Source organism: Pseudooceanicola sediminis (genome assembly GCF_003575965.1).
In the GTDB taxonomy this organism is placed as follows: domain Bacteria; phylum Pseudomonadota; class Alphaproteobacteria; order Rhodobacterales; family Rhodobacteraceae; genus Pseudooceanicola; species Pseudooceanicola sediminis.
The window spans coordinates 1-56,915 of the sequence record NZ_QWJJ01000007.1 but is presented as its reverse complement, the minus strand read 5'-3'; the positions used below and the strand labels follow the sequence as shown (position 1 = coordinate 56,915).

Genomic DNA, 56,915 nt, shown 5'->3' with positions numbered 1-56,915 from the left:
CGCGCAACAGGCCGCCGTGCAGGCCGCCGCCGAGGCCACCCGGATCAAGGCGACCAAGGCGATTCTGGACAATGAAGAGGCCGAAACACAGGCGCTGCGCGATCTGGGCATGAATGTGATCGGGGCCGAGGATGGTCTGGATCTGGAGGCCTTCCGTGCCTCGGTCAGCACGCTGGTCAGCGAACGCTTCGGCGAGCGCTACGGCGAGATCTACGACATGATCGGGAAAATCGCCTGATGTCCGCACTGCGAACCGGTCGCGCCGTTCTGGCGCGGCTGACCGAGCTGGGGGTGGGCATCGGCATGGCGCTGCTGGCGCTGATGGCCACCATTGTCGTCGTTCAGGTCGGCGCGCGCAACCTGTTGGATCTGGGGTTGCCCTGGGCGGATGAGCTGGCACGCTTCAGCGGCATCGGCATGGTGTTCCTGAGCATCCCGGCCTTGGCCAGCCAGCGCGTGCTGGTGTCGGTCACCATGGTGCCCGACATGCTGGGACGGCGGGCGCAGATGGTGTCGGCGGTGATTTCGGATCTGTCGGTGCTGGTCTGCGCGGGCCTGTTGTTGTGGAGCTTTGCCGCGTTCCTGCCGCGCGCGGGCAAGTTCCTGACCCCGGCGCTGCAATTGCCGAACTACTTTTACTACAGCCTTGCGCTGATCGGGACGGCGCTGCTGGCGGTGGTCATGGCGTTTCGCATGATCGAGCTGCTGACAGGCCGCCTGCCCGAACTGACCGATCCGGTGGATATTCCTCAATGAGCCTGCTTCTCTTGACCTTGTTCCTGGGGCTGCTGGTCCTGGGCGCGCCGGTGGCCGTGGCGCTGGCGCTGCCGTCGGCGGTGGTGATCATCACCGAAGGCCTGCCGGTGTCGGTGCTGGCGCAGCGCAGCCTGAACGCGCTGGACAGTTCGCCCCTGTTGGCGGTGCCGCTGTTCATCCTGGCGGCCAGCCTGCTGAACGCGATGGGGGTGACAACGCATCTGTTCGATCTGGTGCGGATGATCTTCGGGCGGTTTCGCGGCGCGCTGGCGCAGGTCAGCATCTTTGTCAGCCTGATCTTTTCCGGCATCTCGGGCGCGGCGCTGGCCGATATCGGGGCGCTCGGCAAGATCCAGATCGACCAGATGAAAAAGCAGGGCTACCGAGAGGATTTTGCCGCCGGGCTGACCGTGGCGGCAGCGACCATCGGGCCGATCTTTCCGCCCTCGATCCCGATCATCATCTACGCCAGCGTCGCCAATGTCAGCGCGGTCAAGCTGCTGCTGGCCGGGATCGTGCCGGCGCTGCTGCTGACGGTTCTGCTGATGGTGCAGGTCGCCATCGTCGCCCGCGTCAAGGGGCTGCCGCGCGACACGATCCGCCCGAAACCGATTGATGTGGCCAAGAAATTCGTGGTGTCCTTTCCGGCGCTGATGGCCCCCGTCCTGTTGATCGGCGGCTTGATGAGCGGATATTTCGGACCGACCGAGGTGGCGGGTGTGACTGTTGCCTATGCGCTGGTGATCGGCTTTGGCCTGTATCGTACGCTGAGCATCCGCCGCGTGATGCTGGCGCTGCGCGAGACGGTCGAGGCGACGGCGAACATCCTGTTCATCGTGGCGGCGGCGGCGCTGTTTGCCTGGGTGCTGACGCTGGACATGGTGCCGATGAAGGCCAGTGCCTTTTTGCTGAGCCTTACCGACAATCCGCTGCTGCTGCTGTTGCTGGTCAATATCCTGCTGCTGGCCGTGGGAATGTTTCTGGAGAGCATCGCCGCTATCCTGATCGTTGCCCCGATCATCGCGCCGGCGCTGGTGCAGGCCGGGGTCGACCCGCTGCAACTGGGCATCGTCTTTGTGCTGAACCTGATGATCGGGCTGCTGACGCCGCCGGTGGGGATGAGCCTCTACATGATCTCGATCATCACGAAGATGCCGATCGGCACCGTCATTCGTGGCGTGATGCCATTTTTCATTCCCCTTCTGGTGGCCCTTGTCGTGGTCTCGGCCGTTCCGGCCCTGTCGACGTGGCTGCCCAATCACCTGATGCAATGAGGCTGCTGACATGAGCACTTTTCTGGGTCCGATCCGACAGCTCGGCTACGTCGTCGACGATATCGAGGCGGGCATGAAGCACTGGTCCGAGGTCATGGGCGTTGGCCCGTGGTTCTATAACCCGCAGGTTCCCATCGAGAATTACCTCTATGACGGGCAAAGCTATCAGCCGCACAATTCGGTCGCGCTGGCCAATTCCGGGGCGATGCAGGTCGAGCTGATCCAGTGCCGCAACGACGTGCCCTCGATGTATCGCGATTTCATGGCCAGGGGTCTGCGCGGTTTGCAGCATGTTGCCTTCTGGACAAAGACCTACGAGGCCGACCTGCAAATGATGCTGGACCGGGGCTTTACCCTGAAAATGTCGGGCGAGGTCGGTGTGAACGGGCGGTTCGCTTACTTTGCCGAAGAACATCACCCCGGCACGGTGATCGAACTGTCCGAGGTTTTGGGGCCAAAGGGCACGATGTTCGACATGATCCGTGACGCAAGCGTGGGCTGGGACGGCACCGACCCGGTGCGCCCCTTTCCTGACCTGAGCAAGCTGTAAGCGCATGGAACGGGTCATCGCGGAGTACCTGGTCGAAACGCCGGTCGATGTGGCGCGCGTCGCGGCGATGATGGCGGGCGAGCAATCCAGCGGCACGTTCGTGCGCGTCGCGGGCGAAACGGATGAGGTGCGCGCGCGATCCGCCGCCGAGGTGCTGTCGGTCGAGGTGCTGGGCGAGGCGGGCGCGCCGACACTGGATTCGGCCTTTCTGCAACGGGCGCAGGCCTGCGGGCCTTGGCGCTTCGCGCGCGTGCGCATCGCCTTTCCCACGGGCAATATCGGGCGAAACCTTGCGACCCTGGCGGCGACCGTTTCGGGCAACCTCTATGATATCGGGGAGGTGACGGGGCTGAAGCTGGTCGCGCTGGAGATCCCGGCCAGCTATCGCACGCGCTATGCGCTGCCCCGGCAGGGCATAGCGGGGACGCGGGCCAGCACGGGCGTGCAGGGCCGGCCGATCTTTGGCACGATCATCAAGCCGAACGTGGGGTTGCGCAGTGCAGAGATTGCCGCGCTGGTGGATCGCCTCTGTGCGGCGGGCGTCGATTTCATCAAGGATGACGAGGTGTGCGCCAATCCCGATTGGGCGCCACTGGCCGAACGTGTGCCCGCTGTCATGGCCGTGATCCGCAAGTGGCGCGAGGCCACGGGGCGGCAGGTCATGATGGCCTTCAACATCAGTGACGAGGTGGATGCGATGCGCCGCCATGCCGATCTGGTGGCGGCCGAGGGCGGGTCCTGCGTCATGGCCAGCATGAACTGGGTCGGCCTGTCGGGGATGGAGACGCTGCGCGCCCATACGCCGCTGGCCATCCATGCACATCGAAACGGTTTTGGCGCGATGAGCCGGCATCCCCGGCTGGGGATGGGGTTTCAGGCCTATCACACGCTTTACCGGCTGGCGGGGATCGACCACATGCACGTGCATGGCATCGGCGGCAAGTTCGTCGACAGTGTGGAGGAGGTGACCGAGGCGGCGCGGGCCTGTTTGCAACCGCTGTGCGCGGATGGACCCGACGATCGGGTGATGCCAGCGTTTTCCTCCGGCCAATGGGCGGGCACCTTGCCGGTGACGCTGGAGGCGGCGCAGAGCCCGGATCTGATGTTCATGTGTGGGGGCGGCATCCTGGCGCATCCAGACGGGCCGGAGGCGGGGATCGACAGCCTGCGCGATGCCTATGCGGCGGCGCAGGAGGGGCTGACATTGCACGAGGCGGCAAAAACCCGACCTGCGCTGGCGGCGGCCATCGGCTTTTTCGGGGGGCACTGACCGTGGGGCCGGTCGTCTTTATCGGAGATGATTTTACCGGGGCCTCGGATACCCTGGCGACCTTTGCGCGTGCGGGCTGGCGGGCGCGGCTGTTCCTAAAACCTCCGAGCGCCGCCGAGGCGGAGGGGTTGGAGGTTGTCGGTCTGGCCACCGCGTTGCGGGCGATCGGGCCGGACGAGGCGCGGCGCGAAATCGCGGGGTTCTGGCCATCGCTGGCGGCCCTGCACCCGTCGCAGGTGCATCTGAAGGTCTGTTCGACCTTTGACAGCCACCCCGATATCGGGTCGATCGGCGCGGCGGCGCGCGCCTTGCAAGAGGCATTTCGCCCGGACCTGCTGGCCGTGATCGGTGGGCAGCCGAGCCTGGGGCGTTACGCCGTGTTCGGCACCCTGTTTGCACGTGGACCGGATGGCGTGGTCTATCGCATCGACCGGCATCCCATCATGCGCGACCACCCGGTCACACCCATGCATGAGGCGGATCTGACGCGACATCTGGCCGCGCAGGGGCTGACTGGTCTGCATCTGATCGGTGCGCCGCAGATCGGAGATCTGCAAGCGGCGCTCAGCGGTCAGGCACAGGTGTTCCTGGACGCCGTGTCACAGGAACATATTCGCAGGATCGGCGCGGCGCTGGTGCTGCGGGGGGGGCGGCAATTGCTGATCGGGTCCAGTTCCGTGGCCGAGGCACTGACCTGGGAAGCAGTCGAGCGTTCGCCCGTGCCGGTGACGGAGGTGGCCCCGCCGAACCGGAACGTGCTGGTGTTCGCGGGCAGCCGGTCGGCCCTGACGCGGGCTCAGGTTGCTGCCGCAGGCCGCTTTTCCCGGCTGGAGGTGACGGCAGAGGCGTTGCGCGGCGGCGGCGCGGTCGAGGCGCAGGCCGCTGCGATGCTGGGGCAGGGCGCGCCGGTTCTGCTGCATCTGGATCCGCAGAGCGATTATGCCATGCCGCCCGAACGCCTTGCGGCGCTGTCCAGTGCGCTGCTGGCCCGGGTCGTCGCCCGGCATCCGGTCGGCTGGTTGGGCATTGCGGGGGGCGATACCTCAAGCCGGATCTGCGCGGCGCTGAACATGACCGCGATCGACTATCTGGCGCCGATTGCGCCGGGGGTCGGGCTGTGCCGTGCGGTTCACCGCGACGCGGCGCTGGACGGGATGCGCCTGATGCTGAAGGGCGGTCAGATGGGCGAAGACGGTCTGTTCAACGCCTTTGCCGCACTGGCCGCTGACGAGGGGTCGCAGGCTAGATCCGGCTGATCCTGTCGAGGAAGTCCAGGAAAACCCGCACCTTCGGCGACATCAGGCGACGGCTGGGATAGACGACCGACAGCTTGGCCGCCGCCGGATCAAAGGCGACGTTGCGACAGACCTCGATCAGCGACCCGTCTTGCAGCGGACCCTGACAGTAGATTTCGGGCAGCGGCGAAATGCCCGCCCCGTTCAGAACGGCACTGCGGACCACGAGCGGATCGTTGACGTGGGTAATGCCATGCGACAGGTCGATCTCGCCCATGACACCGTCGCGCTGAACCGGCATCCGGCGCTGGCCATACCGCTTTTCGCAGATATGCACATGCGGCAGCGGATCGCGCAGATCGGCATCGACCCCCTGCGCGGCCAGGTACGCCGGCGTCGTCACCCAGAGCAGCGGACCGGACACCAGGAATTTCGAGATCAGGTCGCTGTCGTTCTGCGGGCCCACGACGATGGCTACGTCGATCTGTTCACGCACCATGTCGACGCCGCGACTCGTCACGATCAGCTCAAGCTCGACCTGCGAATTCTCGCGCCGGAACTCTGCCAGGTGGGGCGCAACGCGCTCCTGGCAGAAGGCCGGGGGCAGGGCGACGACAAGGCGACCCGACGGAACCGAGGTCAGCCCGGCCATCGCCGCGTCGGTTTCGCGGACCTGTTCCATGATCAGAACAGCCTGCCGATGGAACGTCTCGCCTTCGCCCGTCACGCGCAGGTTGCGCGAATTCCGGTCGATCAGGCGCAGGCCCAGAGCCTGCTCAAGCCGCGTAAGTGCAGCGGAGACCGTGGATTTCGGCATATCCAGTGCCCGGGCCGCCGCCGAGATCCCGTTCTTTTCCACCACCGCCAAAAAGACCGGCACGTCGTCGATATTCCACTTCATCGCCCCTCCATCGTTCAGTTTTCTGAACGCCATGTCCATTCAGCATAAATTGTCCACAAGACTAACCTTTGTATAGTCCCCAGTCACTGAGGACGCAGTCCGTGGGGGAAGGACGGACATGATCCGGGCGCAAGGCGGCTTGGATCACGGACACCTCTGGACTGGCCGCGCGTGGTGAAGAGCCGCCACTGCGGCCACGCCCTCAGCAGAGACGAGATTTCAAGCAGGGATGTTTCGGTAACTGGCCGGATCGCCCTGGCACACTTCGGGAGGAACTCATGGGTATCATCAAGACGATCACGGCGGCGACGGTCGCCCTTGGTCTGGCAGGCGCGGCCGCGTCCGCCGAGGAACTGAAATTCGCCAACTTCCTGGCCGGTGGCCACCCCTACACGGCAGGCACCTTTCAGCCTTTTGCCGATATGGTCGCGGAAAAGTCTGGCGGTGACGTGACCGTGCGCCTGTACAACGGCGGCGAACTGGGCGCGGGCCCGGTCGAGCAATATTCGCGCGCGCTGGATGGTGTCGCGGATCTGGCCGTCAGCCTGCCGGGCTACACTGCCTCGACCTTTCCGGTCACGTTGCTGGCCGAATTGCCCGGCGTGCTGGACGAGGCCACGGGCACCCAGACCATCTGGGACAATATCGACCTGTTCAAATCCGAATACCGTCGCGTGCAGCTGGTGGCGCTCTGGTCCTCGGCCAAGAACTATCTGTTCAGCCGCGACACCGCCGTGCGCAGCCTCGACGACGTCAAGGGCCTGAAGATCCGCGTCCCCTCGCGCAGCACCGGCCTGATGGTCGAGGCATGGGGTGCGACCCCGGTGTCGATGCCGGTATCCGACATTTACAACGCGATGCAGACCGGCGTCATCGACGCGGCCCTGATCGACGGCACTGGCGTCAACGCGTTCAAGCTGGGCGAAGTGGCCAAGTACCTGACCGTCGGGATCGAGAGCACGAATTCGCCCTTCTTCATCGTGATGAACCGCGATGCCTTCCGCGCGCTGTCGGACGAGGACCAGCAGGCGGTTCTGGAGGCGGGCAAGGAGGCCTCGCTTCTTGGCCAGCAAACCCAGCTGACGGTTGCTGAAAAAGGCATCGCCTCGTTTGCCGAGATGGAGGGTCACGAGGTGATCACCCCCGAAGGTGACGCCCTGGCCGCCTTCAACGCCGCGTCCGAAAGCATCGTGCCGACGGTCATCGCGGATGTCGCCGCCGAAGGTGTGGATGCGCAGGCCGTGGTCGACGCGCTGAAAGGCGAGTAACCAGGTGAGCCGTGCCGCCCAAGCCGTTCGTGTCCTGTCGGTGATCACCGACAGGACGACCCTCGTTCTGTCCGTTGTCGCAGGGTTATTGCTGCTGTCGATGGTCGCCGTCATTTCCGCCGGCGTGGCGGGACGGTACTTTTTTGCCACCCCGATCCTTGGGCTCAATGAGATTGTGCAGCTGAATGCCGTGGCGCTGACCATGCTGGCGCTGCCCTATACGACCGCCTCGGGCCAGCATGTGCGGGCCGATATCTTTGACCGCCTGATCGGGCGCGTCGGGCGCTTTACCGGCGATGTGGTGACCCGCGCGCTGTCTCTGGTCGTGCTCTACTACATGGTGGACCGCGCCTGGGCAAAGATGCTGGATGCGCGTGAATTCGGCGATGCGACCAACATGCTGGCCCTGCCGATCTGGCCGTTCTACGGCCTGATCGCGGCGGGCATGGGCCTGTGCATCGTCGTCTTCGTCATTCAGCTTATTGATATTCTGGCTTCGGGAAGACCTGTAGATGAGTGATCTGACGATTGGAATCCTCGGGTTCATCGCCCTGTTCGGGCTGATGATCCTGCGCACCCCCGTTGCCTTTGCCATGCTGATGGTCGGGTTTTTCGGCACCTGGTGGATCGACGGGCTGCGGCGCGCCGGCGCCATCATGATGACCGAGACCTATTCCAGCGTGGCAAACTACTCGCTGATCGTCATCCCGATGTTCATCCTGCTGGGCAACGTCAGCTCCGAGGCCGGCTTCAGCCGCGGCCTCTATGATGCGGCCTACGCCTGGGTCGGGCGGTTCCGGGGCGGGCTGGCGACAGCCTCGGTCATGGGCTGCGCGGCCTTCTCGGCCGTCTCCGGCTCCTCCGTGGCCACTGCCGTCACCATCGGCAAGGTGGCGCTGCCCGAAATGAAACGCCTGGGCTACGGTGACGGCATCTCGACCGGCTCGATCGCGGCAGGCGGCACGCTGGGCTTTCTGATCCCGCCGTCCACGGGCTTCGTGATCTATGCCATCCTGACCGAGGAATCGATCGGTCGCCTGTTCATGGCCGGTGTGCTGCCCGGTGCGCTGATGATGGCGCTGTTCATCGTCGCGATCTGGGTCGTCACCCTGATCGACCCGACACAGGGACCCAAGGGCGAAAAGGTCGCCTTTGCGGCGCGCATGCGGGCGCTGATGACGGCGCTGCCGCTGCTGACGGTGATCATCGTGTCGATCGGCGGCATCTACCTCGGCGTCTTCACCCCGGTCGAGGCATCGGGTGTCGGCGCGGCGCTGACGGTGATCCTCGCCTTCGCCACGCGTTCGATCAGGCTGGGCGGTTTCAACCGCGCGGTGATGGATACGGTGCGCACCACGGCGATGCTCTACATGATCGTCGTCGGGGCCAACGTCCTCAACCCCTTCCTGGCGCTGACCGATATCCCCAACGCGCTCGGCGCGGCACTGAACGCCTTCGGGATCGGTGCCTATGGCACACTGCTGGTGATCCTGCTCAGCTACGTGGTGCTCGGCATGTTTCTCGACGGCCTGGCAATGCTGGTGATCACGGTGCCCATCTACTACCCGGTGATCATGGCGCTCGGCTTCGATCCGATCTGGTTCGGCGTCATTGCCGTGATCGTGATCGAGATGGGCATGATCACGCCACCGGTCGGTCTGAACGTGTTCGTGGTGCGAAACGTGGCCGAAAACGTGCCTTTGGCCACTGTTTTCCGCGGCGTTCTGCCTTTTTTGATCGCAATGATCGTCTGCATCATCCTGATCATCCTGTTTCCCGGCATCGCCCTGTTGATCCCCAATTCGATGTTCGGATAACACCCAGCTCTCCGCCGGCGGTCCTCCCCCGCCGGCGGTGTCCCGTCCTGCCCAGCCGGGCGCGTCGGGGCCTTCCGGGATCGGACAACGGCCTCCTCCTTCCTGTCGCGGTCCGGTCCCGGTTTCCCGACTCCGGCTGGCAGGCGCGCGTCCGGCTCGCCCTCATCTGGCCAGAAATACCCTGGGGGGCCGCAGGCGGGGGCAGCGCCCCCTCCACAGCCCGCCCTAATGCGCGATCATGATGTGACGCGCGACGGTGTAATCCTCCAGCGCATACATCGACAGATCCTTGCCGTAACCGGATTGCTTGAACCCGCCGTGCGGCATCTCGTTGGCCAGCATGAAATGCGTGTTGATCCAGGTGCAGCCGTATTGCAGCCGCGCCGCCACATCCATCGCCATCCCGATGCTGCCCGTCCAGACCGAGGACGCGAGGCCATAGCCGCTGTCGTTGGCCCATGTCACCGCCTGGTCCGGGGTATCGAACCGCGTCACCGACACCACCGGCCCAAAGACCTCGCGCTGCACGATCTCGTCGGTTTGCAGGGCTCCGACGATCACCGTGGGCTTGTAATAGAACCCCGGGCCGTCCTGCACCGCACCGCCCGTCGCGACCTCGATATGGCCCAGTTCCGACGCCCGCTGCACGAAACTTGCCACCCGGTCGCGCTGGCGCTGCGAAATCAACGGCGGGATCTCGTTCAGGGTGTCGTCCGGGTTGTCGTAGGTGATGGAAGACACCGCCTCGGCCAGCGCCGCGACCAGCCGGTCGTGAATCTTCGCCCCGGCGTAGATCCGGCAGGCTGCGGTGCAATCCTGGCCGGCGTTGTAGTAGCCGAAGGCACGCACCCCGGCGACCACCCGCTCCAGGTCGGCATCGTCAAAGACGATGACGGGGGCCTTGCCGCCCAGCTCCAGGTGCGTGCGCTTCAGCGATTTCGAGGCCGCCTGCAATACCTTGCGCCCGGTGGCCACATCACCGGTGATCGACACCATGTCGACGCCGGGATGGTTGATCAGCGCATTGCCGACGCTGGCCCCCTGACCCGTGATCACGTTCACCACCCCCTCGGGCAGGATGCCCGACAGGATGCGGGCAAAGGCCAGCGCGGTCAGCGGCGTCTGTTCCGACGGTTTCATCACCACCGTATTGCCGCCCGCCAGCGCCGGGGCCAGTTTCCACGCCATCATCATCAGCGGATAGTTCCAGGGCGCGATGGATGCCACGACGCCGATCGCATCGCGCCGGATCATCGAGGTATGGCCCTCAAGGTATTCCCCGGCCAGCGGACCGGACATGTTCCGCACCGCCCCGGCAAAAAACCGGAAACAATCCGCAACGCCGGGGATCTCGTCCCCCAGCACGGCGTGATAGGGCTTGCCGCAGTTCAGCGCCTCCAGCCGCGCCAGTTCCTCGGCGGCACCCTCGACCGCATCGGCAATCGCCAGCAGCTTGGCCGAACGTTCGCCGGGCGTGGTGCGCGACCAGCCGGGAAAGGCGGCGCGGGCGGCGGCGACGGCGCGGTCGATCTGGTCCGTGTTCGCCTCGGGCATGGCCAGGATCAGCGCGCCGGTGCGCGGGTTCAGCACCTTTTCCTCGACCTCGGTTCCGGGCTCGAAGCCGCCGCCGATCAGCATGTGGGTATCCATGATCTCCCTTTCGTCATTTGCCCTGACCGGCCACCGCATCGGTGCCGCGGGTCAGATAGTATGCGCCCAGGATGGGCAGTAGGGTCACCAGCACCACGACCATCGCCACCACGTTGGTGACAGGGCGCTGGCGCGGGCGGACCAGCTCTTCCAGCATCCAGATCGGCAGGGTCTGCTGCTGGCCGGCGGTAAAGGTGGTGACGATGACCTCGTCAAAGCTGAGCGCAAAGGCCAGCATCCCCCCCGCCAGCAAGGCCGTCGCGATATTGGGCAGGAGGACGTGGCGCAGGGTCTGGAAACTGTCGGCCCCAAGATCCATCGACGCCTCGATCAGGGACCCGGAGGTGCGCCGGAACCGCGCCACGGCGTTGTTGTAGACGACGACGACGCAAAAGGTCGCGTGCCCCAGAACGATGGTCCAGAAGCTGAACGGGATCTCGGCGATATGAAAGACCGAGCGCAGGGCGATGCCGGTCACCACACCGGGCAGGGCAATCGGCAGGATCACCAGCAACGACACCGTTTCGCGGCCAAAGAAATGCGCCCGCGACACGGCGGCGGCGCAGAGCGTGCCCAGAACCAGCGCCACGGCGGTGGAAATCGCAGCCACCTGAAGCGACAGGCGCAGCGCCGCCCAGACGTCGGGCCGGTTCCACGTCACCGCGAACCACTTCAGCGTCAGACCGGGCGGCGGCCACTGATAGGATTTGTCCTCGGTCGTGAAGGCATAGACGAAGATCAGCAGGATCGGCAGGTGCAGGAACAACAGACCCGCCCCGGCGGCGATCTTCAGCGACAGCGGCGCGCGATCAGAGGGCATTGAACGCTCCCTGCTTCTTGGCCGCCCACAGGTAGGCCGCCATGATCAGGATCGGCACCATGGCAAAGGCGGCGGCCAGTGGCGTGTTGCCCGCCACCCCTTGCTGTTCATAGACCGCCTGCCCGATGAAACGGCGGGACGAGCCGATGATGCCCGGAATGATGTAATCCCCCAGCGTCAGCGAGAACGTGAAGATTGACCCCGCGACGACACCCGGCATTGCCAGCGGCAACAGCACGTGGCGCAGGGTCTGGAACGGCTTCGCGCCAAGGTCTCCGCTGGCTTCCAGCATGGATGGGGGCACGCGCTCCAGCGCGGCCTGCACCGGTAGGATCATGTAGGGCAACCAGACGTAGACGAACACGACAAAGGTGCCCGTCGCACTGACCGACAGGGAATTGCCACCCACCACCGGCAGCGCCAGCCACCCGTTCAGTGCCCAGGCCAGGTGCAGTTTTTCCGCGCCCCACGTCAGGATACCTTCGCGGGCCAGGATCAGCTTCCACGAATAGACCTTGACCAGATAGCTCGACCACAGGGGCATCATCACGCCAAGGTAGAACAGCGCCTTCCAGCGGCCCCGCGCATGGCGGGCGGCGTACCAGGCGATCGGAAAGGCGATGACTGCCGAGGCCAGCGTGACCAGGGCCGCCATGGTGACGGTGCGCAGGATGATGTCGAGGTTCGAGGCGCGCAACAGCTCGGCATAGGTCGCAAGCGTCAGGTCCCGGTTCACCTGACCCGTGAAATGGTCGATCGAGAAAAAGCTCTGCGCCAGCAGCGCCGCCAGCGCGCCGAGGTAGACGACGCCAAGCCAGATCAGCGGCGGCGCCAGCAGCAGGGCAATGGTCAAGCGCGGGCGCCGCCACAGTGTATCGGAAAATGCGCGCATCATGCACCGGCCATCAGGTGCAGATCGCCCGCATCCCAGGCCAGCGCAACGGTGTCACCCGGGGCGGGACGGGGCGCGCCCTTGGCCAGCAAGGCGGTCAGACGGGTGCCCTCGGCCTCCAGCACCACGCGCGTCGCGGTCCCCAGGAACGACAGCGCCGTGACGGTGGCGCGCAGCGGTCCGGCATCTGCGATACGCAACGCCTCGGGGCGCAGCGCAGCGGCGGCATGGGTGCCGGTCAGCCGGGCCACCAGCGGCGCAGGCAGGATATTCGAAGAGCCGACGAAATCCGCGACAAAGGGCACGTCGGGGCGAAAATAGACGGTTTCGGGCGTGCCGGTTTGCAGGATGCGGCCCTCGTTGAACACAGCGACGCGATCCGCCATCGAAAGCGCCTCTCCCTGATCGTGGGTGACGAAGATGAAGGTGATGCCGAGTTGACGTTGCAGGGTCTTGAGTTCGTCCTGCATCTGTTCACGCAGCTTCAGGTCCAGCGCACCCAGCGGCTCGTCCAGCAACAAGACACGCGGTTTCATCACCAGCGCACGCGCCAGGGCCACGCGTTGACGTTGCCCACCCGACAGCGCCGAGGGTTTGCGCGCGCCATACCCGGACAGGCGCACCATCTCCAGCGCCTCGTCCGCGGCGCGGTGCCGGTCGGCGCGGTTTTGTCCTGCGATCATCAGGCCATAGGCGACATTGTCACGCACGTTCAGGTGCGGAAACAGGGCGTAGTCCTGAAACACCGTATTGACCGGGCGGCGATAGGGCGGTTGGTCCTGGACCGCTGCGCCGAAAAGCCGGATCACGCCGGCACTGGGCCGTTCGAACCCGGCGATCAGGCGCAGGCAAGTGGTCTTGCCGCTGCCCGATGGGCCGAGCATGGCAAAGAATTCGCCCTCGGCAATGTCCAGAGACACTGCGTCGACGGCGCGCACGGGGCCGAAATGGCGCGAAACGCCATCGAAGGAAACTGCCGACATGGGATCAACTCCGTTGACCCCACCGCAAGAACCCTGCGGCGGGGTCGTTTCAGGATGCGCCTAGCGCCCGCCGATCACGCCGATATAGTCCGAGACCCAGCGGTAATAGGGCACGCATTCTTCCTGGCTGGCACAATTGGCCACCGGGGTTTTCCAGAACTTGATCTTGTCGAAATCGTCCAGACCGTTGGCTGTGCAACCCTCGGCTGTCTGCATCCCCGACCCGTCCGTGCAGGCCTCGGGCACCGAGGGCACTGCGCCGAACCAGACCGACAGGTCGCTTTGCAGGTTCGACGACAGCGTGTGTTCCATCCACATGTAGGCGCAGTTCGGATGCTCGGCCTCGGCGTGCAGCATGGTGGTGTCGGCCCAGCCTGTCGCCCCCTCTTCGGGGATGGTCGAGGCGACGGGCACGCCATCGGCCTCAAGCAGGTTCACCTGAAACGGCCAGGACCCCGAGGCGACCATGCCTTCGTTCTTGAAGTCGTCGATCTGGATAAAGGCGTCATGCCAGTAGCGGCTGACCAGTTCGCGCTGGCCCCGCAGCAGGTCCAGCGCGGCATCATATTGCGGCTGGGTCAGCTCATAGGGATCGGTGATGCCAAGGTCGGGATCGTGGTACATCAGATAATTCGCGGCATCGGCGATGTGGATCGGGCCGTCATAGGCCTGCACGCGACCGGCGTTGCTGGCGCCGTCGGGCAGGTCCATCTGCTTGAACACGACGTCCCAGGATTTCGGTGCTTCCGGAAAAACTTCGGTGTCGTACATCAGCACGTTCGGCCCCCACATGTAGGGCACGCCATAGTGGACGCCGTCGACCGTGTGCCAGGGCGCGTCCTTCAGCCGGTCATCGACCTTGGACCAGCTCGGGATCAGGTCGATGTTGATCGGCTGCACCCGGTTGCCTGCGATCATGCGCAAGGAGGCGTCGCCCGATGCGGTGACCAGATCAAACCCGCCCTCGTTCATCAGGGCGACCATCTCGTCCGAGGTATTGGCCGTCTTGACGCTGACCATGCAGCCGGTCTTGTCCTGAAACGCGCTTACCCAATCAAAGTCGGCGTCGGTTTCTCCGCTCTCAATATAGCCGGCCCACGCGACGATCGACAGCGCGCCTTCGCCCTCGCCGATTTCGCTCATCTGTGCCGTGGCGGTGCCAGCCAGCGCTGTGCTGGCCAATAGCGCTACGGCGCCGGTCAGGAACCTTTTGGTCATAGCAAACACTCCCATGTTGGCGGGGCCGGGGCAGGGCGGCAGACAGGGGTATTGGCGCGCAACGGCGGGCCGTGCGCAGGTCTGTCCGGCACCCGCAGGGGCACCCGATGTTGGATCATCCTTTTCGCGGGGTTTCGCACGTCTGGCGTGTTGCGGCTGAACGCGGCGCCCGTCTCTGGTGCGATGACTATCCGCCGCGTTGCGGCAAAATGACAAACGGGTAATACAGAAATAAGCGTTCGGTTTTTCCGATAGCTAATGCCTGAAGTCCTTAAGGGATTGGGATGCTTGAGCGATTGAAATGAAATCCCTGGTCGCGGCAGACAGCGACAGCCCCTTTCGCCAGACAATTCCCACCTGCAAAATAGGCAGCGCGCCGGACACGTCGCGTGATTCAATCCGGTCTCCGTCCAGCGACCACGGCCGATAGATCAGATCGGGCAACAGCGCCACCCCGGCCCCCGTCGCCACCAGGGATCGCACCGCTTCGACAGACCGCGTACGAAAGGCGATGCGGGGCCGCTTGCCGAAGGCCGACAGCAGATTTACCGCCTCGTCCTCCATCTCGTCTATGTTCAGCATGATCAAGGGTTCGCGCGCCACATCGTCGAGCGAGATGCTCTCTTGCCGCGTCAGCTTGTGTTCCAGAGGCAGCCAGAGGCGGAAGGCAGACACGTTCAGGATCTCGGATTGCAGCGCCATGCGGTCGCGCAGGTTGGAAATTACCATGACGGCCACGTCCAGCTCTCCGCCGACCAGCAGATGTTCCAGGTATTCGCCGGTATCTTCGATCGCCGTCGCCTCGACCCCGGGATTGAGGCGGCGATAGCGCGCCAGCAGGTCCGACATGACATAGCCCGCCATGAGAGAGGTGACGCCGACATTCAGGCGCCCCGAAAGCGTCTCTCGGCTGGGTGCAAAGGCCCGGCGGGCGCCGGATACATCCGCCAGGATCTTGGTTGCATGGCGCAGGAACTGGTGGCCGTTATAGGTGATGTCGAGGCCGCGCGCATGGCGGTCGAACAGGGTGACACCCAGGTCGCCCTCAAGGTTCTTGATCGCCTCGGTGATCGCGGACTGCGAGATGGACAGCATCTGCGCCGCCCCGATCACGGACCCCTTTTCGGCCACGGCGACAAAATATTGCAATTGGCGGATGGTAAAGGACATGGCGAACCCCGAAGCGAATGCGGCCATTGGGGCAGGCGGTGCGCACCGAGGCAAGGGGTCACGCGGTAAAGGTCAGCCTATTTCGGCTGCGATACGTCTTGCCTGCCGGGACCAGGGCATCGGGGAAACCCGGCTGGTTCGGCGCGTCGGGCCACATCTGGGTTTCCATCGCCAGCCCGGCGTGCGTGGTATAACGGCGCCCGTCCAGCCCAGGCTGCCCCTCGGCGGTCAGGTGTTGGGCGTCATAGACCTGCAAGCCCGGGGCATCCGTTTCCAGCCGCAGGGTCAATCCATTGGTTCCCGTCAGCACGGCGACCTCGCGCAGGCCATCCCCGGGCGTCAGGCAAAAGTTGTGATCATATCCGGCCAGGCCGATGGCGCGTGGGGTGCGGAAATCGAACTTGGTCCCCGCAACCGGGGCGATCTGCCCCGTCGGGATCATCCGCTCATCCACGGGCAGGTAATTTTCAGCCGCGACCGACAACATATGCGCGGTGACGTCGTCCGTGCCGTCGAGGTTGAAATAGGAATGGTTGGCAATGCTGATCGGGCAGGTCTTGTCGCAGGTCGCGCTCATCTCGATCTCAAGCGCGCCGTGCGCGATGCGATAGGTCGTGCGGGCCACCAGCGCACCGGGAAAGCCCATGTGGCCATCGGGTTGTTCCGCGACGAAGGTCACGGCGACATCGCTCGCGCTTTCGATCTGCCAATTCACGGCCCCAAGGCCCTTTGCGCCGCCATGAAGCGTGGTGCGGTTCTTTTCATTCAGGTCGGTCTGACAGGTCGCGCCGCCGATGCTGAACCGCCCCCCGGCGATGCGGTTGGCATATCGCCCGACGGTCGCACCGAAAAACCGCAGGTTCACAAAGTAGTCTTCCAGCGTTTGTGTGCCCAGCACCAGCGGATGCGCGATCCCGGTCAGGCGCAGGTCCTGCAACGTGGCGCCATAACTGATCAGATGTGCGCGCAGGTGGCCATCGGTGATGGTGACCCGTTCAACCGTGTCGCCGTCGGGCAGGGTGCCGAATACGTCCGTCATCATGTTAGACCTTTACGCGATATTCTTTCTGTCCGCTCACACCGGCAGGGGCGGTATAGACCAGGCCCTGGGCGGCATCGGGGGCGGCAATGGCTTCGCGCGCAGTCGTCACGAAAAGCTGGTCCAGATCCGCGCCGCCAAACGCGGGACAGGATGAATGCTGCCCGCCCACCGCAATCGCACGATCAAAGCGGCCATCGGGGGCATACCGCGCAACCCGCGACGCGCCCCATTGCGCGTTCCACAGATAGCCCTGGGCGTCGACCACGGCCCCATCGGGAAACAGGCCATCGGCGGTCAAATCGACGAAGACCTCGTGTTCGCCCATGGGCCAGCCTTCGGCATCCAGGGGTTGCCGCATGATCATTTGCGTGGGCGTGTCCGCGAAATAGGCGCTGCGACCATCTGGGGAAAAACAGATGGCGTTGGGAATGGTGATGCCGAAAAAGATCGGTTCGATCACACCGTCGTAAAACCGATAGATTGCCCCCGCGTCCTGACGTGGATCTTCCTTGCCCATCGTGCCGATCCAGAAGCCGCCAAAGGGGTCCGCGCGGCCATCGTTGCTGCGGGTCCGGGGCTTGTCCGCCTCAAGCGGGGCGACAACCTCGTGCGCGCCGCTGGCAATGTCAAAGCGCCAGAGCCCGGTTTCCGATGCCAGCAGCAGCGTCTCGTGATCGACCCAGCCGGCGGCGGAGAAATGTTCGTCGAATTGCCATTCCAGCGGCTCTCCATCCTGTTGCGACAGCAGCCGCTTGCCGATGATGTCGAACCAGAACAACTGGTTGCGCTCGGGATGCCACAGCGGTCCTTCGCCAAGCGTGCAGGGGCGGGTGTCAAAGACGGAACTGGTCATTTCGGCACGGTTTCGTCATAGCGGGCAACGATTTCGGCCGCGCGGCTGGCAATCACCGCAACACTGTCGCCGGGTTTGTACAGCGCCGAGCCGATGCCAAAGCCAGAGATGCCGGCGGCGAACCATTCGGCAAAATTGTCCGGCCCGGCGCCGCCGACGGCCAGCACCTCGGTGCCTTTTGGCAGCACCGCGCCAATCGCCTTCAGCCCGGCCACGCCGATCAACGATCCGGGAAACAGTTTCAGACCGTCGGCGCCTGCGTCCAGTGCGGCAAAGCATTCCGTCGGAGTCATCACGCCGGGATAACTGGCCATGTTGCAGGCCTTCGTTGCCCGGATCACGTCCGTATTGACGTTGGGCGACACGATCAGCGCGCCCCCGGCCTGTTGCACATCGGCGACGTCCTCGACACGCAGAACCGTACCAGCGCCGATCAGGGCGCTGTCGCCACAGGACCGAGCGATCGCCGCGATGGACTCGAGCGGCGAGGGCGAATTCAGCGGCACTTCGATCTTGGTGATCCCGGCGGCAATCAGGGCTTCGGCAACGGGCAGGGCCTCTGCGGGGGTGATCCCGCGCAGGATGGCGACGATATTGCGGCTCATGTCATGTCCTCGGAAAGGTGCGCGTGGGCGGCAATCAGGCCGTTCAGTGCAAGGGCGGGGTGGTCACTGACGCGGGCGCTTGCCCCGGCGCGCGTCAGCGCCGCGCCATAGCGCGCGCTCAGCCCGGCATCCCCGATGATGACCACCGGCATCGACCGCCAATAGTCGCGCGTCGCAGCCAGTTCCGACCCGATCAGCAGACCCGACAGGCGGGCCCGGGCGACCTCGGCGGGGGTGTCGTTCAACAGCGACGACGGGCGTATTGAAAACAGGTCCAGCAGCAGGCCGTCGGGCGCACTCAGCGCCTGTTCCAGCGCGTCGGCAAATGCCGGGTCGCTGAATGCCTCGCCGTGTACCGAGTGGCGCAGCACCGATTGCGTCGACAGCAACGCGAACATTTCGCCGGTCATGGCGGTGCGGAAATGCCGGATCTGGCCCTGGGCGACCCGCACCCATTTGGTATGGGTGCCGGGCAGGCACAGCGTGCCGTCGAAGTCGGGTTCCATGGCAAGAAAGCCCGCGATCTGCGTTTCCTCGCCGCGCATCACATCGGCGGGGTCGGTCTGGCAGACACCGGGCAGGATCCGCACCGACAGGCGCGGATCCCTGGTCTTGACAGGGACGGGTGACAGACTGGCGGGCGGGCAGGGCGTGGCGGTATAGGGGGCCTCGACCCAGCCCTGACGCGCCCCGGCCATGCCGCAGATCAGCACCTGCGTCACGCGGCCCGGTTCCAGAAGGTCCCCGGCCAGCGCCACCAGCACCGGCTCGAAGCCCTCGGGCGTCAGCTTGCCCATGCCATCGGCCGAGGAACGTTCCACCATGACCTGTCCCTCCGGGCCAATGGCCCAGAGGCGCAGGTTCGAGGTGCCCCAGTCGGCGGCAATCCAGTCTGCGTACATCGCTCAGTCCTGTTGCAGGTCGACCGGCAACAGCGCGTCCGGCAGGTTCTGATAGCTGACCGGGCGCAGGAAACGACGGATCGCCATGGTGCCGACGCTGGTCGCGCCAAAGTTGGTCGAGGCCGGGAACGGCCCGCCATGCACCATCGCCTCGGACACCTCGACGCCGGTGGGGAAACCATTCGCCAGGATGCGGCCCGCTTTGCGTTCCAGCACTGGCATCAGTTTCTGGCCCAGCTCGGTGTCGCCGTCGTCCATGTGCAGCGTGCAGGTCAGCTGACCTTCAAGGCTGCGGGCAACCTCCAGCATCTGATCGGTGTCCTTGACCTTCACCGCCAGACCCAGCGGGCCAAAGACCTCGTGCCCCAGGGCCGGGTTCGCCAGCCATGCGTCGCCCGTCGTCTCGAACACGAACGGCGTCGCGTTGCGCTGTTCGCTGGTGGTGTTCAGGATCTCCTGAACGCCCGGTTGTGCCGCGATGGTATCGCGACCCGACCGATAGGCGTCGGCAATGCCGTTGGTCAGCATGGTTTGCGGGCCGACCTTGCCGAGCGCATCGACAGCCGTTTCCAGAAACGCATCCGTATCGGCGCCATCGACCATCACCAGCACGCCGGGATTGGTGCAGAACTGGCCCGCGCCCATCGTCAGCGACCCGGCCCAGCCGGTTGCCAGCGCTTCGCCGCGCGCAGCCATGGCTTCGGGCAGCATGAACATCGGGTTGACGCTGCCAAGCTCGCCAAAGAACGGGATCGGCTCGGGGCGTTGTGCACACAGGTCGAACAGCGCCTTGCCGCCCCGGAACGATCCGGTAAAGCCGACAGCCTTGATCAGCGGATGCTGAACCAGCGCGCCGCCCACCTCGTAGTTGCCGCCGTGGATCATGCTGAACACACCGGGGTGCATGCCGCATGTCTTGATTGCGGCGTGGATCGCCTCGGCGACGATCTCGGCGGTGCCGGGATGCGCCTCATGGCCCTTCACGACGACGGGGCAGCCTGCGGCCAGCGCGGCGGCGGTATCGCCCCCGGCGGTCGAAAACGCCAACGGAAAGTTCGACGCACCAAAGACCGCGACCGGGCCGATCGGGCGCTCGACCAGCTTGATGTCGGGGCGCGGCAGCGGCGCGCGGTCGGGCAGGGCCACGTCGTGACGTTTGTCCAGGTAGGCACCGTCCTGGATATGGGACGCGAACAGGCGCAGCTGGCCGGTGGCGCGGCCCCGCTCGCCCTGCAGGCGGCCTTCGGGCAGGCCGGTTTCGGCGCTGCCGATGGCGGTAATCGCCTCGCCACGGGCTTCGATCTCGTCCGCGATGGCGTTCAGAAAGGCGGCGCGCTCATCCCGCGTGGTATAGCCGTAGACCCAGAAGGCCTCCTCGGCGGCCTTTGCCGCACGGTCGACCAGGTCGGCATTGCCCGCGGAAAAGGTCTTGGCCTCGCCCGTTACGGGGACCGAATGGAACGTCTTGTCTGTGGCAACCCAGTCGCCTGCGATCAGGTGTTTGCCATGGGGTTCGAATGTCATGTGCTTAAAATCCTTTTGCCCTTACTTGGCCCAGCGAAGCGCCAGAATGTCCAGCTCGCCTGCAAGGTGCAGCAGCCGATCCTTGGTCCGTTGGGTCATGGGTTTCAGCGGATGGCGAACGCAATCGGACCCGATCACGCCGCCGGCGGCATAGACCGTCTTGCAGGCACGCAGCCCGCATTGGCGGTTTTCATGATTGATAAGTGGCATGCAGAGCTTCCACTGTTCAAGGGCCGCGTCCTTGTCACCGGCAAGATAATGCGTGACGATCGGGCGCAGCAGCTCGGGGAACATGCCAGAGGTCATCGTACCCGTACACCCCGCGTCCAGATCGGCCAGCAGAGTGACGGCTTCTTCGCCGTCGAACGGCCCGACGATGTGTTCGCCGCCCTGTTCGATCAGCAGTGCCAGCTTGTCGGCGGCAAAGGGTGTCTCGATCTTGAAATAGCTGACGTTCTCGATCTCTTTCGCCATGCGCACCAGCAGCGGCACAGGCAGGGTGACACCGGACAGCGGCGCATCCTGGATCATGATCGGGATGTTGATGGCGTCCGAGACCATGGCGAAATGCTCATAGATCCCCTCGACGGCGGGCACCAGGCCGACACCGTGATAGGGCGGCATCATCATCACCATCGACGCGCCAAGCGCCTCGGCATATTTCGCCCGCTCGATGACGATCTCGGTGCTGAAATGGCTGATCGTGACGATCACCGGCACGCGGCCCGCGACATGTTCCACGCTCAGCCTGGTCAGCAGGGCGCGTTCATCATCGGACAGCACGAACTGTTCCGAGTAGTTGGCAAGGATGCAGATCGCATCGACGCCCTGGTCGATCAACAGGTCTAGGACACGGCGCATGCCCTGTTCGTCGACGGTGCCATCGGCGTGGAACGGTGTGGGGGCGACGGGCAGGATGCCGGTAAGGGGGCTTTTCACTGTCGGTCCTTTCTCAGAACTCAAAGGGGGCGACCGTCTCGCGACGGCCAAGCAGGAAGGCATCGGCGACATGGCGCATCGGCGACAGGTCCATGTCGATGCCACCGGCGCGCACCAGGGCGGCCATGTTGGCGTAAAGGCGGGGGTATTCCCCGTGCAGACCCGTCTCGGTCGCGCCGTGCGCCACGCCATCGACAAACATCTGCGCGCCGCCGTGGGCCAGCTGCATCGTGCCGTCCTCGGTCACGGCCTCGATGGCCCAGGTCTGCTCGCCCTCCTGACGAAAGTCGAACACGGCAGACACGTCCGCCCCGCCGGGGTGATAAAAATTCAGATCAGCAGCAATGGGGGCCTGCCGGTTCTCGGGAACATGCAGTGTGGCACCACTCAGGTGGATCGCATCCGGCAGGATCCTCGTCACGATGGATAGGGCGTTGATGCCGGGATCGAATACGCCCAGCCCGCCCGGCTCGAATATCCAGTCCTGACCGGGATGCCAGCGGCGCACGTCTTCCTTCCACGTCACGCGGAAAGATTTCAACGTCTTGCCCGACAGCCACTCCTTCGCGGCCGCGACCTTGTCGGCCTCGCGCGAATGCCAGGTGGCATAGAGAGAGACACCCTTGGCACGCGCCAGCGCCTCGAGTGCGTGACATTCCGACAGGGTGGCCCCCGGCGGTTTCTCCAGCATCACGTGCCGACCGGCCTTCAGCGCACGGGTGGCGTAGTCAAAGCGCGGCACGGGCGGCAGGCAGAGAGAGATCACGCGGATCTCCGGTCGTTCGGCCAGCAACGCGTCAAAGTCGGTATAGGCATCGACCCCCTCGACCGATCCGGCGCGCGACACCGTCGCGGCCAACTGCCAGTCGTCCGAAGCTGCAATCGCGGGAACATGCTGGTCCGCCGCGATCTTGCCGATCCCTATCAGTGCGATTTCCATCAATGGGAATCCTTCCCGACCGCCGAGCCGCGCGATCCTTTCAGAAAGTCCAGATCGGCCCCCGTATCGGCGCCCTCAACGTGGGTCTGGTGCAGCCATTCATAGCCCGAGGGCGCGCGTTCATGCGTCGGCTCCCAGGCCGCCAGGCGGCTGGCCAGCTCTTCGTCCGAGATGTCGAGGTGCAGCGACCGGTTCGGCACATCCAGCTTGATCATGTCGCCATTGCGCACCACGGCCAGCGGCCCACCTGCCGCCGCTTCGGGCGAGGTATGCAGCACGACAGTGCCATAGGCGGTGCCCGACATCCGCGCGTCCGAAATCCGCACCATGTCGGTGATGCCCTTTTTCAGAACCTTCGGCGGCAGACCCATGTTGCCGACCTCGGCCATCCCGGGATAGCCCTTCGGCCCGCAGTTCTTCAGCACCATCACGCAGGTCTCGTCGATGTCGAGATCCGGGTCGTTGATCTTGGCCTTGTAGTCGTCGATATCCTCGAAGACCACGGCCCGGCCCGTGTGCACCAGCAGGTGCTCGGACGCGGCAGAGGGCTTCAGCACGGCCCCCTTGGGCGCAAGGTTGCCTTTCAGCACGGCAATGCCGCCCTGTTGCGTCAGGGCCTTTTCGACCGGCAGGATGACGTCCTCGTTCCAGTTCACCACGTCCTTGACGTCGTCCCAGATCGGGGTGCCCGCGACGGTCAGCGCCTCCTTGTGCAGCAGACCGGCCTCGCCCAGCCGCTTCAGCACGACAGGCAGGCCACCGGCATAAAAGAACTCTTCCATCAGGTACTTGCCCGACGGCATCAGGTTCACGATGGTCGCCACGTCGCGCCCGCAGCGGTCCCAGTCGTCCAGCGTCAGATCGACGCCGACCCGGCCCGCAATGGCCAGCAGGTGCACGACCGCGTTGGTCGATCCGCCAATCGCGCCATTGGTGCGGATCGCGTTTTCGAACGCCTGCTTGGTCATCACGTCGGACGGTTTCAGGTCGTCCTTGACCATCTGCACGATACGGCGGCCGGTCATCTGCGCCATCACGCGGCGGCGCGAGTCGACCGCCGGGATCGCCGCATTGCCCGACAGGGCCATGCCAAGCGCCTCGGCCATGCTGGCCATGGTGCTGGCGGTGCCCATCGTGTTGCAGGTCCCGGTCGAGCGGCTCATCGAGGCTTCGGCCTCAAGGAATTCCTCCTGGGTCATCTCTCCGGCTTTCACCATCTCCGAGAATTTCCACAGGTGGGTGCCCGAACCGACACGCTCGCCCCGGAAATAGCCGTTCAGCATCGGCCCGCCGGTCACCGCGATCGACGGAATGTCGGTCGAGGCGGCGGCCATCAGCAGGCTGGGCGTGGTCTTGTCACAGCCCACCATCAACACGGCCCCGTCCATCGGCTGCCCGCGCATCGCTTCCTCGACCGCAAGCGCGGCAAGGTTGCGATACATCATCGCGGTCGGGCGGAAGGTGTTTTCGGACGCGGAAAAGACGGGCACCTCGACCGGAAACCCACCGGCTTCCCAGATCCCGGCCTTCACCTTTTCAGCCAGTTCGCGCAGGTGGCCGTTGCAGGGGGTCAGGTCCGACCACGTGTTCAGGATGCCGATGATCGGCCGCCCGTCGAACAGGTCGTGCGGGTGTCCCTGGTTCTTCAGCCAGCCGCGGTGATAGATCGTGTCGCGTGAATTGCCGCCGTACCATTCCTGCGAGCGCAGCTTGCGGGGCCATTGGGCAGGTTTGAACGTCATTTCGTGGTACCTTGTTACTATAGTTCCGGGGCCGAAATCGGCGGCCGGGGGGCGCACGGCCAGCCCTTTGGCCGCGCGAAAATCTCACTCAGCGTCTGCGTTGCCCCGCCACCTGTCGCGGCGGCAGGGCAGTCCGCCTCAGTTCTTGTTCTTCTGGTAGACGTCGAAGAACACGGCCGCCAGCAGCACCAGACCCTTGATCACCTGCTGGTAGTCGATGCCGATACCCATGATCGACATGCCGTTGTTCATCACGCCCATGATGAAGGCGCCGACCACGGCCCCGACGATCTTGCCCGACCCACCCGACATGGATGCGCCGCCGATGAACACGGCCGCGATCACGTCCAGCTCGACCGCGAAACCGGCTTTCGGTGTCGCCGTGTTCAGGCGTGCGGCAAAGATCAGACCGGCCAGCGCGGCCAGCAGGCCCATGTTGACAAACGACAGAAAGGTCAGGCGCTCGGTCCGGATGCCCGACAGCTTCGCGGCCTTTTCGTTTCCGCCGAGCGCATAGATCCGGCGACCCAGCGTCGTGTTGGCGGTGATGAAGGCATAGACGACCGTCAGCAGAACCATCGAGATCAATACGTTCGGCAGGCCGCGGAAATACGCCAGCTTGTAGGTCACGTACAGCAGCGCGCCGCAGATGATGAAGTTGCGCACCACGAAAAAGGCCGTCGGTTCGTCTTCCATGCCGTACTGGCGGTTGCGGGCGCGCTGGCGGATGCCCAGCCACAGGATCAGCAGAACCGCGATGATACCGGCGGCAAGCGAAGTGGCATTGGGGCGTCCACCGCCCAGGAAATCGGGAATGAAGCCGGTCGACAGCGCCTGGAAACTGCGCGGGAACGGACCGACGGACTGGCCTTCCAGCAGCCACAGCGACAGGCCGCGAAAGACCAGCATCCCCGCCAGCGTCACGATGAACGCCGGGATCTTCCAGTAGGCCACCCAGTAGCCGTGCCATGCGCCGATGATCAGGCCCATGATCAGGCACGCCGGGATGGTCAGCCAGACCGGCCAGCCCCAGTTGACGATCATCACCGCCGCCAGCGCCCCGACAAATCCCATGACCGAGCCGACGGACAGGTCGATGTGCCCGGCGACGATGACCACCAGCATGCCAAGCGCCATGATGATGATATAGCTGTTCTGCAGGAACAGGTTGGTGATGTTGACGGGCTTCAGCAGCACGCCGTTCGTCACGATCTGAAAGAACGCCATGATCGCGATCAGCGCGACCAGCAGCCCGTATTCGCGCAGGTGCCCGGCCAGGTAGGCGCCCAGGCCCTGTGTGCCGCTTTCGTTGTTGTTGTCTGCCACTTCCACGTCTCTCAACTCCTCAATCCGTCACGATGAGCGACATGATGCGCTCCTGGCTGGCCTCTTCGGCGGTCAGTTCCCCGACCAGAGCGCCCTCGTTCATCACATAAATCCGGTCACACATCCCCAGCAGCTCGGGCATTTCCGAAGAGATCATGACAACCCCTTTGCCCTGCGCCGACAGATCGTTGATGATGCCGTAAATCTCGAATTTCGCGCCCACGTCGATGCCGCGCGTCGGTTCGTCCAGGATCAGCACCTCGGGTCCGGCAAACAGCCATTTCGACAGGACGACCTTTTGCTGGTTGCCCCCCGACAGGTTCATCACCTTCTGAAAGACGCTGGGCGTGCGAATGTTCATGGCATCGCGGTATTTCTCGGCCACGGCGGTTTCCTGACCCTCGTCCAGGACGCCGCGGTGGCTGACCTCTTCCAGGTTCGCCAGGGTGGTGTTCTTCTGGATCGTTTCCTCAAGGATCAGGCCCAGGGACTTGCGGTCCTCGGTGACATAGGCCAGCCCGGATGCGATGGCGTTGGGAACGTCGCTGACGTTCACGACCTGCCCGTGCATCGCCACCTCGCCCGAGATGTTGCGCCCATAGCTCTTGCCAAAGATCGACATCGCCAGTTCGGTGCGGCCCGACCCCATCAGCCCCGCAATCCCGACGACCTCGCCCGCACGGACGTTGAAGCTGGCGTTGCGGATGACCTGGCGGTCCTTGTGTTCGGCATGCCAGACGTTCCAGTCCCTGACCTCCATCAGCATGTCGCCGGCATGACGTTCGCGCGCCGGGTACCGGCTGGCCATGTCGCGGCCCACCATGTCGCGCACGATGCGGTCTTCGGTGATATCGTCGGTCTTTGTGTTCATCGTGCTGACGGTGGCACCATCGCGGATCACGGTCACGCTGTCGGCCACGCGTCGCACCTCGTTCAGCTTGTGGCTGATGATGATGCTGGTGACGCCCTGCGTCTTCAGTTCCAGCAGCAGATCCAGCAATGCCTGACTGTCGCCCTCCGACAGGGCGGCCGTCGGCTCGTCCAGGATCAGCAGGCGCACGTCCTTGGACAGCGCCTTGGCGATCTCGACCAGTTGCTGCTTGCCCACGCCAAGGCTTTCGATCAGCGTGCCGGGGGCCTCGGACAGGCCCACCTTCTTCAGCAGGTCCTCGGTGCGCCGGAATGTCTCGCGCCAGTTGACCACGCCACCGCTGGCGCGCTCGTTCCCCAGGAAAATGTTCTCGGCGATCGACAGCAGCGGCACCAGCGCCAGTTCCTGGTGGATGATGATGATCCCCAGGTCTTCGCTGTCGTTGATCCCTGAAAATTGTGCCAGCTTGCCGGAATAGTGGATTTCTCCATCATAGGTTCCAGCAGGGTAGACGCCCGAGAGCACTTTCATCAGCGTCGATTTTCCCGCGCCGTTTTCGCCACAGATCGCATGGATCTCGCCCTCGGCCACCGTGAGGTTCACGTTGTCGAGCGCTTTGACGCCGGGAAATTCTTTTGTGATGGAGCGCATTTCAAGCAAAGAATTCATGGCTTTGCCTTTTTTGCTTATCGTTATTGGGGGTCCGCCCGCCGCAGGGGCGGGCGGACCGGACGGGCCGACAGATTGATGCCGGCCCGGCGGAGGAACGTGTTCAGATCAGAACTGGCTTTCGTCGTAGTAGCCCGACCCGACCAGAACTTCTTTCCAGTTGGATTTGTCCACGGCGACCGGCTCCAGCAGGTAGGACGGCACGACTTTCTTGCCGTTGTCGTAGGTCTCGGTGTCGTTGATCTCCGGCTCGGTGCCGTTAACCAGCGCGTTGACCATGCCGACGGTGACGCGGGCCAGCTCGCGGGTGTCCTTGAAGATGGTCGAATACTGCTCGCCTGCGATGATCGACTTGACCGACGGCAGCTCGGCGTCCTGACCGGACACGATCGGCATCTTCATGTCGCCGGACCCGTAGCCGACACCTTTCAGCGACGACAGGATGCCGATGGACAGGCCATCATAGGGCGACAGAACGCCATGCACCTGCTTGTCGGTGTAATAGGCGGACAGCAGGTTATCCATGCGCGACTGTGCAACCGCACCGTCCCAACGCAGCGTGCCGACCTGATCCATGCCTTCCTGGCCCGAAACGATGTTGATGGTGCCGTCGTCGATCAGCGGCTGCAAGACCGACATCGCGCCGTTGTAAAAGAAGTAGGCGTTGTTGTCGTCGGGCGAACCGCCGAACAGTTCGACGTTGTAGGGGCCGTCACCGAAACGTTCCTTCAGGCCTTCGACCAGGCTGGTGGCCTGTTGCACGCCGACCTTGAAGTTGTCGAAGGTGGCATAATAGTCGACGTATTCGCTGTCGCGGATCAGGCGGTCATAGGCGATGACCTTGATGTCCGCGAAATGGGCGTTTTCCAGGGCGTTCGACAGCGTCGTGCCGTCGATGGCGGCGATGACCAGGACGTCGACGCCCTTGGTGATCATGTTCTCGATTTGCGCCAGCTGGTTCGGGATGTCGTCTTCGGCGTATTGCAGATCGGTGTCGTAACCGGCCTCTTCGAATTGCTCGACCATCGCCGCGCCGTCGGAAATCCAACGCGCCGAGGATTTGGTCGGCATCGCGATGCCGATGGTTTCGGCCTGAACGCCGCCGGTCAGCATAAGGGCTAGGGCCGTGCTGGCCACGAGTGTCTTGAACATAGAGGCTCCTCCACTAAACGCGCCGATGGCTCCGATGGCCAGCAGTCGCACGTGTTCTGATTTTTTGGCTGGTCTCCTCAACCGCCCTTTGCCTACTCTCCGGCCTCATACCTGTAAAATACTAATTCTGGCAAAAGGCATATCATTGGTGATATGCTGATCGGCGTCATGGACCTGATACGCCGCCTCAAACCCAGCCACTTGCGCCTGATCTCCGAAATCGCGCGCCATCAGAAACTGCAACTCGCCGCGGAACGGATGGCGATCTCTCAGCCTGCCGCCTCGCGGATGCTTGCCGATATCGAAGCCGAGGCAGGTGCCCCGCTGTTCATCCGCCACCCGCGCTGGATGGAACCGACGCCGGTGGGCGCGGCCTTTCTGCGCCACGTCCGGGTGATCCTCAGCGAACTGGAAAGCCTTCAGGCCGAGGTCGAGAACATCAACATCGGCCAGTCCGGCGAAATCCGGGTGGGGGCTGTGACCGGCCCCGCGATGGGGTTCCTGATGCCCGCCATCCGCGCGGTAAAGGAGGACTCCCCCGACATCGAGGCCACGATCGAGGTCGGCCCCTCGGCACAGCTGGTGCGCGGCCTGAAAGAGGGGCGGTTCGATTTCATCATCGCCCGTCTGCCGCCCGAATACGACGTGTCGGATTTCCACATCTACCCCGCGCGGTCCGAAAACATCTCGATGCTGGTGCGTGACAGCCACCCCCTTGCCGGGCGCCGCAACCTGTCGCTGGAGGAACTCAGCCAGTATGAATGGGTCGTGCAGGAACGCGGTTCGCCGCTGCGTCAGGCGGTCGAGGCGGCGTTCATGCAGATCGGCCGCCCGGTGCCGCGCAACGTCAACAACTCCTCTTCCCTGCTGGTGGTGCTGGCGCTGCTGGCCGAATCCGACGTCATCTCGCCGCAATCGCAGGAGGTGGCGGATATCCTGACCGGAGCGGGCCTGGGGGCGCGCCTGCGGGCGCTGGACATCGACCAGACGATCACCGTGTCGCCCTATTTCGTCATCGCCAACCGGGCGCATCAACTGCCCCGCGCCGTCGACCGCGTGCTGAAAGAGGTGCTTCGCCGCCTCTAGCTGAGCGGAAGCCGATTATCGCAGCCAGCTGTCGGGCCTAGCTGTCGGGCCTAGATACCGGGCCTAGATGCCGGGGCGCGGCACCGGGTTGTCGCCGACCCGGCGATACCCGTTGCGGATCACCGTCGCCATCGCGGCGCGCGCCTCCTCTGCGGCGCCCCCGGCGATGGCCCGTGCGATGGCGTGGTGATTGCGCGCCACCTCTTCCTTGCCCTCGGGGAAATTTTCGTGCGCTTCCAGCATGAACAGGGAATGCAGCGCCGTCTGCACGATATCGCCCAGCGAATTCAGGAACCGGTTGCCCGACAGCTTCAGCACCTGCTTGTGAAAGTCGTAATCCGCGACGGCGAAATCTGCGCGGCTTTCGCTTGCCGAGAGCATGTCGCACAGCGCGAACAGCGCGGCGCAATCGGCGCTGTTGGCCCGCGCGGCCGCCTGGGCGGCGGCGGCAGGTTCAAAGATCAGCCGGACCTCGAACAACTCGTCATAGAATGCGCCCGGGCTGCGGACGCTGGCATGCCAGCGCAGCACATCCTCGTCGAACATGTTCCATTCGTCGGCCGGGCGCACATGCGTGCCGACCTTGGCCTTCGACTGGATCATCCCCTTGGCGATCAGGGTCTTTTTCGCTTCGCGCACGACAGTGCGCGACACGTTGAACATCTCGCACAGGTCCGGGTCCAGCGGGATCATCGTCTCGGCGGGATATTCCCCGGCGACGATGGCGCGCCCGATCTGCTCAACCACAAAGATCGTGTGGTTCGACGCCCGCTCGACCAACCCGCCGGCCAGACCGGCCGGTTGCACAAGCGTCATGAAAGGGCGGCGGAGCCAGTCGCTCTTCTTTTTCGCACTGTCGTTGCCCAAGTCAGCCCCTTCTGAAGCAGGATGAATGCAAACAGCAGCATCCCGATGACGATCTTTGTCCACCAACTCGACAGCGTGCCATCAAAGACGATGTAGGTTTGGATCAACCCCATGATCAGTATGCCGAAAAAGGTACCGGCGACAAAGCCGTATCCGCCCGACAGCAGCGTGCCGCCAATCACCACGGCGGCAATCGCATCCAGTTCCACGCCCACCGTGGCCAGGGAATAGCCCGCACTTGTGTAGAGCGAGAAGACAATGCCCGCCAGCCCCGCCAGACCCCCTGAAATCGCATAGATCCCGATGGTGGTCTGTGCCAGCGGCACCCCCATCAGCTTGGCCGTCTGGGCGCCGCCGCCCAGGGCATAGACGTTCTGCCCGAACCGCGTGCGGTGCGCCACCACGGCCCCGACGATGAACGTTACCACCATGAGGCCGCCGATCAGGCGAAACCGCCCGCCGCCCGCGGCCTTCCAGTAGATCCCCTGAAGGGTGTCATAGAACGCATGGTCGATCGGCACGCTGTCGGTGCTCAGCACATAGGCGGCGCCGCGCGCCAGGAACATTCCGGCCAGCGTCACGATGAACGGCGGCATTTCAAGGTAATGGATCGTCGCCCCCATCGCGGCGCCAAAGGCAGTGGTGATCACCAGCGCCAGCGCAAAGGCCGTCAGAGGGTGCATCGAGGTGTCGCGCAGGATCACCGCCAGCAGCACGCCGGTAAAGGCGATGACCGACCCGACCGACAGATCGATCCCCCCCGACAGGATGACGAATGTCATCCCCACCGCGACAATCCCCAGAAAGGCGTTGTCGGTCAGCAGGTTCGCCACCACGCGCGTGCTCAGGATCGACGGGTACTGCGACCCGCACAGGGCAAAGGCCAGGACAAAGGTCACCAGGGTCACGATCAGGGGCAGGTGGGTGGAACGGATCATTGCGTCTTCTCCTCGGTGGCCCGGTGGGGCCGGGGGGTCTTGCGGTCCGGCTGTGGCTGTGGCCCCGAGGCCCGCAGCATGTACCAGATATAGCTGACCTTGGGCGACTGGATGACCAGGATGCCCAGGATCAGGATGGCCTTGATCACCAGGTTGAATTCAGGCGGCATCCCCGACAGCAGGATGACCGAATTCACCGACTGGATGATCAGCGCCCCGATCAGCGACGCGACGATCGAAAACCGCCCCCCCAGCAGCGAGTTGCCCCCGATGACCACGGCAAGAATGGCGTCCAGCTCCAGCCAGAGACCGGCGTTGTTGGCATCCGCGCCCTTGATGTCGGCCGCCACGATGACCCCTGCCAGTGCCGCGCACAGCCCCGATACCAGGTAGACACAGACCAGCAGCACCCGGCTGTTGATCCCGGCAAGGCGCGACGATGCCTCGTTGATGCCGATCGACTCGATCAGCATCCCCAGGGCCGTGCGCCGCACCGCAAAGGCGACGAAGGCTCCGAGGCAGATCCAGATCACGATGGCCGTGGGAATGCCCAGGATCGTGCCCGCCCCCAGCCGGATCAGGCCGGGGTTGAGGAACGTCAGGATCGTGCCCTCGGTGATCAGCTGCGCCACCCCGCGCCCCGCCACCATCAGCACCAGCGTCGCGACGATGGGCTGAATGCGCAGCACGGCGACAAGGATGCCATTCCAGAAGCCGCAGATCGCGCCGGTCGCCAGCGCGCCGATCAGCGCGGTGAACCAGCCGTGCCCGTCGACGACCAGCGACGCCGCGGTTGCCCCGGCAATGGCCATCACCGCACCGACCGACAGGTCGATGCCGCGCGTCGCGATCACCAGCGTCATGCCGATGCACAGCAGGGCCGTCGGCGCGCCCCGGTTGAGGACGTCGATGATATTGCCGAACAGCCGTCCGTTGCGGAAATCGACGTGGAAAAAATCGGGAAAAACGATAAAGTTCAGCAGCAGCGCGGCGGCCAGTATGACCAGCTGCGGCATGATGCGTTTCAGCAATCCCTGTACGGCGCCCGCCATCATGCTGCCCCCCTTGCCGGATCATCTGCAATTGCATGCACGATGTTGTCCGCCGTGATCTGTGCGCCCGTCAACTCCGCCACCTGGCGGCGGTCGCGCAGCACGATCACCCGCGTCGAATAGGCCACCAGCTCCTCCATCTCGGACGAGGCGACCAGCAGCGACATGCCCCTTTCGCGCAGCGTCTCGATCAGGGCGATGATCTCGGCATGTGCGCCCACGTCGATACCGCGCGTCGGTTCGTCCAGGATCAGGAAATCGGGGCTGGTCGCCAGCCAGCGTGCCAACAGCGCCTTTTGCTGATTGCCCCCCGACAACAGCCGGATCGGCATGTCCAGGCTGGCCAGGCGAATGTCCAGCGTGCGCACGTAATGTTCGGCGATCTCGTTCACCTTGGCGCGCGGAATGGGCCGCATCCAGCCCTGCCGCGCCTGAAGCGCCAGCACGATATTGTCGCGTACCGACAGATCCCCGACGATGCCTTCGGTCTTGCGATCCTCGGGGCACAGGGCGAATCCATGGCGCACCGCGTCGCGCGGATTTGCCACCCTGATCTCTTTCCCGTGCATCCGCAGCGTCCCGCCATCGGCAGGCACCGCACCGAACAACAGGTTTGCCATTTCGGTGCGCCCGGACCCCAGCAGACCCGCCAGGCCGATCACCTCGCCCTTGTGCAGCGCCAGGCTGAACGGCTCCAGCATCCCGCGCTTGCCCAGATCGGCAACCTCCAGCAGCATCTCGCCCGCCGTTCCGCCCTGCCGGTCATGCACCTTGGCTTCCAGCTGGCGGCCCAGCATCAGCGTCACGATGTCGTGCTGGCTGACCGTGTTCAGCAGGCGCGTGCCAACCACCCGCCCGTTGCGCAGCACCGTCGCGCGGTCCGAAATCTCGAACACCTGATCCAGGAAATGCGTCACGAAGACGATGGCCAGCCCGCGCGCCTTCAGCTTGCGGATGACGGAAAACAGCAACTGCACCTCGTCCCGGTCCAGGCTGGCGGTGGGTTCGTCCAGGATCAGCACCTTGCCCGACATCTCGACCGCGCGGGCAATCGCCACCACCTGTTGCACGGCGACGGAGTAACGGGTCAGCGGCTCGCCCGGGTCCACGTCCAGCCCGTAATCGGCCAGAACCGCCCGCGCCTCTGCCACCATGCGCCGGCGCGACACCAGCCCGCCCCGCATCGGCTGTCGCCCCAGGTACAGGTTTTCGGCCACGGTCAGGTTGGGCAGCAGGTTGACCTCCTGGTACACGGTGCCGATGCCCAGGTGCTGGCTCTCGGCGGTGCTGGTGGGGGTGATCGCCACGCCCTCCAGCTCGATCACGCCCGCGTCGCGCTTGTACGCGCCGGTCAGGCATTTGATCAGGGTCGATTTCCCCGCGCCATTTTCGCCCAGCAGGGCGTGCACCTCACCGCGGTGCAGCGTCAGGGCGACGTCGTCCAATGCGATGGTGCCGGGGAAAAACTTGGAAATGCCAATGGCCCGCAGCATCGGCGCGTCTTGCGCGCCCGGCGGCGTGGCGATTTGGGCGGTGTCGTCTGTCATGTCGCGTATCCAGCGGTCCCGAAGTGTTCAGGGTGGCCCCGCGCCGCAGCGCCGGACCACCCGAGGAGACGGCCAGGGCAACGCGCCCCGGCCCATGCAGAAAGGATCAGTAGCCCAGATCTTTCTTCATCTCGTAGACCGCCTTGTTGTCGTCTTCTGCGGTATACAGCTTGCTTTCCGTCTGGATCCATTTCGGCGGCATGGTGCCGTCGGCCAGATAGGCTTCCATCGCGTCCAGCGCCGGGCCGGCCATGTTCGGCGTCAGCTCGATCGTCGCGTTCATCTCGCCGTTGGCAATCGCCAGGTGCGCATCGGGCACCGCGTCGATCGACACGATCTTGATGTCCTCGCCCGGTTTCAGACCCGCTTCCTTGATGGCCTGAATGGCGCCGACGGCCATGTCGTCGTTGTGGGCATAGAGGGCGCAGATATTCTCGCCGCCTTCGGCCTTCAGAAAGCTCTCCATCACAACCTTGCCCTGACTGCGGGTGAAATCGCCTGTCTGGCTGCGCACGATCTCAAGGTTGTCGTGCCCCTCCAGCGCCTGCTCGAACCCGGTCTTGCGGTCGATGGCGGGGGACGATCCCGTCGTGCCCTGCAACTCGACCACCCGGCAATCGGCCCCGGCAACTTCGTCGACCAGCCACTGACCCGCGACATTGCCTTCATGCACCAGGTCCGAGGTGACGGCGGTCAGGTACAGGTCGTCCGGCGCGTCGACCGTGCGGTCCATCAGCACCACGGGGATATCGGCGTCCTTGGCCTCCTCCAGGACCTCGTCCCAGCCGGTGGCGACGACCGGCGCGATCAGGATGCCGTCAACGCCCTGCGCGATGAACGACCGGATCGCCTTGATCTGGTTTTCCTGCTTTTGCTGCGCATCGGCGAATTTCAGGTCGATGCCGCGCTCTTCGGCCTGCTGCTTGGTGACCGTGGTTTCAGCGGCACGCCAGCCCGATTCCGATCCGATCTGCGAAAATCCGATGGTCAGATCCGCCGCGAACCCTGCCACGGGGGCAAAGGCCACGGCGCCCGCCAGGAGCGTCGTCTTGATGTTCATGATGTCCTCCCTAAGAACACGTTATGTTCACGACTCTGATTAAGTATTACTTTATGATTTTTGTAAACAGATTTGTGATCGCGCCGCCCCGTCCGGCGCAACAATAAATGACTCGTCAAGTATATGGCTATACCCGTCCGGGGGTTTTTTAAGTCTAAAATCAGCAGTATGAAGGGGGATAAGGCGCGCTCAGATGTCGCCGATGCGCGCGTTGATCTCGTCGATCCGCTGCGTCCGCTCAATCCGGTTCTGCGCCGCCAGGCGGGTCGTCCTGGTGACGATCTGATGACAGACGGCCCCGACGGCGGCGGGGTTTTCCGGCAGCGGCGCGTTGTCGATCCGACAGCGGAAGTGCCAGGCGAATCGCGGATCGTCGGCCATGCTTTCATCCGAAATCACGGCACAGGACGCGCCGATCATCAGAACCTCTTCCAGGGCCGCCTCGATGCCGGATCTGCGCCGCGGCAGGGCCAGGCAGATGACAAGGTCATCGGGGTGCATCAGCATCAGGTGCGCGCCCAGCGGTTCTCCGGCCTGTGGGATCACGCGTATTTCGGGCGCCACCTCGTTCAGCTGCCAGTAGAGCAGGCTGGCATAGCCATGGCCGATCTGCTGCCCGATCAGCCAGACCCGCCGCGCCCGCAGGATTGCCGCCGCCAGCCCGTCCAGCGCGGCGGGGTCGATCCGTTCAAACGTCCAGGCGATATGGCCCCAGTCTTCGCGCAGGTTCAGCGCCGCCAGTTGTTCGAATGGCGCCGCGCGGGGAAAGCTATTGCACTCTTCGCCGGAAACGGCGCCTGTTGCGGCCTGTCGTTCGCTGCGCGCCGCCCGACGGGCCTCTTCGTAGGTCTCGAACCCGATCCGACGGACAAAGCGCGACACCGTCGCCTTGGAAACGCCGCTCAGCCGCGCCAGTTCCTGCGCGCCGTACGACGCGAGGTCCCCCGAGAAATCCAGCATGAACAGGGCCAGCCTGCGCTCTGCCTGGTGCAATCCGGGCAGCGCCTCGCGCACGCGCGACAGAAACGGCAAGGGGGCAGGTGTCGGAAACTCAGGTTTCATGATGATACTATGCGATCCTGTGCCACTCAGTACAAGCTGGTCTGACACTCAATAGCGTCAGATTCTCTGGAAATATACTAAAACAGGCGTTTCAGAGGCGTGAATCGCGCCGTTATCCGGCGCCGCGGGGGGGCTCCCACCCTATGTGACCTCTTCATTTCGATAGGCCCCCCGCCACAGGCGATGGCCCCGCGATTCTTCTCCCAACTCTACCACCCGCTTTCCGCTCCCGGACGGCCCCCATCGGCGCGGCCATGCCCGACCCAGATGCCCGGATCGCCCATTCCGACCCGCGCCGCGCGGTGGCCGCAAAAACGCGGTGTCGCCCGTCGTGGGCTGGCGCTAATGTCGCGCCAGAACAGCCACGTGATCGCCCCGATCCGCAGCCACACGGCCTCAGCCCCGACGGGAGATCCGACATGACCCTTTCCGCACATACCCTCCGCCCGCTTGGCACCACCGGCCTGTCGGTGACGGCCCTTGGCATGGGGTCGGCGCCGCTGGGCGGGCTGTATGGCGATGTCCCGCAGGCCCAGGCGGTCGAGATGCTGACCACCGCGTGGTCGCTGGGCCTGCGCTATTTCGATACCGCACCGATGTACGGGCGGGGCAGGGCGGAACACCTGGTCGGTCACGTCCTGCGTGACCAGACCGAGCGTTATATCCTGTCGTCCAAGGTCGGGCGGTTGATGCAGCGCGCCCGCGCCGGACAGGACCTGCCCCCGGCGCAGGAACGCCAGCGGCCCGGCCCGACCTGGCACAACAGCCTGCCCTTTCGCGATACCTACGATTATTCCTATGACGGTATCCTGCGCAGCTATGACGACAGCCTCCAGCGCCTCGGGGTCGACCGGATCGACCTGCTTTACGTCCACGATATCGGCGCGGCGACCCACGGCCCCTATCAGGATCGGCACTGGCAGGCGCTGACGCGCGGCGGCGGCTTTCGCGCGCTGCAACAGCTCAGGGCGGCGGGTGATATCAGCGGGTTTGGCATCGGCGCGAACGAATGGCAGGTGATGCGCGACGCGCTTGAGGAGACGGACCTGGATTGCTGCCTGCTGGCCGGGCGCTATTCCCTGCTCGACCGCGATGCCGAGGCTGATTTCCTGCCGCTGGCCGCGCGCCGTGGCGTGGCGCTGGTGCTGGGGGGCGTCTTCAACTCCGGTCTGCTGGCGGCGGATGCCGATGCGCCGCAGATGTTCAACTACACCCAGGCCCCGCAGGCCATTGTCGAGCGGACCAATGCGCTGCGCGGTGTCTGCGCGGATCACGGCGTCGCGCTTGGCGCGGCGGCGATCCAGTTTCCGCTGCGCCACCCGGCCGTCACCAGCGTGGTGATCGGCGCGACCACCCCGCAGGAGATCACGCAGAACGTCGCATGGTTTTCGCAGGACCTCCCCCCGGCGGTGTGGTCCGACCTGGACGCGGCGTTGCCGGGTTGAGGAACGCGCCCACAGCGCAGGCCCTCCCCGAAAGAAAGTCCCGAAAGAACGCCGCGCAAATCCCGCCAATCGCCCGCCAATGGCCCGGGCCACCCGCGCGCCCGGGGGCGCGCGCAACACCGTTCAGTTACCGTTCCGATACCGTTCAAATACCGACGTGCGAATTTCGCGAAATCAAAGGGTTAGTCCGCAATCGCCGCGAAATACCGACATCATCACTCCGAGGCGCGTCAAACGATCCCGCCACCGCCCCCGGTCGATTTGGGTCGCACCTGGGCGACCGCCGCGCGATAGCCACTGGCGCGATAGGTCTGCACCGGGTCGATTGCGCCACCGGCCTCCAGCCGCGCCATGGCCAGGATCGGCTCGACATCCGTGCGGAAGGCCGCGCGCAGTGTCGCACTGGCCATCAGCGCATCGTTGTCCTGCTGGAACCCCGCCAGCGCGCCTCGGTCGACAAGGCTGGCCTGGACATAGGCGCGCTGGATCTCGCAGGCAGAAATCATAAGGCTTTCAATGGGATCGGTCACATTGTGGCTCTGGTCGATCATATGCGCCAGGTCCAGCCCCGGCGTCCCTTCGGCATCCACCAGCTCGTTCCAGACCAGGAACAGGCGGTAGGGATCAATGGTGCCGCTGTCCAGATCGTCATCGCCATACTTGCTGTCGTTGAAGTGGAACCCGCCCAACTTGCCCGCATGGATCAGGCGCGACACGATCATCTCGATGTTCACGTTCGGCGCGTGATGCCCCAGATCGACCAGGCATTTCGCCTTTTCGCCCAGCTCTTGCGCGGTCATCAGGCTGGTGCCCCAGTCCTGAACAACGGTCGAATAGAACGCGGGCTCATAGATCTTGTGTTCGGAAAAGATGCGCCAACCCTCTGGCAAACCTTTGTAAATTTCCTTCATGGAGGAAAGGTAGCGTTCGAATTGTCGCCCCATGTTCGACTGCCCGGGAAAGTTCGTACCATCCCCGATCCACACCGTCAGCGCGCTCGACCCAAGCTTCGCGCCAATCTCGATGGTTTCCAGGTTATGCTCTATCGCCTGCGCCCGCACCGCCGCCTCCATATGCGACAGAGACCCGTATTTATAGCTCAGCGGATGATCCGCATGGTCTTGAAATGTATTGGAATTCATCGCGTCAAAGCCGACACCGACGGCCTCGGCCTTGGCCAGCATGTCGGCAGGCTCGGCCTTGTCCCAGGGAATGTGCAGCGATACCCGCGGCGTCGCCTGCGTCAGGGCATGGATCACGCCGCAATCGTCAAGTTTGTCAAAGATATCGCGGGGTTCGCCTTCGCCCGGGAACCGCGCGAACCGCGTTCCCCCTGTGCCCGTCCCCCAGGATGGCACGGCCACGCCGAACCCCTTGGCACGCTCCTTCAGCGCCCCGATGTCAATGCCGCGCCGGTCCAGATGCGCACCCAGTGCGTCATAGTCGGCCCGCAACGCGGCTTCGCGGCTTGTGTTCTCGGCCGCGACCAAACCCTTGTCGATCATGGATAATTCCTCCCCAATTCCCTCAAAGGACAAAGCGCCACAAGGTGGGGATCACCCCGCCCCGGCCTCTGCCCCGGCGGCGGCCACCTCAGCGCGTGAAGGCTTCCTTGTTGCCCGCATCGACGTTGATGATGTTGCCCGTCGATTTCGCCGACTTGTCCGAAGCGAGGAAATACGCGGCCTCCGCAATATCCTCCGGCAGGACCGAGCGTTTCAGCATCGAGCGGTTGCGATACATCTCTTCCAGCCCGTCCTTGTCGGTCTTGTAGGTGCTGGCGCGCTGGTCCAGCCATTCGCCCTCCCAGATCTTCGAGCCGCGCAGAACCGCGTCCGGGTTGACCACGTTGACACGAATACCGGCCTCGGCCCCCTCCAGCGCCAGACAGCGGGCAAGGTGAATTTCGCTTGCCTTTGCAGTGCAATAGGCCGCCGCATTGGGGCTGGCGGCAAGGCCGTTCTTCGACGCCACGAACACGACTGCGCCGCCGATCGCCTGCGCGCGCATCAGTTTGAACGCCTCACGCGACACAAGGAAATACCCGGTCGACAGGATCGACATGTTCTTGTTCCACAGCTCAAGCGAGGTCTCCTCGATGGGCGCGGAAGAGGCGATTCCCGCGTTCGACACCAGGATGTCGACGCCGCCGAATTCGACCGCGATCTCGCTGTAAGCCGCCGCGACGGCGGCCTCGTCCGTGACGTTCATCGCCACCGTGCGCACGACGTCCTTTGAGTATCGACCCGCCAGCCTGTCCTTCACCGAGGCCAGCGCGCCCTTGTCGATATCGGCCAGCATCACGCAGGCGCCCTCCGACAGGTACCGCTCGGCCGTGGCCGCCCCGATGCCCCCCGCGCCGCCGGTGACCAGCGCCACCCGGCCCGCCAGGCTTTTCGGGGCGGGCATCCGTTGCAGCTTCGCCTCCTCCAGCAGCCAGTATTCGATGTCAAAGGCCTCCTGCTCGGGCAGGCCGCAGTATTCCGACACCGCCGACGATCCGCGCATCACGTTGATCGCATTGACATAAAACTCGCCCGAGATGCGCGCGGTCGCCTTGTCCTTGGCAAAGGTGATCATGCCGACGCCGGGCACCAGGTAGACCACGGCGTTGGGGTCACGCATGGCCGGGCTGTCGTCATGCTTGCAGCGCGCGTAATAGGCCGCATAGTCTTCTCGGTAGGCCGCGACCTGATCGGGCAAGCCCGACAGAACCTCGTCGACATTGCCCTTGGCTGGGTCGAAGGCCACGACCAATGGCCGGATCTTGGTGCGCAGAAAGTGATCGGGGCAAGAAGTGCCAAGCGCCGCAAGTGCCTGCATGTCCTTGGAATTCACGAACTCCAGCACCGCATCGCTATCCTCGAAATTGCCAACCATGTGCTGTGCGCCGGACACCATGCCACGGATCGCCGGCATCAGCCGCGCGGCAACTGCACGACGCTCCACCGCCGCCAGACTGTCATGGATCGCGCCGCCAAAGGCGGGCTTGCCGCTGGTCTCTTTCTCGAAATAAGCGATGGCGGTGTTGATGATCTCCAGCGTCAGTTCATAGCAGGCCTTGGCGTCGTCATCCCAGGTGAACAACCCGTGGCTCTCCAGCACGACCCCCTTGGCGTCGGGGTTCTCAAGGCAGAATTTCTCCAGCCACAGCCCCAGCTCATACCCCGGTTTCTTCCATGGCAGCCACCCGATGCTGTCGCCAAAGATCTGCTGCGTCAGCTCACGCGAATTCTTCGATGCGGCGATTGCGATGATCGCGTCGGGGTGCATGTGGTCGACGTGCTTCTTTGGCACATAGGCATGCAGGGGCGTGTCGATGCTGGCCGCACGCGGGTTCAGCGCCCAGGTGCAATGCGGCAGATAGCCGACCATTTCGTCTTCGAAGGCAACGCCGCGATACAGCCCCTTCAGCGCATTCAGCTTGTCCATGTAGAGTGTCGCGAACCCGTCCATCTTGATCGACCCGACATCGCCGCCCGATCCCTTGACCCACAGCACCTCGACCGCCTCTCCAGTCAGGGGGTCCTTTTCCATCACCTTCGCGCTGGTATTGCCGCCGCCGTAGTTGGTGATCCGCTTGTCCGACCCCAGCAGATTGGACCTGTACAGCAGCTTTTCCGATTCGCTCATCTGGCTTGCCGTGTCCTCGTCCCACTTGGACAAAAGGCGCGTGGTCGCGGGTGTCATGATGGTCATGCTGGTTCCTCCGGGGCGTTCCTGCGAGAACGATGTTTTCAGGCGAAAGCTGTCAGGGGTGCGTCGCATTGTCAATCATAAACGATCACCAGCAATCATGCTGCAATGCAGAATGAAAAGTTACGATCATTTATGATTGACAATGATTGAGCTTCTACGACAGGCTGACGACAGAGCGAGGACAAAGATGCACGAGAAAGAACGCCACAGGATCATACTCTCCGCCGTTCAGGACCGCCCGGTCGTGACGGTGCCAGAGCTTTGCGCGCTGACGGGTGCGTCAGAGGCGACGATCCGGCGCGACATCGCGGCGCTGCATGTGTCCAAGAAGCTGCGGCGCGTGCGTGGCGGGGCAGAGGCCCTGCACCCGACCCAGTTTCCCGGTCTCGCCGGTCGGCCCTTCACGCTGAACGAAACCGTCAGGATCGCGCAGAAACGCGCAATCGCGCGCGCGGCGGTCGAGCTGTGCGAGGATGGAGAGCCGATCATCATCAACGGCGGCACGACGACCTTTCAGATGGTGCATCCCTTGGCCTCGCGCCGGTTGCAGATCTTCACCAACTCGTTTCCCATCGCGGAACACCTGCTGAAGAATTCGCGCAATACCATCCTGTTGTCGGGCGGCGTGGTGTATCGCGAACAGAACATCATCCTGTCACCCTTTGAAAATGACGTGACGCGCAATTTCTACGCCCGCCGCATGTTCATGGGGGCGCAGGGCATCGGCCCGCTGGGGTTGATGGAGGCCGACCCGCTGCTGATCCAGGCGGAACACAAGCTGATCGGGCAGGCGGACGAACTGATCGTTCTGGCCGACAGCACGAAATTCGAAAATCGCTCGTCTCTGGTGCTTTGCCCGCTGGATCGTATCCAGCGACTGATCACCGATGACGGCATCTCGGACCGCGCCGCCTCGATGCTTGAGGCGGCAGGTGTACAACTGATCGTGGCGACCCCGAGCACCACGATACAGGAGGCCTCGGGAGGGTAGGCGCAAACGTCTGCGATGAGGCGCAAAATTTCGGGAATTGTTCTTTAGGGAGGAGACAATCATGAAACTGTCCAAACTGCTGATCACAGCGGCCACCGCGATCGGCCTTACGGCATCTGCCGCCGCCGCGGACGAAATGCGCATCGCGCTGGTCGTCAAGGCACTCGGCATCGGCTTTTTCGAGGCCGCCGCAAAAGGCGCCGAGGAAGCCGCCAGTGAACTCGGTGATGTCAAGATCATCTACACCGGCCCGACCGAAACCACCGCCGAGGGCCAGATCGAGGTGATCAACGCCCTGATCGCGCAGAACGTCGACGCCATTGCCGTGTCGGCCAATGACACCGACGCGCTGGTGCCGACCCTGAAAAAGGCCATGCAGCGCGGCATCACCGTGATTTCCTGGGACTCGGGCGTGGCGCCCGAAGGCCGGTCGGTCCACCTCAACCCGTCGTCCAACCCGTTGATCGGCAACATGATCATCAAGCTGGCGGCGGACAACATGCCCGATGGCGGTGATGTGGCCGTGCTGTCTGCAACCACCACCTCGACCAACCAGAACATCTGGATCGACGAAATGAAAAAGGTCATGCCGGACTATCCCGGGATCAATCTGGTCACCACGGTCTATGGCGACGATCTGGCGGATAAATCCTACCGCGAGGCGACGGGCCTGCTGCAAACCTATCCCGACCTCAAGGCGATCATCGCGCCGACCTCGGTCGGTATCGTGGCCGCCGCGCAGGCCGTGGCGGATGCCGGCAAGATCGGTCAGGTCAATGTGACCGGCCTTGGTCTGCCGTCCGAAATGGCCGGTGCGGTCGAAAGCGGGGCGTCGGAAAGCTTCGCCATCTGGAACCCCATCGACCTCGGCTATTCCGCCGCGATGATCGCCTATCACCTCGCCAAGGGCGACGCCGAGGCGACAGCGGGCGCGGAAATTCCGATGGGCCGCATGGGCGCGCTGACGCTGGATGACAACCTCGAAGGCGCGATGGCGGACCCCTTCGTCTACGACAAGTCCAACATCGAAGAGTTCAAGAGCATTTTCTGAGGGGGCTTTCCGCAGGGCGACCCAAAGCGCCCTGCGGCACCACCGGACCGGGGGCGTCGCGCCCGGTCCACCCCTCTCTCGTCAGGAAATCCGCCATGCCCTACGATACCACCTCTGCCGGTGACACGCCGCCCGTCGGCCAACCGATCCTTGCCCTGAACGGCATCGAAAAGGTCTTTCCCGGCGTCAAGGCGCTGGATGGGGTGCATCTGTCGCTCTATCCCGGTCAGGTCACCGCGCTGGTCGGTGAAAACGGCGCGGGCAAATCCACCATCGTCAAGATCCTGACGGGCATCTATCAACCCGACGGCGGGGAAATCCTGCTGAACGGCACTGCAATCACCTTTCCCACCGCCCAGCACGCCGCCGCTGCGGGCGTCACCGCGATCCATCAGGAAACCGTGCTGTTTGACGAACTGACGGTGGCCGAGAACATCTTCCTGGGCCACGCCCCCCGCACCCGCCTCGGCCTGCTCGACTGGCGCGCGATGCGGCGCGCGGCTCAGGCCATCCTCACCTCCATCGGCGCCGACATCGACCCCGGCGTGAAACTGGCCGAACTCGGCATCGCCTCCAAGCACCTCGTGGCGATTTCCCGCGCGCTCTCGATCGACGCCCGCGTCGTGGTGATGGACGAACCCACCGCCGCCCTGTCGCACAAGGAAATCCACGAGCTGTACGAGCTGGTGGAAAAGCTCAAGGCGCAGGGCAAGGCGATCCTCTTCATCAGCCACAAGTTTGACGAGATCTTTCGCATTGCCGACCGCTACACAGTGTTCCGCGACGGCCAGTTCGTCGCCGAGGGCCGTATTGATGAGGTGAGCGAGAGCGACCTTGTGCAGATGATGGTCGGCCGCTCCGTCGATCAGGTGTTCCCGCAGCGCACCCCCACCCTGGGCGAAGAGATCCTGACCGTCGCGGGTTACGCCCATCCGACCGAGTTCGAGGACATCAATTTCACCCTCCGCCGGGGCGAGATCCTCGGGTTCTACGGCCTTGTCGGCGCGGGCCGGTCCGAATTCATGCAATCCCTCATCGGCATCACGCGTCCATCCAAGGGCGCGGTCAAGATCGAGGGTCACGTGCGCATCATCCGCTCGCCCGCCGAGGCGATCCGCGAAGGCATCGTCTACGTCCCCGAGGATCGCGGCAAGCAGGGGGCGATCACCGCCCTGCCGATCTTTCAGAACGTCACACTGCCGTCCCTCGCGCAAACCTCGCGCAACGGCTTTTTGCAACTGGCCGAGGAATTCGATCTGGCGCGCGAATACACCCAGCGGCTGGACCTGCGCGCGGCCTCGCTCGACACGCCGGTCGGCGCGCTCTCGGGCGGCAACCAGCAAAAGGTCGTCATCGCCAAGTGGCTGGCCACCAAGCCCCGCGTCATCATTCTGGACGAACCGACCAAGGGCATCGACATCGGGTCCAAGGCGGCGGTGCACGACTTCATGGCCGAACTTGCCGCCGAAGGCCTGGCCATCATCATGGTCAGTTCGGAACTGCCTGAAATCCTCGGCATGTCCGACCGTGTCATCGTGATGCGCGAAGGCCGCATCGTGGCCGAGGTTTCGGGTGACGAGATGACCCCGCAAACCCTTGTCCGCCACGCAGCGGGCATCGGACAGGAGGACGCCGCATGATCCCCCTTCGTCTGACCCGAGAGGTGCTGCTGGCCTTCGCGCTGCTGGTGCTGCTGGCGCTGGTCGCGACCCGGTTTCCCGGCTTCGTCGCGCCATCCAATCTTGCCGCGGTGTTCAACGACACCTCGGCGCTGATCATCTTGGCGCTTGGCCAGTTCATCGTCATCCTGACGCGCTGCATCGACCTGTCGGTGGCGGCCAACCTCGCCCTGACGGGCATGGTCTGCGCGCTGCTGAACACCGTCGCGCCGGACCTGCCCATCGTCGTCACGCTGGCCCTTGCGCTGGCCCTTGGGGCGACACTCGGCGCGGTGAACGGGTTTTTCGTGTGGAAACTCGACATCCCCCCGATCGTCGTCACCCTCGGCACGATGGTGATCTTTCGCGGCATCATCTTCCTGATCTCCGACGGCCAATGGGTCAACGCGCATGAGATGAGCGCGCGTTTCACCGCCTTCCCGCGCTATGAGATGCTGGGTATTCCAATGCTGTCGTGGTGTGCCGTGCTGGTCATTGCGCTGGTCTACCTGATGGTGACGCGCACGTCGCTGGGCCGGTCGTTCTTTGCGGTCGGCGGCAACCCCCACGCGGCGGTCTATACCGGCATCGACGTGGGCCGCACCCAGTTCCTGGCCTTCGTCATCTCGGGCACGCTGGCAGGTCTCGCGGGCTACCTGTGGGTGGCGCGCTATGCCGTGGCCTATGTCGATATCGCCGGCGGGTTTGAGCTTGATGTCGTGGCGGCCTGCGTCATCGGCGGGGCGGCGATCAGCGGCGGCGCCGGGTCTGTCGTCGGCATCGTGCTGGGGGCGCTGTTCCTCGGCGTGATCAAGAACGCCCTGCCGGTCGTCGATATCTCGCCCTTCTGGCAGCTTGCCATCTCCGGCTCGGCGATCATCATCGCTGTGGCGCTGAACGCCCGTTCGGGCCGCGCCAAGGGCCGGATCATCCTGCGCAAAGCGGAGCATGCACATGAGCCTGTCTGACACCGCCCGGACCCAAGGCGCGACCCCCGCCACCCAGCGGCGCGACCCCCGCCAGATCCCCGACCGGCTGACCACACGCGGCCAGCGCGTGCTGAAGTCGTGGGAGGCGCTGTTGCTGCTGGTCGGCATCGCCATCTTCGTCGCCAACTGCTTTGCCTCGCCCTATTTCCTGTCCCCGTGGAGCCTGTCTGACGCCACCTTCAACTTTACCGAAAAGGCGATGATCGCCTTCGCCATGGCCCTGCTGATCATCTCGGGCGAAATTGACCTCTCGGTCGCGGCGATCATCGCGCTGGCCTCCACCGCCATGGGGGCGGCGGCGACGGCGGGCTTTGGTACGCCTGTGCTGGTCGGTATCGGCCTTGGCACCGGGCTGCTGTGCGGCGCGTTCAACGGTGTGCTGGTGACCCGCCTCGGGCTGCCCTCCATCGTCGTCACCATCGGCACGATGAGCCTGTTTCGCGGCCTTTCCTATATCGTGCTGGGCGATGGCGCCTATCGTGGCTACCCCGATGGCTTTGCCTTCTTTGGCCAGGGCTACGTCTTTTGGGTGGTGTCGTTCGAATTCGTCCTGTTCGCCGTCCTCGCCGTGATCTTTACGGTGCTGCTGCACAAGACCAACTTTGGGCGGGCGGTGTTTTCCGTCGGCAACAACGCCACCGCCGCGCTGTTCTCCGGTATCCGCGTGCCCCGGGTCAAGATGATCCTGTTCCTGCTGACCGGGCTGATGAGCGGCGTCGCCGCGATCTGCCTGACCTCGCGCCTCGGCTCGACCCGCCCCTCGATCGGGCTGGGGATGGAGCTTGAGGTCGTCACGATGGTCGTGCTCGGCGGGGTCAGCATCCTGGGCGGGTCGGGCTCCATCCCCGGCATTGTCATCGCCGCCTTCGTGCTGGGGCTGCTGACCTTCGGCCTCGGGTTGCTGAACGTGCCGGGCATCGTCATCTCGATCTTCACCGGCGCGCTGCTGATCGGCGTCATCGCCCTGCCACGCCTGATCGCGAAAGGACGGCGGTGATGCAGAAACACGCCTTCAAGATGCGCCTGAACCCCGGATGCCGCGCCGAATACCAACGCCGCCACGATGCCATCTGGCCCGAGCTGTCTGCGCTGCTGAAGGAGGCGGGCGTCTCGGACTATTCGATCCACTTCGACGCCGAGACGGATACGCTGTTCGCGGTCCTGTGGCGACGCGACGATCACGGCATGGACGCGCTGCCCGATCACCCCGTAATGCGGAAATGGTGGGTCTACATGGCCGATATCATGGCGACAAACGCAGACAATTCGCCGGTCGCCACCGATCTGCCCATGCTCTTTCACATGGCCTGAGCGACGGCCCCGCATGACCTCTCCCCTCCATATCGCCGTGATCGACGTGGGCAAGACCAATGCCAAGCTGGCACTGGTCGACGCCGAGACGCTGTCCGAAATCGCCGTCGTCACCCGCCCCAATACCGTGCTGCCAGGCCCGCCCTATCCGCATTTCGATCTCGACGGGCACTGGGCGTTCTTCCTCGATCACCTCACACGCTTTCACGCCGCCCACGGCATCGATGCGATCTCGGTCACCACCCACGGGGCCTCGATCGTGCTGCTGGACGAAAACGGCGGGCTTGCGACGCCGATGCTGGATTATGAACACCCCGGCCCTGAGGAGCAGGCCGCCGCCTACGATGCGCTCCGGCCCGGCTTCGCGCAAACCGGCTCGCCCCGCCTGGCGGCCGGGCTGAACGTCGGCGCGCAGCTGCACTGGTTGTTCTCGCGCGATCCCGGGCTGCTGGCGCGCACGGCCCATATCGTCACCTACCCGCAATACTGGGGCGCCCGCCTGACGGGGGCCTTTGCCACCGACGTGACCTCGCTGGGCTGTCACACCGACCTCTGGATTCCTGCGGCGGGCGCGTTCTCTCCGCTTGTCGACCGCCTCGGCATCCGCGACAAGATCGCGCCCGCGCTGCATTCGGGCGATACCCTGGGGACAGTCTCCGCGGATGTCGCCGCGCTGACCGGCCTGCGGGAACAGACCCCGGTGACCTGCGGCATCCACGATTCCAACGCCTCGCTCTATCCCCATGTCGCGGCGCGGCGGGGGGCGTTTTCCGTCGTCTCGACCGGGACATGGGTGGTCGTCATGGCGGTGGGGGGCGACGCCGTGACCCTCTATCCGGGCCGCGATACGCTGGTCAACGTCAACGCCCTTGGTCAGCCGGTGCCCTCGGCCCGCTTCATGGGTGGGCGCGAATACGAACTGATCCGCACAGACGAGGCGCCGCCCGCCACGACACAGGATCGCAACGCGGCCCTGTCCGGCCCCCTGCTGCTGCCCTCGGTCGAGGCGTCCTGCGGCCCCTATCCCGGCCTGCCGATGCGCTGGCTGGGGGCGCAGGAACCATGGGGCGCGGTCCGGGGGCTGGCGCTGTCGTGGTATCTGGCGCTGATGACCGACACATGCCTTGGACTTGTCGGCGCGCGCGGCCCGGTGATCGTCGAGGGGCCGTTCGCGCGCAACCCCGACTACCTTGCCATGCTGGCCGCGCTGCGCCCCGGCGGGGTCGAGGTCGTCTCCTCCGCCACCGGCACCGCTGCGGGGGCGGCGCTGCTGGCAGGCGCTGTCGCCAGCCCGCCGGCCACCCGTGTCCACCCCCGCCCAACCGAACATGCCGCACTTGTCGCCTATGCCGAACGCTGGCAGGCGGCGGTGTCGCTGCACGCGGAAACGAACGGGAAACCGGCGCTGTTCTCGCACACCTGACGCCCCGCCCTTGCGGCGCCGCGCGTCAGGCCGCCAGGTGGCTGATCAGGATACCGCAGCCCATGATGATCAGCGCCCCGCCGCCGATCGCCTCGGCGATGCGGCCAAAGCGCAGGCCAAGAACGCCACCCGCCATCAGGCCCGCCGTGGCCATGCAGGTCGTCGCCACCCCGATCGCCAGGGCGACCGTCAGGATGTGGACCTGCGCAAAGGCCAGCGACACGCCCACGGCCATCGCGTCGACAGACGTGCCGATGGCCGTCGCCAGCAGGGCCCATGGGCTTGTGTGCTCGGGCAGGGCGCTGCCGTGCCCCTGTGCTGCCGACAGGATCATGCGGCACCCGACCACGCCCAGCAGGGCAAAGGCGATCCAGTGATCGACCGCCGCGACATAGCGGCTCGCCGCCATGCCCAGCGTCCAGCCGATCAACGGTGTCACGGCTTCGGCCAGGCCAAAGATCATCCCGGTGCGCACGGCCCGCCCCAGGCCGATGCCCTGCCGCTTCGCACCGCGCCCAAGCGCGGCGATGAACGCATCGATCGACAGACTGAGGGCAAGGATGCCGATGCTGACCGGGGACATGGGGCGTATCCTGACTGCGAAGATGCAAAAGACGCCGACCCTGCGGGCGGCGTCAAAAAGGTGGGTCGGTTTGTCCTGTTCGCATCAGATAGGGTGCGGATGGACAAGTGTCAAACAATTCAAAGACATATATAATGATACGCATTCGCAACTGGCAGGGTGTGGCGGGCTCGTGATGTAACCGCTCGCCATTGCATCGCCCCCATGCCTCCGCCCTTTCCACCCCGCGCGCCACGGTCCAGGACAAGACGCGCGGCGGGCAGGCGGCGTGCGGCGCCCGGCGCGTCAAACCGCCAGCAGTTTCAGCACGTTGGCCGGGCCAGTCGGCGTGATGCCGGTCGGGTTCAGGGCCTTGATCGAATAATAGCCGCGCGTGATATGGTCCATGTTCACGGTCCCGGCAACGCCGGGCAGGTGCAGCACGTTTTCCATCAGCGCCTGCAATTTCGGGTAATCCGCGATCCGGGCCCGGTTGGTCTTGAACAGCCCGTGATAGGCGGCATCGAACCGGATCAGGGTCACGAACAGGCGGATGTCGGTTTCCGTCACCGCTTCTCCGAACAGGAAATCGCCTTCGATCCGGTCCTCCAGCATGTCCAGCGTTTCGAACACGCCCTCGACCGCCTCGTCATAGGCCTGTTGCGAACTGGCAAAGCCCGCCTTGTAGACGCCGTTGTTCAGCCGGTCATAGATCACCGGGTTCAGCGCGTCGATGGCGCCGCGCAGCGCCTGCGGATAGAGGTCGACCTTGCCGGGCACGATCGCCTCGAAGGCGGTGTTCAGCATCCGCAGGATGTCGGCGCTTTCGTTGTTGACCATCATGTCACGCTTTTCGTCCCACAGCACCGGCACCGTCGCCCGCCCGGTAAAGGCCGGGTCGGCACGTGTGTAGATCTCGTGCATGTACTGCGCGCCGAACAGCGGGTCATCGTCGGCCCCGGGATAGCCGCCAAAGGACCACCCCTGATCGCTCAGCATCGGGGCGACGACCGTGACCGAAATCACCTCCTCCAGCCTCTTCAGCTTGCGGGCGATCAGGGTACGCGACGCCCATGGGCAGATCAGCGCGACATACAGGCGATAGCGCCCTGCCTCGGCGGGAAACCCGGCTTCGCCCGTCGGTCCGGCGGAACCGTCCGGCGTGATCCAGTTGCGAAAGGACGAGGTCTGGCGAATAAACCGTCCCTCGGCATCCTTGGCCTGTACCGGCGTCCAGTCGCTTGTCCAGTGTCCGTTCACCAGCATCTCGGTCTCTCCGTCCTGCCCGATGGGCCTCAGCAAGGGAAAACGCCCGCCCGGATCGAACGGGACGGGCGTTTGGCGCGGGCGTCAGTCGGCTGACTTGCGGCCCAGCGGTTTCAGGGCGTAGGCGCCGTCGCCCAGGGCCGCGATGGCGGCCATGACAAAGGCCCACATCACCGGATATTCCCAGCCACCACCGGGGTTGGAAAAGGTAAAGCCGTTGCCGGCGTGGCCAAACAGCGCCGCGCCCAGCATCACGGGAACCATCACCAGCGCGACGAGGCGCGTGCCGACGCCCAGGATCAGGGCCAGCCCGCCGATGATCTCGATCAGCATGGTCGCATAGCCCAGCCACCCGGGCAGGCCGATCGACTGGAAATATCCGGCCGTCCCGGCCGGGGTAAAGACGAACAGCTTGACCAGGCCGTGGATCAGGAAAAGCACGCCGGTGACAACGCGCAGTATCAGCGCCGCATAGGGGGCCGTCTTGGTATCGATCATGTCAGTCACTCCTTGGCGCGTCTGCCGCGCCGGTTGAAGGGGGATGTGCGTCGGCAGGCCCTCCGGCCCCGTCGCGATGACCGCCTTTTCGCGTATTTCCGTTTTCCTTGATACGGCGTATGTGTGGAATGACCTTCGCCATTTTGTTCCGAATGAGGCCCGCCATGGATTTTCTCGACGGCATCCGCGTCTTTGTCGCCGCGGTCGACACCGGGTCTTTCGCCCAGGCCGGGGCGCGTCTGGGCATTTCCGGCAAGCTGGCGTCGAAATACATGGCCGCGCTCGAGGATCGCCTCGGCACCCGGCTGCTGCAACGCACCACGCGCAAGCTCGGCATGACGGCGGCGGGCGAAAGCCTCTATGCCCGCGCCCCCGCCTGGCTGGACGAGTTCGAGGAGATGACCTCGGCGATCAACGAACCGGGGCGCGGGCTGAGCGGTACGCTGCGCGTCTCGGCCCCGGTGATCTTTGGTGAACACCAGGTCCAGCACCTGCTGCGCCGCTTTCGCGCGCTGCACCCCGACCTGGTGATCGACCTGCGCCTGTCGGATGCCTATTGCGACCTCGCTGCCGAAGGGACGGACGCCGCCATCCGCATCGGCGCGCTGTCCGACAGTGCCCTGCTGGCGCGGCGGCTGGGGGCCACGGGATTGCTGCTGGTCGCTTCGCCCGGCTACCTTGCGCGCCACGGCACGCCGCAGCGCCTTGACGATCTCGGCCATCACGCCTGCCTGCGCGACACCAACATCCGCAGCCGCGGCGGCTGGGATCTGACCGAGGAGGGCGTGCTGCGCAAGATCGTCGTGCGCGGGCCCTACATGGTCAATTCCGCCCGCGCCGCGCTGGAACTGGCACTCGCCGGCGAAGGCATCGCCATGTCGCCCGACTACGTGATCGGCCCCGCCCTGCGCGATGGCCGACTGGTCCGCGTGCTGCCCCATGTCGAGGCGCCGCCCCTGGATATCCACGTCGTCTACCTTGCCGGGCGCAGCATGCCACGCCGCCTGCGCGCCTTCCTCGACTTCCTCGCGGCGCACAAGCGTGACCTGTTCGATCCCGCCGGATCGACCCCCTGAACACAACCTATGGCAGATCTTTCGCAAAACATTGCAAAAACGCGGGTAATGATGGTACTTGACCCGACCAAACCGAGCGGGGCGAGGGCTTATGCTGCGAACTTTCTGGGAAAATGTCATTCTGCCGCTGGTTGTGCGGCCCAGCCGCTTTCAGGTGGCGGCTCTGTGTTATCGCAATGCGGGGGCGCAGGTGCAGGTGCTGGTGATCACCTCACGCGACACCGGGCGCTGGATTCTGCCAAAGGGCTGGCCAAAGCGCGGCTTTGATGCCGGCGGCACCGCGCTCGAGGAAGCGTGGGAGGAAGCGGGCGTCAAATCCGACGGCACACCGCCCCGCATGATCGGCACCTACCGCTATGACAAACGCCTCAAGGGGGGCGTACCCGTCACAACGGACGTCGAGGTCTTCGCGATCCCGGTGGTCAAGCTGCTTGACGATTTCCCCGAGGCGGCAGAACGCACCCGCGAATGGATGACCCCCGAGGACGCCGCCAATGTCGTCGATGAACCCGGACTGAAGGCGCTGTTGCGCGACCTGCCCGTGACAGTAACAGGCTGACGACGTGCCGGGCAGGTGGCCCGGACTGCGCCGGGCGCGTGTCGCCTCACCGCAGGTACAGACTCCAAGGCCCAGCCCCGCAGGCAGACGCCCGCAGGCAACGCCCCGCAGGTCTGCCGGCCCGACCCAAGCCCTTCGCACGACAGCATAAACGGAAAAAGTACCTTGCCAGACCCGACCAACAATTATCAGTGGCAGACGCTCGACCGCGATCTGAACCGTTTCTCGCGCGTCGAATACGCCACCAACTACGTCTCGCGCCCGCTGGTCGGGGTCGGGGTCTCGCTCGTGTTCATCGTGCTCGCCTCGCTGGCCGCGGCGCTGATCATCGGACAGGAGCCGGGGTCGCTGATCGTCATCGCGGCGGCGGCTTTCGGGGCCTACATGGCGCTGAACATCGGCGCCAACGACGTGGCCAACAACATGGGCCCGGCGGTCGGGGCCAATGCCCTGTCGATGTTCGGTGCCATCGCCATCGCCGCGATATTCGAAAGCGCGGGGGCGCTGCTGGCTGGGGGGGACGTCGTCTCGACCATCTCCAAGGGCATCATCGACCCCGCGGCGGTCGCCAATACCCGCATCTTTGTCTGGGCCATGATGTCGGCGCTGCTGTCGGCGGCGATATGGGTCAACCTGGCCACCTGGATCGGTGCGCCGGTGTCGACCACGCACTCCGTCGTCGGTGGCGTCATGGGGGCAGGGGTGGCCGCCGCGGGCTTTGGCGCCGTGCAATGGGGCACCATGGGCGCGATTGCCGCCAGCTGGGTGATCTCGCCGTTGCTGGGCGGCATCATCGCCGCCGCCATGCTCGCCTTCATCAAGTCCCGCATCATCTACACCGAAGACAAGATTGCAGCGGCCCGCAAATGGGTGCCGGTGCTTATCGGGCTGATGACCGGCGCCTTCGCCACCTACCTGGCGCTCAAGGGGCTCAAGCATCTGTTCGCCATCACCATGGGGCACGCGCTGCTGATCGGTGCGGGCGTCGGGCTGGCCAGCTGGGCCATCGCGATCCCGCTGATCCGCCGCCAGTCGCGGGGCCTGGAAAACCGCAACCGGTCGCTCAAGGTGCTGTTCGCCTTTCCGCTGGTCGCCTCGGCGGCGTTGCTGTCGTTTGCCCATGGCGCGAATGACGTTGCCAACGCGGTCGGGCCGCTGGCCGCCATCGTCCACGCCCAGCATTTCGGTGCCGCCGCCGGGCAGGTCATGATTCCGATGTGGGTCATGGTCATCGGCGCTTTCGGCATCTCCTTCGGGTTGGTCCTGTTCGGGCCGAAACTGATCCGCATGGTCGGCAACCAGATCACCAAGCTGAACCCGATGCGGGCCTATTGCGTCTCTCTCTCGGCGGCGCTGACGGTGATCGTCGCGTCGTGGCTGGGATTGCCCGTCAGCTCGACTCACATCGCGGTCGGCGGGGTGTTCGGCGTCGGCTTCTACCGCGAATGGTACATGGAAAAGCGCGCGCGCACCTCGGCCCAGGCCCGTCCCGCAACCCCAGGTCACGCGGCCGAGGAACGCCGCCGCCGCAAGCTGGTGCGCCGGTCGCACTTCATGACCATCATTGCCGCCTGGGTGATCACCGTGCCCGCCGCGGCCCTGATGTCGGCGCTGATGTTCCTGCTGCTCGGCGGCCTGCTGGGCTGATCCCGCCAGCCCGCCCTGCTGGACGCTCAAGAGGGCGCCGCCACTGGTCGGGGCTGCTGCTCCGGGCCGCCGATGCGCTTGCCGGTCCATTCTGCGGGGCAACTCGGCGGGCCCTGTGACAGGGGGGGGCGAGCCCGGCGGACGAATCCTTTGCCTCATCCGGGGGGCTAGCTGCGGCGCGATTTCGTCTCATCTGTATGCGCCCGCGACTGCGCGCCGGCACCGTTCAGATACCGTTTCAATACCGTTCAGATACCGACGTGGCTATTTCACGATATCAATGGCTTAGCCCGGCCTTACCGACGCTCGTGTCCGACACGCAAGGCCACGGCGGATCATCCGCCGCGTTTGGGGGCCTGCGGCCTGCGACATTGCATCCCGCGCCAAAGGGCTCACGCCCATTCAACCCGGTTGCAAAACCGCCTATATGATGGGCAACATAGACGGAGCATTTCATGACCATGGCCACTGACATAGACGACCGCGCGCTGAAACCCGCCCTGCTTCGCGGCGCCCGTGGCCGTTGCCCGCGCTGTGGCGAGGGCGAATTGTTCAGCAAATACCTCAAGATACGCAGCACATGCCCGCATTGCGCGCTTGATCTGACGCATCAGCGCACCGATGACGGCCCGGCCTATATCACCATCCTGATCGTCGGGCACGTCGGGGTGTTCCTGCTCACATCCCTGTTTCACCTGATGGCTGACCGCCCCCTGGTGCTGGCCCTGAGCATGTCCGCCGTCTGCCTGGTGCTGGCGCTACTGATGCTGCCGCGCGTCAAGGGTGGGATGGTCGGCCTGCAATGGGCCAAGCGAATGCACGGATTCTAGACACGTTTTCAGCGGTTTAGCCGACCGGAGTCAACAGCGGCGCCCCCGCGAAATGCGCCGCCAGGTTGTCGACGACCAGCTGCGCCATGGCATCGCGCGTCTCGACCGTACCGCTGGCGTGGTGCGGTGACAGGGCAACATTATGCAGGCTGGTCAATGCCTTGTCGGCCTCCGGCTCGCGCGCGAACACATCCAGCCCGGCCGACCCCAGCCTGCCGTCCTGCAACGCCGCGATCATCGCCGCCTCGTCCACCACGCTGCCACGCGCGATGTTGATCAAGGTGCCCCGCGGCCCGATCGCCTCGATCACCTCTTTCGACACCAGGGCTTCGGTCTGTGCCCCCCCCGGCGTGGCGATCACAAAGATGTCCGACCATTCCGCAAGTGCCTGTGGAGAAGGCATAAATTCGAAATCCACCGGCTTTTCACTGCGGGCGCAATAGCCCACGCGCATCCCGAAGGGCAGGCACCGCGCGGCAATCGCCTGGCCGATCCGCCCCAGCCCCAGGATGCCGACCTTCTTGCCCTTCAGCGCAGACGTCAGCGCGAACGGCCCCTCCTGCGCCCAGGCCCCGGACGCGACATAGGCGTGCCCCTCAACCAGCCGCCGCCGGGTCATCAGGATCAGCCCGAGCGCGATATCGGCGACGTCATCGGTCAGCACATCCGGCGTGTTGGTGACGTGGATGCCCCGCGCCGCACAGGCCCCCAGGTCGATCTTGTCCGTTCCCACGCTCGACGTCGCGACGATTTCCAGGGCAGGCAGGGCCGCGACCTCGTCAGCCGTGATGCCGCGCCCGCCTGTCGTGACAGCCGCGCGGATTCTCGGCGCGACCTCTGCCAGAAACGCAACAGGATCTTCCGCAAGATCAAGGCGATGCACGGTATAAGCCGCCTCCAGCTGGCGCATCTGATCGGGCCGGATCATGGACAGGACGAGGAGGTCGGGCAGGGGCATGTTGGCTCTCCAGCAAGGGGGGAAGACGATGTTGGCCACCGCGGCGGGCGCGATGACCGGTTGTTATCCGACCGTTCGTATCACCGGCCCTGCTCCTTGCGCCAGCGCGCGAACTTCTCGAGGTTCTCGTCCTTGGTTCCGGGGTAGAGACCGATGATCCCCGCCCCATTCTTGACCTCTTCAACCACGAAATCCTCATAGACCGTCATCTCGACCGCCTCATCCGCGATCTCGTCCGCGATGCCCGCAGGTATGACGATCACGCAGTCCGCATCGCCCACGATGATGTCTCCGGGAAAGACCGGCGCGTCGCCACAGCCGATTGGGCCATTGATTTCAATGGCTTCGTTGCACGTCAGGTTGGTTGGGCTGGAGGGGCGCTGGTGATAGGCAGGTATTTGAAGATCCGCGATGACGGCCGCATCGCGAAAGCCTCCGTCCGTCACGACACCGGCCCCGCCACGCATCATCAGCCGCGTGATCAGGATATCCCCGGCCGAAGCCGCCTCAGCGCTCTTGCGGCTGTCCATGACCATCACGTGCCCTGGCGGGCAGGTTTCGATCGCGACCCTTTGCGGATGCTCCGGGTTGCGGAATTCGCTCAATTGGTTGCGGTCTTCACGCGCAGGCATATAGCGCAGGGTAAACGCCGGCCCGACCATGTTCGCGCCCTTGAAACCGATCGGGTGCACGCCCTGGATCACCTGGTGGCGCAGACCGCGCTTGTACAGGGCGGTGGCGAGCGTGGCGACCGAGACGCCCATCAACTTTTCGCGGGTTTCTTCTTTCATTTCATAGGTCTCCTTGCTCATGCGATGTCATCGGGCAGGACGCCCTTCGGGATGTTCTGAAAGCAGACGGGGCGCAGGAACCTGCGGATGGACAGGGTGCCGACGGAGGTGGCGCCAAAGTTGGTGGAGGCGGGGTAGGGACCGCCGTGCACCATGGCGTCGGCGACCTCGACGCCGGTC

Annotated in this window: 53 protein-coding genes and 1 pseudogene (1 of these 54 running past the window's edge); 22 read left to right on the top strand and 32 right to left on the bottom strand. The window is 64.8% G+C overall.

Translation table 11 applies throughout. The annotated features are described in order from the left end of the window. The 6 genes in view from DL237_RS09240 to DL237_RS09215 are tightly spaced (at most 10 nt apart) and all read left to right on the top strand, a layout consistent with a single transcriptional unit that may run on beyond the window. A protein-coding gene (locus DL237_RS09240) for a TRAP transporter substrate-binding protein (RefSeq protein WP_119398776.1) crosses the window boundary here: on the top strand, positions 1-238 show its final stretch. The gene continues 776 nt to the left of window position 1, outside the view; 238 of the gene's 1,014 nt are visible here — the last part of the coding sequence; the start codon falls outside the window, past its left edge; the stop codon is at positions 236-238. Then, positions 238-756, top strand: a complete 519-nt coding sequence (locus DL237_RS09235; protein ID WP_119398775.1) for a TRAP transporter small permease — start codon at positions 238-240, stop codon at positions 754-756. The genes DL237_RS09240 and DL237_RS09235 overlap by 1 nt, the downstream gene beginning before the upstream one ends. Further along, a complete protein-coding gene (locus DL237_RS09230; protein ID WP_119398774.1) occupies positions 753-2,030 on the top strand; it encodes a TRAP transporter large permease in 1,278 nt (425 codons plus the stop codon). Before DL237_RS09235 ends, DL237_RS09230 begins: the two co-directional genes overlap by 4 nt. Before the next feature lie 10 nt (positions 2,031-2,040). Further along, positions 2,041-2,580 (top strand): VOC family protein, encoded by a 540-nt coding sequence (locus tag DL237_RS09225; RefSeq protein ID WP_119398773.1) that lies wholly within the window; start codon positions 2,041-2,043, stop codon positions 2,578-2,580. Between the two features lie 4 nt (positions 2,581-2,584). Beyond that, the gene (locus DL237_RS09220; RefSeq protein WP_119398772.1) at positions 2,585-3,850 is read left to right on the top strand and encodes a ribulose-bisphosphate carboxylase large subunit family protein; all 1,266 of its coding nucleotides are present in this window, start codon (positions 2,585-2,587) and stop codon (positions 3,848-3,850) included. 2 nt (positions 3,851-3,852) lie between these two features. Then, a complete protein-coding gene (locus tag DL237_RS09215) occupies positions 3,853-5,106 on the top strand; it encodes a four-carbon acid sugar kinase family protein (RefSeq protein WP_119398771.1) in 1,254 nt (417 codons plus the stop codon). Here the strand turns inward: DL237_RS09215 and DL237_RS09210 are convergent. After that, positions 5,093-6,019, bottom strand: a complete 927-nt coding sequence (locus DL237_RS09210) for a LysR family transcriptional regulator (protein WP_233544923.1) — start codon at positions 6,017-6,019, stop codon at positions 5,093-5,095. The genes DL237_RS09215 and DL237_RS09210 overlap by 14 nt on opposite strands. A 245-nt stretch (positions 6,020-6,264) precedes the next feature. Here DL237_RS09210 and DL237_RS09205 point away from each other — a divergent pair, with 245 nt between their 5' ends. From DL237_RS09205 to DL237_RS09195, 3 genes are read left to right on the top strand one after another with little or no spacing between them, the layout of a single operon-like run. Beyond that, positions 6,265-7,254, top strand: coding sequence for a TRAP transporter substrate-binding protein (locus DL237_RS09205; protein ID WP_119398770.1), 990 nt, complete (start codon positions 6,265-6,267; stop codon positions 7,252-7,254). 4 nt (positions 7,255-7,258) lie between these two features. Then, a complete protein-coding gene (locus DL237_RS09200) occupies positions 7,259-7,774 on the top strand; it encodes a TRAP transporter small permease (RefSeq protein WP_233544922.1) in 516 nt (171 codons plus the stop codon). Beyond that, positions 7,767-9,071, top strand: coding sequence for a TRAP transporter large permease (locus DL237_RS09195; protein WP_119398769.1), 1,305 nt, complete (start codon positions 7,767-7,769; stop codon positions 9,069-9,071). The genes DL237_RS09200 and DL237_RS09195 overlap by 8 nt, the downstream gene beginning before the upstream one ends. Before the next feature lie 225 nt (positions 9,072-9,296). Here DL237_RS09195 and DL237_RS09190 read toward each other — a convergent pair whose 3' ends face one another. From DL237_RS09190 to chvE, 17 genes are all read right to left on the bottom strand, one after another. Then, positions 9,297-10,721: a gamma-aminobutyraldehyde dehydrogenase gene (locus DL237_RS09190; protein ID WP_119398768.1), complete on the bottom strand. Its 1,425-nt coding sequence runs from the start codon at positions 10,719-10,721 to the stop codon at positions 9,297-9,299. A gap of 13 nt (positions 10,722-10,734) precedes the next feature. Further along, complete coding sequence (locus tag DL237_RS09185; RefSeq protein WP_119398767.1) at positions 10,735-11,541, bottom strand: ABC transporter permease; 807 nt, start codon at positions 11,539-11,541, stop codon at positions 10,735-10,737. Continuing rightward, the gene (locus tag DL237_RS09180; RefSeq protein ID WP_233544921.1) at positions 11,531-12,394 is read right to left on the bottom strand and encodes an ABC transporter permease; all 864 of its coding nucleotides are present in this window, start codon (positions 12,392-12,394) and stop codon (positions 11,531-11,533) included. Before DL237_RS09180 ends, DL237_RS09185 begins: the two co-directional genes overlap by 11 nt. Before the next feature lie 38 nt (positions 12,395-12,432). Then, the gene (locus DL237_RS09175) at positions 12,433-13,416 is read right to left on the bottom strand and encodes an ABC transporter ATP-binding protein (protein ID WP_119398765.1); all 984 of its coding nucleotides are present in this window, start codon (positions 13,414-13,416) and stop codon (positions 12,433-12,435) included. Positions 13,417-13,476: 60 nt separating this feature from the next. Beyond that, positions 13,477-14,634: an ABC transporter substrate-binding protein gene (locus DL237_RS09170; RefSeq protein ID WP_119398764.1), complete on the bottom strand. Its 1,158-nt coding sequence runs from the start codon at positions 14,632-14,634 to the stop codon at positions 13,477-13,479. 255 nt (positions 14,635-14,889) lie between these two features. Further along, positions 14,890-15,804 (bottom strand): LysR substrate-binding domain-containing protein, encoded by a 915-nt coding sequence (locus DL237_RS09165; protein WP_119398951.1) that lies wholly within the window; start codon positions 15,802-15,804, stop codon positions 14,890-14,892. 58 nt (positions 15,805-15,862) lie between these two features. Continuing rightward, positions 15,863-16,846 carry an aldose epimerase family protein gene (locus tag DL237_RS09160; protein ID WP_119398763.1) on the bottom strand — a complete coding sequence of 328 codons (984 nt, stop codon included), beginning with the start codon at positions 16,844-16,846 and terminating at the stop codon, positions 15,863-15,865. Between the two features lies 1 nt (position 16,847). After that, positions 16,848-17,699: an SMP-30/gluconolactonase/LRE family protein gene (locus DL237_RS09155; protein WP_119398762.1), complete on the bottom strand. Its 852-nt coding sequence runs from the start codon at positions 17,697-17,699 to the stop codon at positions 16,848-16,850. Beyond that, entirely contained in the window at positions 17,696-18,304 is a 609-nt protein-coding gene (locus tag DL237_RS09150) for a 2-dehydro-3-deoxy-6-phosphogalactonate aldolase (RefSeq protein ID WP_119398761.1), read from the bottom strand. Before DL237_RS09150 ends, DL237_RS09155 begins: the two co-directional genes overlap by 4 nt. Beyond that, positions 18,301-19,206, bottom strand: a complete 906-nt coding sequence (locus DL237_RS09145) for a 2-dehydro-3-deoxygalactonokinase (protein WP_119398760.1) — start codon at positions 19,204-19,206, stop codon at positions 18,301-18,303. Before DL237_RS09145 ends, DL237_RS09150 begins: the two co-directional genes overlap by 4 nt. 3 nt (positions 19,207-19,209) lie before the next feature. Next, positions 19,210-20,730 (bottom strand): aldehyde dehydrogenase (NADP(+)), encoded by a 1,521-nt coding sequence (locus DL237_RS09140; RefSeq protein ID WP_119398759.1) that lies wholly within the window; start codon positions 20,728-20,730, stop codon positions 19,210-19,212. Between the two features lie 21 nt (positions 20,731-20,751). Then, complete coding sequence (locus DL237_RS09135) at positions 20,752-21,669, bottom strand: dihydrodipicolinate synthase family protein (RefSeq protein ID WP_119398758.1); 918 nt, start codon at positions 21,667-21,669, stop codon at positions 20,752-20,754. A gap of 13 nt (positions 21,670-21,682) precedes the next feature. Then, a complete protein-coding gene (locus tag DL237_RS09130; protein ID WP_119398757.1) occupies positions 21,683-22,609 on the bottom strand; it encodes a Gfo/Idh/MocA family protein in 927 nt (308 codons plus the stop codon). After that, positions 22,609-24,351 carry an L-arabinonate dehydratase gene (gene araD, locus DL237_RS09125; RefSeq protein WP_119398756.1) on the bottom strand — a complete coding sequence of 581 codons (1,743 nt, stop codon included), beginning with the start codon at positions 24,349-24,351 and terminating at the stop codon, positions 22,609-22,611. The genes DL237_RS09130 and araD overlap by 1 nt, the downstream gene beginning before the upstream one ends. A gap of 138 nt (positions 24,352-24,489) precedes the next feature. After that, a complete protein-coding gene (mmsB, locus tag DL237_RS09120) occupies positions 24,490-25,683 on the bottom strand; it encodes a multiple monosaccharide ABC transporter permease (protein WP_119398755.1) in 1,194 nt (397 codons plus the stop codon). Positions 25,684-25,696: 13 nt separating this feature from the next. Continuing rightward, entirely contained in the window at positions 25,697-27,217 is a 1,521-nt protein-coding gene (mmsA, locus tag DL237_RS09115) for a multiple monosaccharide ABC transporter ATP-binding protein (RefSeq protein WP_119398754.1), read from the bottom strand. A gap of 108 nt (positions 27,218-27,325) precedes the next feature. Then, a complete protein-coding gene (chvE, locus tag DL237_RS09110) occupies positions 27,326-28,330 on the bottom strand; it encodes a multiple monosaccharide ABC transporter substrate-binding protein (protein WP_233544940.1) in 1,005 nt (334 codons plus the stop codon). A gap of 207 nt (positions 28,331-28,537) precedes the next feature. Here chvE and DL237_RS09105 point away from each other — a divergent pair, with 207 nt between their 5' ends. Further along, positions 28,538-29,455, top strand: a complete 918-nt coding sequence (locus DL237_RS09105) for a LysR family transcriptional regulator (protein ID WP_119398950.1) — start codon at positions 28,538-28,540, stop codon at positions 29,453-29,455. Between the two features lie 63 nt (positions 29,456-29,518). On the opposite strand, the gene DL237_RS09100 is transcribed toward DL237_RS09105, so the two are convergent. The 6 genes from DL237_RS09100 to DL237_RS09075 form a co-directional block, all read right to left on the bottom strand. Beyond that, positions 29,519-30,271, bottom strand: a complete 753-nt coding sequence (locus DL237_RS09100) for a FadR/GntR family transcriptional regulator (RefSeq protein ID WP_119398752.1) — start codon at positions 30,269-30,271, stop codon at positions 29,519-29,521. Next, positions 30,268-31,260 (bottom strand): galactofuranose ABC transporter, permease protein YjfF, encoded by a 993-nt coding sequence (gene yjfF, locus DL237_RS09095; RefSeq protein WP_199672029.1) that lies wholly within the window; start codon positions 31,258-31,260, stop codon positions 30,268-30,270. Before yjfF ends, DL237_RS09100 begins: the two co-directional genes overlap by 4 nt. Next, positions 31,257-32,315, bottom strand: a complete 1,059-nt coding sequence (locus DL237_RS09090) for an ABC transporter permease (RefSeq protein ID WP_233544920.1) — start codon at positions 32,313-32,315, stop codon at positions 31,257-31,259. Before DL237_RS09090 ends, yjfF begins: the two co-directional genes overlap by 4 nt. Next, on the bottom strand, positions 32,312-33,859 hold the full coding sequence (locus tag DL237_RS09085) for a sugar ABC transporter ATP-binding protein (RefSeq protein ID WP_119398751.1): 1,548 nt from the start codon (positions 33,857-33,859) through the stop codon (positions 32,312-32,314). Before DL237_RS09085 ends, DL237_RS09090 begins: the two co-directional genes overlap by 4 nt. 106 nt (positions 33,860-33,965) lie before the next feature. Beyond that, complete coding sequence (gene ytfQ, locus DL237_RS09080; RefSeq protein WP_119398750.1) at positions 33,966-34,919, bottom strand: galactofuranose ABC transporter, galactofuranose-binding protein YtfQ; 954 nt, start codon at positions 34,917-34,919, stop codon at positions 33,966-33,968. 189 nt (positions 34,920-35,108) lie between these two features. Beyond that, a complete protein-coding gene (locus DL237_RS09075; protein ID WP_119398749.1) occupies positions 35,109-35,981 on the bottom strand; it encodes a MurR/RpiR family transcriptional regulator in 873 nt (290 codons plus the stop codon). A gap of 419 nt (positions 35,982-36,400) precedes the next feature. On the opposite strand from DL237_RS09075, the gene DL237_RS09070 reads away from it, so the two are divergent. After that, on the top strand, positions 36,401-37,426 hold the full coding sequence (locus DL237_RS09070) for an aldo/keto reductase (protein WP_119398748.1): 1,026 nt from the start codon (positions 36,401-36,403) through the stop codon (positions 37,424-37,426). A gap of 230 nt (positions 37,427-37,656) precedes the next feature. On the opposite strand, the gene rhaI is transcribed toward DL237_RS09070, so the two are convergent. Then, entirely contained in the window at positions 37,657-38,931 is a 1,275-nt protein-coding gene (rhaI, locus tag DL237_RS09065) for an L-rhamnose catabolism isomerase (RefSeq protein WP_119398747.1), read from the bottom strand. An 88-nt stretch (positions 38,932-39,019) separates the two neighbouring features. After that, a complete protein-coding gene (locus tag DL237_RS09060; protein WP_119398947.1) occupies positions 39,020-41,116 on the bottom strand; it encodes a bifunctional rhamnulose-1-phosphate aldolase/short-chain dehydrogenase in 2,097 nt (698 codons plus the stop codon). Positions 41,117-41,312: 196 nt separating this feature from the next. Between DL237_RS09060 and DL237_RS09055 the strand changes: the two genes are divergently transcribed. From DL237_RS09055 to DL237_RS09025, 7 genes are all read left to right on the top strand, one after another. Then, a complete protein-coding gene (locus DL237_RS09055; RefSeq protein ID WP_119398746.1) occupies positions 41,313-42,116 on the top strand; it encodes a DeoR/GlpR family DNA-binding transcription regulator in 804 nt (267 codons plus the stop codon). A 61-nt stretch (positions 42,117-42,177) separates the two neighbouring features. Continuing rightward, entirely contained in the window at positions 42,178-43,167 is a 990-nt protein-coding gene (rhaS, locus tag DL237_RS09050; RefSeq protein WP_119398745.1) for a rhamnose ABC transporter substrate-binding protein, read from the top strand. A 95-nt stretch (positions 43,168-43,262) separates the two neighbouring features. Next, the gene (locus tag DL237_RS09045; protein ID WP_119398744.1) at positions 43,263-44,807 is read left to right on the top strand and encodes a sugar ABC transporter ATP-binding protein; all 1,545 of its coding nucleotides are present in this window, start codon (positions 43,263-43,265) and stop codon (positions 44,805-44,807) included. After that, entirely contained in the window at positions 44,804-45,793 is a 990-nt protein-coding gene (locus tag DL237_RS09040; RefSeq protein WP_119398743.1) for an ABC transporter permease, read from the top strand. The genes DL237_RS09045 and DL237_RS09040 overlap by 4 nt, the downstream gene beginning before the upstream one ends. After that, positions 45,780-46,811, top strand: coding sequence for an ABC transporter permease (locus tag DL237_RS09035; protein WP_119398742.1), 1,032 nt, complete (start codon positions 45,780-45,782; stop codon positions 46,809-46,811). Before DL237_RS09040 ends, DL237_RS09035 begins: the two co-directional genes overlap by 14 nt. Continuing rightward, on the top strand, positions 46,811-47,125 hold the full coding sequence (gene rhaM, locus DL237_RS09030; protein ID WP_199672027.1) for an L-rhamnose mutarotase: 315 nt from the start codon (positions 46,811-46,813) through the stop codon (positions 47,123-47,125). Before DL237_RS09035 ends, rhaM begins: the two co-directional genes overlap by 1 nt. Before the next feature lie 13 nt (positions 47,126-47,138). Next, positions 47,139-48,548 (top strand): FGGY-family carbohydrate kinase, encoded by a 1,410-nt coding sequence (locus DL237_RS09025; RefSeq protein ID WP_119398740.1) that lies wholly within the window; start codon positions 47,139-47,141, stop codon positions 48,546-48,548. Between the two features lie 25 nt (positions 48,549-48,573). On the opposite strand, the gene DL237_RS09020 is transcribed toward DL237_RS09025, so the two are convergent. From DL237_RS09020 to DL237_RS09010, 3 genes are all read right to left on the bottom strand, one after another. Next, positions 48,574-49,131: a manganese efflux pump MntP gene (locus tag DL237_RS09020; protein WP_119398739.1), complete on the bottom strand. Its 558-nt coding sequence runs from the start codon at positions 49,129-49,131 to the stop codon at positions 48,574-48,576. A gap of 285 nt (positions 49,132-49,416) precedes the next feature. After that, entirely contained in the window at positions 49,417-50,376 is a 960-nt protein-coding gene (locus tag DL237_RS09015) for a glutathione S-transferase family protein (protein ID WP_119398738.1), read from the bottom strand. An 84-nt stretch (positions 50,377-50,460) separates the two neighbouring features. Then, positions 50,461-50,874 carry a DoxX family protein gene (locus DL237_RS09010; protein WP_119398737.1) on the bottom strand — a complete coding sequence of 138 codons (414 nt, stop codon included), beginning with the start codon at positions 50,872-50,874 and terminating at the stop codon, positions 50,461-50,463. A gap of 164 nt (positions 50,875-51,038) precedes the next feature. On the opposite strand from DL237_RS09010, the gene DL237_RS09005 reads away from it, so the two are divergent. From DL237_RS09005 to DL237_RS08990, 4 genes are all read left to right on the top strand, one after another. After that, the gene (locus tag DL237_RS09005) at positions 51,039-51,950 is read left to right on the top strand and encodes a LysR family transcriptional regulator (RefSeq protein WP_119398736.1); all 912 of its coding nucleotides are present in this window, start codon (positions 51,039-51,041) and stop codon (positions 51,948-51,950) included. A 91-nt stretch (positions 51,951-52,041) separates the two neighbouring features. Then, positions 52,042-52,509, top strand: a complete 468-nt coding sequence (locus tag DL237_RS09000; protein ID WP_119398735.1) for an NUDIX hydrolase — start codon at positions 52,042-52,044, stop codon at positions 52,507-52,509. Between the two features lie 165 nt (positions 52,510-52,674). Beyond that, the gene (locus tag DL237_RS08995) at positions 52,675-54,156 is read left to right on the top strand and encodes an inorganic phosphate transporter (RefSeq protein WP_119398734.1); all 1,482 of its coding nucleotides are present in this window, start codon (positions 52,675-52,677) and stop codon (positions 54,154-54,156) included. Between the two features lie 455 nt (positions 54,157-54,611). After that, entirely contained in the window at positions 54,612-54,986 is a 375-nt protein-coding gene (locus DL237_RS08990; protein WP_119398733.1) for a DUF983 domain-containing protein, read from the top strand. A gap of 16 nt (positions 54,987-55,002) precedes the next feature. Here the strand turns inward: DL237_RS08990 and DL237_RS08985 are convergent, their stop codons facing one another. From DL237_RS08985 to DL237_RS08975, 3 genes and pseudogenes are all read right to left on the bottom strand, one after another. Next, positions 55,003-55,944, bottom strand: coding sequence for a 2-hydroxyacid dehydrogenase (locus tag DL237_RS08985; protein WP_119398732.1), 942 nt, complete (start codon positions 55,942-55,944; stop codon positions 55,003-55,005). 80 nt (positions 55,945-56,024) lie between these two features. Beyond that, positions 56,025-56,756 carry a ribonuclease activity regulator RraA gene (locus DL237_RS08980; protein ID WP_233544919.1) on the bottom strand — a complete coding sequence of 244 codons (732 nt, stop codon included), beginning with the start codon at positions 56,754-56,756 and terminating at the stop codon, positions 56,025-56,027. After that, positions 56,753-56,915: pseudogene (locus DL237_RS08975) on the bottom strand (aldehyde dehydrogenase (NADP(+))); the annotation flags it as partial. The pseudogene DL237_RS08975 and the gene DL237_RS08980, both read right to left, overlap by 4 nt.

Coding starts and splice junctions, on each gene's coding strand:
- DL237_RS08980 (WP_233544919.1), bottom strand. CDS start 56,756: ATGAGCAAGGAGACCTATGAAATGAAAGAAGAAACCCGCGAAAAGTTG.
- mmsA (WP_119398754.1), bottom strand. CDS start 27,217: ATGAATTCTTTGCTTGAAATGCGCTCCATCACAAAAGAATTTCCCGGC.
- rhaI (WP_119398747.1), bottom strand. CDS start 38,931: ATGATCGACAAGGGTTTGGTCGCGGCCGAGAACACAAGCCGCGAAGCC.
- DL237_RS09100 (WP_119398752.1), bottom strand. CDS start 30,271: ATGACGCTTGTGCAACCGGCCGGTCTGGCCGGCGGGTTGGTCGAGCGG.
- DL237_RS09230 (WP_119398774.1), top strand. CDS start 753: ATGAGCCTGCTTCTCTTGACCTTGTTCCTGGGGCTGCTGGTCCTGGGC.
- DL237_RS09055 (WP_119398746.1), top strand. CDS start 41,313: ATGCACGAGAAAGAACGCCACAGGATCATACTCTCCGCCGTTCAGGAC.
- DL237_RS09175 (WP_119398765.1), bottom strand. CDS start 13,416: ATGTCGGCAGTTTCCTTCGATGGCGTTTCGCGCCATTTCGGCCCCGTG.
- DL237_RS09075 (WP_119398749.1), bottom strand. CDS start 35,981: ATGAAACCTGAGTTTCCGACACCTGCCCCCTTGCCGTTTCTGTCGCGC.
- rhaM (WP_199672027.1), top strand. CDS start 46,811: ATGCAGAAACACGCCTTCAAGATGCGCCTGAACCCCGGATGCCGCGCC.
- DL237_RS09085 (WP_119398751.1), bottom strand. CDS start 33,859: ATGACAGACGACACCGCCCAAATCGCCACGCCGCCGGGCGCGCAAGAC.
- DL237_RS09160 (WP_119398763.1), bottom strand. CDS start 16,846: ATGATGACGGACGTATTCGGCACCCTGCCCGACGGCGACACGGTTGAA.
- DL237_RS09000 (WP_119398735.1), top strand. CDS start 52,042: ATGCTGCGAACTTTCTGGGAAAATGTCATTCTGCCGCTGGTTGTGCGG.
- DL237_RS09185 (WP_119398767.1), bottom strand. CDS start 11,541: ATGCCCTCTGATCGCGCGCCGCTGTCGCTGAAGATCGCCGCCGGGGCG.
- DL237_RS09035 (WP_119398742.1), top strand. CDS start 45,780: ATGAGCCTGTCTGACACCGCCCGGACCCAAGGCGCGACCCCCGCCACC.
- DL237_RS09020 (WP_119398739.1), bottom strand. CDS start 49,131: ATGTCCCCGGTCAGCATCGGCATCCTTGCCCTCAGTCTGTCGATCGAT.
- yjfF (WP_199672029.1), bottom strand. CDS start 31,260: ATGATCCGTTCCACCCACCTGCCCCTGATCGTGACCCTGGTGACCTTT.
- DL237_RS08990 (WP_119398733.1), top strand. CDS start 54,612: ATGACCATGGCCACTGACATAGACGACCGCGCGCTGAAACCCGCCCTG.
- DL237_RS09165 (WP_119398951.1), bottom strand. CDS start 15,804: ATGTCCTTTACCATCCGCCAATTGCAATATTTTGTCGCCGTGGCCGAA.
- DL237_RS09145 (WP_119398760.1), bottom strand. CDS start 19,206: ATGTACGCAGACTGGATTGCCGCCGACTGGGGCACCTCGAACCTGCGC.
- DL237_RS09140 (WP_119398759.1), bottom strand. CDS start 20,730: ATGACATTCGAACCCCATGGCAAACACCTGATCGCAGGCGACTGGGTT.
- DL237_RS09060 (WP_119398947.1), bottom strand. CDS start 41,116: ATGACACCCGCGACCACGCGCCTTTTGTCCAAGTGGGACGAGGACACG.
- DL237_RS09025 (WP_119398740.1), top strand. CDS start 47,139: ATGACCTCTCCCCTCCATATCGCCGTGATCGACGTGGGCAAGACCAAT.
- DL237_RS09155 (WP_119398762.1), bottom strand. CDS start 17,699: ATGACCAGTTCCGTCTTTGACACCCGCCCCTGCACGCTTGGCGAAGGA.
- DL237_RS08985 (WP_119398732.1), bottom strand. CDS start 55,944: ATGCCCCTGCCCGACCTCCTCGTCCTGTCCATGATCCGGCCCGATCAG.
- chvE (WP_233544940.1), bottom strand. CDS start 28,330: ATGCTGACCGGCGGCGTTCAGGCCGAAACCATCGGCATCGCGATGCCG.
- DL237_RS09015 (WP_119398738.1), bottom strand. CDS start 50,376: ATGCTGGTGAACGGACACTGGACAAGCGACTGGACGCCGGTACAGGCC.
- DL237_RS09170 (WP_119398764.1), bottom strand. CDS start 14,634: ATGACCAAAAGGTTCCTGACCGGCGCCGTAGCGCTATTGGCCAGCACA.
- DL237_RS09210 (WP_233544923.1), bottom strand. CDS start 6,019: ATGGCGTTCAGAAAACTGAACGATGGAGGGGCGATGAAGTGGAATATC.
- DL237_RS09205 (WP_119398770.1), top strand. CDS start 6,265: ATGGGTATCATCAAGACGATCACGGCGGCGACGGTCGCCCTTGGTCTG.
- DL237_RS09005 (WP_119398736.1), top strand. CDS start 51,039: ATGGATTTTCTCGACGGCATCCGCGTCTTTGTCGCCGCGGTCGACACC.
- DL237_RS09090 (WP_233544920.1), bottom strand. CDS start 32,315: ATGATGGCGGGCGCCGTACAGGGATTGCTGAAACGCATCATGCCGCAG.
- DL237_RS09010 (WP_119398737.1), bottom strand. CDS start 50,874: ATGATCGATACCAAGACGGCCCCCTATGCGGCGCTGATACTGCGCGTT.
- DL237_RS09040 (WP_119398743.1), top strand. CDS start 44,804: ATGATCCCCCTTCGTCTGACCCGAGAGGTGCTGCTGGCCTTCGCGCTG.
- DL237_RS09045 (WP_119398744.1), top strand. CDS start 43,263: ATGCCCTACGATACCACCTCTGCCGGTGACACGCCGCCCGTCGGCCAA.
- DL237_RS09105 (WP_119398950.1), top strand. CDS start 28,538: ATGGACCTGATACGCCGCCTCAAACCCAGCCACTTGCGCCTGATCTCC.
- DL237_RS09070 (WP_119398748.1), top strand. CDS start 36,401: ATGACCCTTTCCGCACATACCCTCCGCCCGCTTGGCACCACCGGCCTG.
- DL237_RS09130 (WP_119398757.1), bottom strand. CDS start 22,609: ATGGAAATCGCACTGATAGGGATCGGCAAGATCGCGGCGGACCAGCAT.
- DL237_RS09220 (WP_119398772.1), top strand. CDS start 2,585: ATGGAACGGGTCATCGCGGAGTACCTGGTCGAAACGCCGGTCGATGTG.
- rhaS (WP_119398745.1), top strand. CDS start 42,178: ATGAAACTGTCCAAACTGCTGATCACAGCGGCCACCGCGATCGGCCTT.
- DL237_RS09235 (WP_119398775.1), top strand. CDS start 238: ATGTCCGCACTGCGAACCGGTCGCGCCGTTCTGGCGCGGCTGACCGAG.
- ytfQ (WP_119398750.1), bottom strand. CDS start 34,919: ATGAACATCAAGACGACGCTCCTGGCGGGCGCCGTGGCCTTTGCCCCC.
- araD (WP_119398756.1), bottom strand. CDS start 24,351: ATGACGTTCAAACCTGCCCAATGGCCCCGCAAGCTGCGCTCGCAGGAA.
- DL237_RS09225 (WP_119398773.1), top strand. CDS start 2,041: ATGAGCACTTTTCTGGGTCCGATCCGACAGCTCGGCTACGTCGTCGAC.
- DL237_RS09150 (WP_119398761.1), bottom strand. CDS start 18,304: ATGAGCCGCAATATCGTCGCCATCCTGCGCGGGATCACCCCCGCAGAG.
- DL237_RS09195 (WP_119398769.1), top strand. CDS start 7,767: ATGAGTGATCTGACGATTGGAATCCTCGGGTTCATCGCCCTGTTCGGG.
- DL237_RS09190 (WP_119398768.1), bottom strand. CDS start 10,721: ATGGATACCCACATGCTGATCGGCGGCGGCTTCGAGCCCGGAACCGAG.